Annotated in this window: 55 protein-coding genes (1 of these 55 cut by a window edge); 32 read left to right on the top strand and 23 right to left on the bottom strand. The window is 66.4% G+C overall.

Translation table 11 applies throughout. The annotated features are described in order from the left end of the window. The 3 genes in view from A6W98_RS03560 to A6W98_RS03550 are tightly spaced (at most 2 nt apart) and all read left to right on the top strand, a layout consistent with a single transcriptional unit that may run on beyond the window. Positions 1-602, top strand: the 3' portion of a protein-coding gene (locus tag A6W98_RS03560; protein ID WP_042458020.1) for an NAD(P)H-dependent glycerol-3-phosphate dehydrogenase. 364 nt of this gene lie to the left of the window's left edge; 602 of the gene's 966 nt are visible here — the last part of the coding sequence; its start codon lies off the left edge, out of view; it ends in the stop codon at positions 600-602. A gap of 2 nt (positions 603-604) precedes the next feature. After that, complete coding sequence (locus A6W98_RS03555; protein WP_042458013.1) at positions 605-877, top strand: YciI family protein; 273 nt, start codon at positions 605-607, stop codon at positions 875-877. Next, entirely contained in the window at positions 877-1,290 is a 414-nt protein-coding gene (locus A6W98_RS03550) for an EVE domain-containing protein (RefSeq protein WP_042458010.1), read from the top strand. Before A6W98_RS03555 ends, A6W98_RS03550 begins: the two co-directional genes overlap by 1 nt. A 15-nt stretch (positions 1,291-1,305) precedes the next feature. Here A6W98_RS03550 and A6W98_RS03545 read toward each other — a convergent pair whose 3' ends face one another. Continuing rightward, a complete protein-coding gene (locus A6W98_RS03545; RefSeq protein ID WP_042458007.1) occupies positions 1,306-2,166 on the bottom strand; it encodes an MBL fold metallo-hydrolase in 861 nt (286 codons plus the stop codon). Between the two features lie 336 nt (positions 2,167-2,502). Continuing rightward, a complete protein-coding gene (locus A6W98_RS03540) occupies positions 2,503-2,844 on the bottom strand; it encodes a DUF2853 family protein (protein ID WP_042458004.1) in 342 nt (113 codons plus the stop codon). Between the two features lie 175 nt (positions 2,845-3,019). Here A6W98_RS03540 and trpB point away from each other — a divergent pair, with 175 nt between their 5' ends. After that, the gene (trpB, locus tag A6W98_RS03535) at positions 3,020-4,222 is read left to right on the top strand and encodes a tryptophan synthase subunit beta (protein ID WP_042458002.1); all 1,203 of its coding nucleotides are present in this window, start codon (positions 3,020-3,022) and stop codon (positions 4,220-4,222) included. 82 nt (positions 4,223-4,304) lie between these two features. Here the strand turns inward: trpB and ahcY are convergent, their stop codons facing one another. After that, positions 4,305-5,699, bottom strand: coding sequence for an adenosylhomocysteinase (gene ahcY, locus A6W98_RS03530; RefSeq protein ID WP_042458000.1), 1,395 nt, complete (start codon positions 5,697-5,699; stop codon positions 4,305-4,307). 111 nt (positions 5,700-5,810) lie between these two features. On the opposite strand from ahcY, the gene A6W98_RS03525 reads away from it, so the two are divergent. Then, positions 5,811-6,401: an HD domain-containing protein gene (locus A6W98_RS03525; RefSeq protein WP_042457998.1), complete on the top strand. Its 591-nt coding sequence runs from the start codon at positions 5,811-5,813 to the stop codon at positions 6,399-6,401. On the opposite strand, the gene A6W98_RS22090 is transcribed toward A6W98_RS03525, so the two are convergent. Then, positions 6,398-6,532 (bottom strand): hypothetical protein, encoded by a 135-nt coding sequence (locus A6W98_RS22090; RefSeq protein WP_264580075.1) that lies wholly within the window; start codon positions 6,530-6,532, stop codon positions 6,398-6,400. The genes A6W98_RS03525 and A6W98_RS22090 overlap by 4 nt on opposite strands. A gap of 100 nt (positions 6,533-6,632) precedes the next feature. Between A6W98_RS22090 and A6W98_RS03520 the strand changes: the two genes are divergently transcribed. Then, positions 6,633-7,529, top strand: coding sequence for a LysR family transcriptional regulator (locus A6W98_RS03520; protein ID WP_052677897.1), 897 nt, complete (start codon positions 6,633-6,635; stop codon positions 7,527-7,529). A gap of 33 nt (positions 7,530-7,562) precedes the next feature. On the opposite strand, the gene A6W98_RS03515 is transcribed toward A6W98_RS03520, so the two are convergent. After that, positions 7,563-8,114, bottom strand: coding sequence for an ActR/PrrA/RegA family redox response regulator transcription factor (locus A6W98_RS03515; RefSeq protein ID WP_042457995.1), 552 nt, complete (start codon positions 8,112-8,114; stop codon positions 7,563-7,565). Positions 8,115-8,193: 79 nt separating this feature from the next. Beyond that, a complete protein-coding gene (locus tag A6W98_RS03510) occupies positions 8,194-8,829 on the bottom strand; it encodes an SCO family protein (RefSeq protein WP_042457989.1) in 636 nt (211 codons plus the stop codon). Between the two features lie 96 nt (positions 8,830-8,925). Here A6W98_RS03510 and regB point away from each other — a divergent pair, with 96 nt between their 5' ends. From regB to hslU, 10 genes are all read left to right on the top strand, one after another. Next, positions 8,926-10,320 (top strand): sensor histidine kinase RegB, encoded by a 1,395-nt coding sequence (gene regB, locus A6W98_RS03505; RefSeq protein ID WP_042457986.1) that lies wholly within the window; start codon positions 8,926-8,928, stop codon positions 10,318-10,320. A 101-nt stretch (positions 10,321-10,421) separates the two neighbouring features. Continuing rightward, positions 10,422-11,969 carry a PAS-domain containing protein gene (locus A6W98_RS03500; protein WP_042457980.1) on the top strand — a complete coding sequence of 516 codons (1,548 nt, stop codon included), beginning with the start codon at positions 10,422-10,424 and terminating at the stop codon, positions 11,967-11,969. Positions 11,970-12,010: 41 nt separating this feature from the next. Continuing rightward, entirely contained in the window at positions 12,011-12,526 is a 516-nt protein-coding gene (gene tsaE, locus A6W98_RS03495) for a tRNA (adenosine(37)-N6)-threonylcarbamoyltransferase complex ATPase subunit type 1 TsaE (RefSeq protein ID WP_042457977.1), read from the top strand. Next, positions 12,519-13,529: an aminoglycoside phosphotransferase family protein gene (locus A6W98_RS03490; RefSeq protein WP_042457976.1), complete on the top strand. Its 1,011-nt coding sequence runs from the start codon at positions 12,519-12,521 to the stop codon at positions 13,527-13,529. Before tsaE ends, A6W98_RS03490 begins: the two co-directional genes overlap by 8 nt. After that, complete coding sequence (locus A6W98_RS03485; RefSeq protein WP_042457972.1) at positions 13,511-14,203, top strand: nucleotidyltransferase family protein; 693 nt, start codon at positions 13,511-13,513, stop codon at positions 14,201-14,203. The genes A6W98_RS03490 and A6W98_RS03485 overlap by 19 nt, the downstream gene beginning before the upstream one ends. Continuing rightward, positions 14,196-17,135 (top strand): double-strand break repair protein AddB, encoded by a 2,940-nt coding sequence (gene addB / locus A6W98_RS03480; RefSeq protein WP_042457969.1) that lies wholly within the window; start codon positions 14,196-14,198, stop codon positions 17,133-17,135. Before A6W98_RS03485 ends, addB begins: the two co-directional genes overlap by 8 nt. Beyond that, positions 17,132-20,500 (top strand): double-strand break repair helicase AddA, encoded by a 3,369-nt coding sequence (addA, locus tag A6W98_RS03475; protein WP_042457966.1) that lies wholly within the window; start codon positions 17,132-17,134, stop codon positions 20,498-20,500. The genes addB and addA overlap by 4 nt, the downstream gene beginning before the upstream one ends. 60 nt (positions 20,501-20,560) lie before the next feature. Then, a complete protein-coding gene (gene trxA / locus A6W98_RS03470; RefSeq protein WP_042457962.1) occupies positions 20,561-20,881 on the top strand; it encodes a thioredoxin in 321 nt (106 codons plus the stop codon). A 112-nt stretch (positions 20,882-20,993) separates the two neighbouring features. Then, complete coding sequence (hslV, locus tag A6W98_RS03465) at positions 20,994-21,554, top strand: ATP-dependent protease subunit HslV (RefSeq protein WP_042457960.1); 561 nt, start codon at positions 20,994-20,996, stop codon at positions 21,552-21,554. Then, positions 21,551-22,864, top strand: a complete 1,314-nt coding sequence (gene hslU / locus A6W98_RS03460; protein ID WP_042457957.1) for an ATP-dependent protease ATPase subunit HslU — start codon at positions 21,551-21,553, stop codon at positions 22,862-22,864. Before hslV ends, hslU begins: the two co-directional genes overlap by 4 nt. A 6-nt stretch (positions 22,865-22,870) precedes the next feature. Here hslU and A6W98_RS03455 read toward each other — a convergent pair whose 3' ends face one another. The 4 genes from A6W98_RS03455 to epmA form a co-directional block, all read right to left on the bottom strand. Continuing rightward, positions 22,871-23,455, bottom strand: a complete 585-nt coding sequence (locus A6W98_RS03455) for a Smr/MutS family protein (protein ID WP_042457955.1) — start codon at positions 23,453-23,455, stop codon at positions 22,871-22,873. A 3-nt stretch (positions 23,456-23,458) separates the two neighbouring features. Then, positions 23,459-24,490: a murein transglycosylase A gene (gene mltA / locus A6W98_RS03450; protein ID WP_042464475.1), complete on the bottom strand. Its 1,032-nt coding sequence runs from the start codon at positions 24,488-24,490 to the stop codon at positions 23,459-23,461. 250 nt (positions 24,491-24,740) lie between these two features. Beyond that, positions 24,741-25,037 (bottom strand): hypothetical protein, encoded by a 297-nt coding sequence (locus tag A6W98_RS03445; RefSeq protein WP_155734703.1) that lies wholly within the window; start codon positions 25,035-25,037, stop codon positions 24,741-24,743. Positions 25,038-25,215: 178 nt separating this feature from the next. Further along, on the bottom strand, positions 25,216-26,253 hold the full coding sequence (epmA, locus tag A6W98_RS03440; RefSeq protein ID WP_042457953.1) for an EF-P lysine aminoacylase EpmA: 1,038 nt from the start codon (positions 26,251-26,253) through the stop codon (positions 25,216-25,218). A gap of 105 nt (positions 26,254-26,358) precedes the next feature. Between epmA and efp the strand changes: the two genes are divergently transcribed. Beyond that, entirely contained in the window at positions 26,359-26,925 is a 567-nt protein-coding gene (gene efp / locus A6W98_RS03435; protein WP_042457951.1) for an elongation factor P, read from the top strand. A gap of 132 nt (positions 26,926-27,057) precedes the next feature. Here efp and A6W98_RS03430 read toward each other — a convergent pair whose 3' ends face one another. Continuing rightward, positions 27,058-27,726 (bottom strand): Tim44/TimA family putative adaptor protein, encoded by a 669-nt coding sequence (locus tag A6W98_RS03430; RefSeq protein ID WP_042464473.1) that lies wholly within the window; start codon positions 27,724-27,726, stop codon positions 27,058-27,060. A gap of 111 nt (positions 27,727-27,837) precedes the next feature. Between A6W98_RS03430 and A6W98_RS03425 the strand changes: the two genes are divergently transcribed. Continuing rightward, positions 27,838-28,341, top strand: coding sequence for an FxsA family protein (locus tag A6W98_RS03425; RefSeq protein WP_042457949.1), 504 nt, complete (start codon positions 27,838-27,840; stop codon positions 28,339-28,341). A gap of 71 nt (positions 28,342-28,412) precedes the next feature. Continuing rightward, on the top strand, positions 28,413-28,919 hold the full coding sequence (secB, locus tag A6W98_RS03420) for a protein-export chaperone SecB (RefSeq protein ID WP_042457947.1): 507 nt from the start codon (positions 28,413-28,415) through the stop codon (positions 28,917-28,919). Between the two features lie 6 nt (positions 28,920-28,925). On the opposite strand, the gene dnaQ is transcribed toward secB, so the two are convergent. The 4 genes from dnaQ to A6W98_RS03400 are packed head-to-tail and all read right to left on the bottom strand — an operon-like array spanning position 28,926 to position 31,678. Continuing rightward, positions 28,926-29,663, bottom strand: a complete 738-nt coding sequence (gene dnaQ / locus A6W98_RS03415; protein WP_042457944.1) for a DNA polymerase III subunit epsilon — start codon at positions 29,661-29,663, stop codon at positions 28,926-28,928. Next, positions 29,656-30,252: a dephospho-CoA kinase gene (gene coaE, locus A6W98_RS03410; protein WP_042457942.1), complete on the bottom strand. Its 597-nt coding sequence runs from the start codon at positions 30,250-30,252 to the stop codon at positions 29,656-29,658. The genes dnaQ and coaE overlap by 8 nt, the downstream gene beginning before the upstream one ends. Next, positions 30,249-31,082 carry a shikimate dehydrogenase gene (locus A6W98_RS03405; RefSeq protein WP_042457940.1) on the bottom strand — a complete coding sequence of 278 codons (834 nt, stop codon included), beginning with the start codon at positions 31,080-31,082 and terminating at the stop codon, positions 30,249-30,251. Before A6W98_RS03405 ends, coaE begins: the two co-directional genes overlap by 4 nt. Beyond that, positions 31,079-31,678, bottom strand: a complete 600-nt coding sequence (locus A6W98_RS03400; RefSeq protein ID WP_042464472.1) for a Maf family protein — start codon at positions 31,676-31,678, stop codon at positions 31,079-31,081. The genes A6W98_RS03405 and A6W98_RS03400 overlap by 4 nt, the downstream gene beginning before the upstream one ends. Before the next feature lie 442 nt (positions 31,679-32,120). On the opposite strand from A6W98_RS03400, the gene A6W98_RS03395 reads away from it, so the two are divergent. The 7 genes from A6W98_RS03395 (at position 32,121) to A6W98_RS03365 (ending at position 39,521) form a co-directional block, all read left to right on the top strand. Further along, complete coding sequence (locus tag A6W98_RS03395) at positions 32,121-32,570, top strand: CopD family protein (protein ID WP_042457936.1); 450 nt, start codon at positions 32,121-32,123, stop codon at positions 32,568-32,570. A 143-nt stretch (positions 32,571-32,713) separates the two neighbouring features. Continuing rightward, positions 32,714-33,985 carry a transcription termination factor Rho gene (gene rho / locus A6W98_RS03390; RefSeq protein ID WP_042457933.1) on the top strand — a complete coding sequence of 424 codons (1,272 nt, stop codon included), beginning with the start codon at positions 32,714-32,716 and terminating at the stop codon, positions 33,983-33,985. Between the two features lie 24 nt (positions 33,986-34,009). Then, entirely contained in the window at positions 34,010-35,299 is a 1,290-nt protein-coding gene (gene mnmE, locus A6W98_RS03385; RefSeq protein WP_042457930.1) for a tRNA uridine-5-carboxymethylaminomethyl(34) synthesis GTPase MnmE, read from the top strand. A gap of 12 nt (positions 35,300-35,311) precedes the next feature. Next, positions 35,312-37,177, top strand: coding sequence for a tRNA uridine-5-carboxymethylaminomethyl(34) synthesis enzyme MnmG (gene mnmG, locus A6W98_RS03380; protein ID WP_042457926.1), 1,866 nt, complete (start codon positions 35,312-35,314; stop codon positions 37,175-37,177). Then, positions 37,174-37,794 carry a 16S rRNA (guanine(527)-N(7))-methyltransferase RsmG gene (gene rsmG / locus A6W98_RS03375; protein WP_042457923.1) on the top strand — a complete coding sequence of 207 codons (621 nt, stop codon included), beginning with the start codon at positions 37,174-37,176 and terminating at the stop codon, positions 37,792-37,794. The genes mnmG and rsmG overlap by 4 nt, the downstream gene beginning before the upstream one ends. Then, the gene (locus A6W98_RS03370) at positions 37,787-38,596 is read left to right on the top strand and encodes a ParA family protein (RefSeq protein WP_042457920.1); all 810 of its coding nucleotides are present in this window, start codon (positions 37,787-37,789) and stop codon (positions 38,594-38,596) included. The genes rsmG and A6W98_RS03370 overlap by 8 nt, the downstream gene beginning before the upstream one ends. 19 nt (positions 38,597-38,615) lie before the next feature. After that, positions 38,616-39,521, top strand: coding sequence for a ParB/RepB/Spo0J family partition protein (locus tag A6W98_RS03365; protein ID WP_042457917.1), 906 nt, complete (start codon positions 38,616-38,618; stop codon positions 39,519-39,521). Here the strand turns inward: A6W98_RS03365 and hemW are convergent. Genes hemW through rph form a run of 3 tightly spaced genes read right to left on the bottom strand, consistent with a single transcriptional unit; the run spans position 39,518 to position 41,999 of the window. Then, a complete protein-coding gene (hemW, locus tag A6W98_RS03360; protein WP_042457913.1) occupies positions 39,518-40,681 on the bottom strand; it encodes a radical SAM family heme chaperone HemW in 1,164 nt (387 codons plus the stop codon). The genes A6W98_RS03365 and hemW overlap by 4 nt on opposite strands. Beyond that, on the bottom strand, positions 40,671-41,279 hold the full coding sequence (gene rdgB, locus A6W98_RS03355) for an RdgB/HAM1 family non-canonical purine NTP pyrophosphatase (protein WP_042457910.1): 609 nt from the start codon (positions 41,277-41,279) through the stop codon (positions 40,671-40,673). Before rdgB ends, hemW begins: the two co-directional genes overlap by 11 nt. 3 nt (positions 41,280-41,282) lie before the next feature. Beyond that, the gene (rph, locus tag A6W98_RS03350) at positions 41,283-41,999 is read right to left on the bottom strand and encodes a ribonuclease PH (protein ID WP_042457908.1); all 717 of its coding nucleotides are present in this window, start codon (positions 41,997-41,999) and stop codon (positions 41,283-41,285) included. A 172-nt stretch (positions 42,000-42,171) separates the two neighbouring features. On the opposite strand from rph, the gene hrcA reads away from it, so the two are divergent. Both hrcA and A6W98_RS03340 read left to right on the top strand, forming a co-directional pair. Then, the gene (gene hrcA / locus A6W98_RS03345) at positions 42,172-43,212 is read left to right on the top strand and encodes a heat-inducible transcriptional repressor HrcA (protein ID WP_042457905.1); all 1,041 of its coding nucleotides are present in this window, start codon (positions 42,172-42,174) and stop codon (positions 43,210-43,212) included. A gap of 3 nt (positions 43,213-43,215) precedes the next feature. Beyond that, positions 43,216-43,764, top strand: a complete 549-nt coding sequence (locus tag A6W98_RS03340; protein ID WP_042457902.1) for a nucleotide exchange factor GrpE — start codon at positions 43,216-43,218, stop codon at positions 43,762-43,764. Between the two features lie 63 nt (positions 43,765-43,827). Here A6W98_RS03340 and mutS read toward each other — a convergent pair whose 3' ends face one another. After that, positions 43,828-46,458: a DNA mismatch repair protein MutS gene (gene mutS, locus A6W98_RS03335; RefSeq protein ID WP_042464470.1), complete on the bottom strand. Its 2,631-nt coding sequence runs from the start codon at positions 46,456-46,458 to the stop codon at positions 43,828-43,830. A gap of 200 nt (positions 46,459-46,658) precedes the next feature. On the opposite strand from mutS, the gene A6W98_RS03330 reads away from it, so the two are divergent. Further along, positions 46,659-47,330: a YrbL family protein gene (locus A6W98_RS03330; protein ID WP_168161803.1), complete on the top strand. Its 672-nt coding sequence runs from the start codon at positions 46,659-46,661 to the stop codon at positions 47,328-47,330. Positions 47,331-47,345: 15 nt separating this feature from the next. Beyond that, positions 47,346-49,604 (top strand): NADP-dependent malic enzyme, encoded by a 2,259-nt coding sequence (locus tag A6W98_RS03325; RefSeq protein WP_042457898.1) that lies wholly within the window; start codon positions 47,346-47,348, stop codon positions 49,602-49,604. Positions 49,605-49,608: 4 nt separating this feature from the next. Here the strand turns inward: A6W98_RS03325 and msrA are convergent, their stop codons facing one another. Both msrA and A6W98_RS03315 read right to left on the bottom strand, forming a co-directional pair. Further along, complete coding sequence (msrA, locus tag A6W98_RS03320) at positions 49,609-50,274, bottom strand: peptide-methionine (S)-S-oxide reductase MsrA (protein ID WP_042457895.1); 666 nt, start codon at positions 50,272-50,274, stop codon at positions 49,609-49,611. A 136-nt stretch (positions 50,275-50,410) separates the two neighbouring features. After that, a complete protein-coding gene (locus tag A6W98_RS03315) occupies positions 50,411-51,643 on the bottom strand; it encodes an argininosuccinate synthase (RefSeq protein WP_042457892.1) in 1,233 nt (410 codons plus the stop codon). 129 nt (positions 51,644-51,772) lie between these two features. Here A6W98_RS03315 and ilvA point away from each other — a divergent pair, with 129 nt between their 5' ends. Continuing rightward, a complete protein-coding gene (gene ilvA, locus A6W98_RS03310; RefSeq protein WP_042464465.1) occupies positions 51,773-53,020 on the top strand; it encodes a threonine ammonia-lyase IlvA in 1,248 nt (415 codons plus the stop codon). Positions 53,021-53,039: 19 nt separating this feature from the next. Here ilvA and A6W98_RS03305 read toward each other — a convergent pair whose 3' ends face one another. Further along, a complete protein-coding gene (locus A6W98_RS03305; RefSeq protein WP_042457890.1) occupies positions 53,040-53,369 on the bottom strand; it encodes an Hpt domain-containing protein in 330 nt (109 codons plus the stop codon). Positions 53,370-53,534: 165 nt separating this feature from the next. Between A6W98_RS03305 and A6W98_RS03300 the strand changes: the two genes are divergently transcribed. Next, a complete protein-coding gene (locus A6W98_RS03300; protein WP_042457887.1) occupies positions 53,535-54,794 on the top strand; it encodes a PP2C family protein-serine/threonine phosphatase in 1,260 nt (419 codons plus the stop codon). On the opposite strand, the gene A6W98_RS03295 is transcribed toward A6W98_RS03300, so the two are convergent. Then, positions 54,791-55,237: an NUDIX domain-containing protein gene (locus A6W98_RS03295; protein WP_042457884.1), complete on the bottom strand. Its 447-nt coding sequence runs from the start codon at positions 55,235-55,237 to the stop codon at positions 54,791-54,793. The genes A6W98_RS03300 and A6W98_RS03295 overlap by 4 nt on opposite strands. Between the last annotated feature and the right edge of the window lies 1 nt (position 55,238).

Here is a 55,238-nt window from a genome sequence, read left to right as displayed (position 1 = left end):
CCGGGGTCGTGCCCGCCGTGCTGACGGGCCCCAGCTTTGCCGCCGACATCGCCCGCGGGCTGCCGACCGCGCTGACGCTGGCCTGCGCCGATGCAAAGGCGGGTATCGCGCTGCAGGAACGGCTGTCGACGCCGACGCTCAGGCTTTACCGCAGCAGCGATACCGTGGGCGCCGAGCTGGGCGGCGCGCTGAAGAACGTCATGGCCATCGCCGCGGGCATCGTCATCGGCACGGGGCTCGGCGAAAGCGCGCGGGCGGCGCTGATCACCCGGGGCTTTGCCGAGATGCAGCGCTTTGCCCAGAGCTATGGCGCCGAGCCCGAGACGCTGGCCGGGCTGTCGGGCTTCGGCGATCTGGTCCTGACCTGCACCTCGCAGCAATCGCGCAATTTCGGCTATGGCGTGGCGCTGGGGCGGAATACCTGGTTCGACCCCGAGATCACGGTCGAGGGCGCGGCCACCGCCCGGGCCGTCGCGGCCATCGCCCGGGCGCGCGGCATCGACATGCCGGTGACGCAAAGCGTCGCCCAGGTCATCGATGGCCATCGCAGCATCGAAGAGGCGGTCAAGATCCTGCTGAGCCGCCCCCTGAAGGAGGAATGACCATGTATTTCGCGCTGATCTGCCGGGACAAGCCCGGCCATCTCGAGATCCGCAAGGCCAATCGCGAGGCGCATCTGGCCTATGTCGCCGAGACCGGCGTCGTGACGCAGGCCGGGCCGTTCCTGGATGAGGCGGGCGAGATGTGCGGCTCGCTGGTGATCCTCGATGTCGAGGACAAGGCGGCGGCCGAAGCCTGGGCCGCGAACGACCCCTATGCCGGGGCGGGCCTGTTCGAAAGCGTCTCTGTGCAGGCCTGGAAGAAGGTCGTCGGCTGATGGCCTTCTGGCTGTTCAAATCCGAGCCCAATACCTGGGGCTGGGACGATCAGGTCGCGAAAGGCGCGGCCGGCGAGGAATGGGACGGCGTGCGCAACTATCAGGCCCGCAACAACATGCGGGCCATGAAGATCGGCGATCGCGGCTTCTTCTACCATTCGCTCAGCGAGAAGGCCGTGGTCGGCATCGTCGAGGTGATCGCCGAGGCCCATCCCGACAGCAAGGCCGACGATCCGCGCTGGGACTGCGTCGACATCAAGGCGGTCGCGCCCTTGCCCCGGCCGGTCACGCTGGACATGTGCAAGGCCGAGCCGCGGCTGGCCGACATGGTCCTGGTCAACAATTCGCGCCTCTCGGTGCAGCCGGTGACCGAGGAGGAATGGCGGATCGTCTGCGAGATGGGCGGGCTCTGAGGGCCCGCCCGGCGCTCAGAACCGGTTCAGCGGGATCTTGAGATAGGACCGCCCGTCATCCTCGGGCTCGGGCAGGCGACCGCCGCGCAGGTTGACCTGCAGCGCGGCCAGCATGCGGTCGGGCAGAGACAGGGTCGCATCGCGCGCCTGCCGGGTCTTCAGGAAATCCTCGCGCGTCGCGCCATCCAGATGCACGTTCCGGCGCTGCTCGGCCACCGTCGCCATCGGCTGAACCGCCGCGCCCTCCTCGGGGTAATCATGGCCGATGAAGATCCGCGTCTCGTCCGGCAGGGACAGGAGCCGCCCGAGCGAATCGTACAGGACCGAAGCGCTGCCGCCCGGAAAATCCGCCCGCGCGGTTCCGGCATCGGGCCGCATGAAGGTATCGGCGACGAAGGCCGCATCGCCCGCCAGATAGCTGACAGAGGCCAGCGTATGGCCCGGCGTCGCCAGCACCCGCAGCGTCAGGTTGCCCAGCGCGATCTCGTCGCCATCGCGAAACAGCCGGTCCCAGTCGCGCCCCCCGGCGGGGAAGGCGTCGGGCAGGTTGTAAAGCTCGCGCCAGAGCGCTTGCACCTCGATCACCCGCGCGCCGATGCCCCGCCGCGCGCCCAGCGCCCGGCCGAGATAATGCGCCGCCGAGAAATGATCGGCATGGGGATGGGTGTCGAGCACCCAGCCGATCCTGAGCCCCTCGGCCCGGACATGGTCGAGAATCCGGTCGGCATTGGCGGTCGTGACGCGGGCCTCGGCCGGGTCGAAATCGAGCACCGGGTCGATCACGGCGCCGTCGAGGGTGGCGGGGTCATGGATCACATATTGCAGGCTGCCTGTGGCCTCATCGTGGAACGATGTCACAACGGGCGAAGCTGTCATGGGAAATTCTCCGGTCATTCTGGGCGTCCGGGGGATCATTATCCCCCATGGACGAGAACAACCGACAAGGCGGAGGGTTCCGCCGGAGACGATGCGGCAAAGCCGGAGCGGGAGGTTATGAATGGAGGGTTCCGCAAGCGCAGAACCCTCCATCACCCCACGTGCACCCTGGCGCACCACACGTGAATTCTATGAGGGCCTGCCGTCCTGGCGGGCATGAGATGACCATATGCCGACCACGCCCTTTGTACAAACCCAATGTCTTCGGCATTTTATACGACTTTTGGGAAACAGTGGCGCGCCGAGACCGCATCCGGTGCCCCCGCCAGAAGGCTGTCAGCCGTAGATCTGCTCTTTGCCGAAATGGCGGGTCAGCATGTAGTAAAGCACCGCGCGATACTTGTGCGGGTTCGAGACGCCATAGGTCTCGATCGCGGCATGGATCGCCTCGGTCAGGTCGGGACTGTCCGGCAGACCCAGCTTGCGGATCAGGAAATTGGTCCGCACCGTCTCGATCTCGCCCGGCTGGTGGGCCGCCACAAGCTCGGCATCGGCATCGTAGATCGCCGGACCGCAGCCGATGGTGACCTTTCTCAGCAGATCCATGTCGGGCTCCATACCGCATTTCGTCCTGAGATCCTGCGCGTATTTCTCTATCAGCGCGTCGCGTTTGCCCATCTCTCCACCTCCTTCTTCCCCGATGGCCTCGCAGCCCCCCCCGAGCCTAGGCGCCCCCGTTTGCCTGGCAAGAAAAATCCCGGGCCGCGGCGCCGGATGTGTCGCTTTCGCGTCTTGAGACCGTCGGGCGCAGGGTGTCTGATCACTTTCGGCCAGGACAGAGTGGAAAGACGACATGACCTACCTCAAGACCACACCGACGCGAGACGGCTTCTTCGGCAGCTATGGCGGCGCGATGCTGCCGCCACCGCTGGAACCGCATTTCGCCGAGATCCGCAAGGCCTATGACCGGATCTCGAAATCGGCCGATTTCATCCGCGAGCTGCGCTATATCCGAACCCATTTCCAGGGGCGGCCGACGCCGGTCTCCTATCTCAGGAATCTCAGCGAGCTTTGCGGCGGCGCCCAGATCTACGCCAAGCGCGAGGATCTGAACCATACCGGCGCGCACAAGCTGAACCATTGCATGGGCGAGGGGCTTCTGGCCAGGTTCATGGGCAAGACCAAGCTGATGGCCGAAACCGGCGCGGGCCAGCATGGCGTGGCGCTGGCCACCGCCGCGGCCTATTTCGGCATGGAGTGCGAAATCCACATGGGCGAGATCGACATCGCCAAGGAGGCGCCCAACGTCACCCGGATGAAGCTTCTGGGGGCCGATGTGGTGCCGGTGGGTTTTGGCGGTCGCTCGCTGAAAGAGGCCGTGGACAGCTGCTTCGAAAGCTATATCGCCCAGGCCGATCACGCGCTTTTCGCCATCGGCTCGGTGGTGGGGCCGCACCCGTTCCCGATGATGGTGCGCGACTTCCAGCATGTGGTCGGTGTCGAGGCGCGCGAACAGTTCCTGGACATGACCGGCGAGCTGCCCGACATGGTGGCGGCCTGCGTCGGCGGCGGCTCGAACGCGATGGGGATCTTCTCGGGCTTCCTCGAGGATGACGTCGCGCTTTACGGGGTCGAGCCCGCAGGCACCTCGTCCAATCTGGGCGATCACGCCGCCTCCATTGCCTTTGGTGAGGATGGCGACATCCACGGGTTCCGCACCATCGTCCTGAAGGACGCGAATGGCGAGCCGGCGCCGGTGCACACCGTCGCTTCGGGGCTCGACTATCCGGGCGTCGGGCCGGAACATGCGCATCTGCACCGGACCGGGCGGGTCACCTACACCACCGCCGACGACAAGGAAGCGCTGAACGCCTTCTTCGAGCTGTCGCGCCGCGAGGGCATCATTCCCGCGCTGGAAAGCGCCCATGCGGTGGCCTTCGCGATGCGCGAGGCCAGGGCCAATCCGGGCAAGTCGATCCTCGTCAACATGTCGGGCCGCGGCGACAAGGATATCGACTATGTGACCGAGACATTCGGCTTCGGCGAGGCTCTCTGAGCCCGGCGGCCCGATCCCCGTAAAGCAAGGCGCCGCCCGGATATCCGGACGGCGCCAGCCGCGCGCAACATGCGCGCGAGGATCAGTAGCGGTAATGCTCGGGCTTGAACGGGCCTTCGGGCGTCACGCCGATATAGGCGGCCTGCTCGGGCGTCAGGGTCGACAGCTTGACGCCGATCCGGTCCAGATGCAGCCGGGCGACCTTTTCATCCAGATGCTTGGGCAGCACATAGACCTGATTTTCGTACTGGTCGCCCTTGGTGAACAGCTCGATCTGCGCCAGAACCTGGTTGGTGAAGGAGGCCGACATCACGAAGGACGGGTGGCCGGTGGCATTGCCCAGGTTCAGCAGCCGGCCTTCGGACAACAGGATGATCCGCGCGCCCGAGGGCATCTCGATCATGTCCACCTGGTCCTTGATATTGGTCCATTTGTGGTTCTTCAGCGCGGCCACCTGAATTTCATTGTCGAAATGGCCGATATTGCCGACGATGGCCATGTCCTTCATCTCGCGCATATGCTCGATGCGGATGATGTCGCGGTTGCCGGTGGTGGTGATGAAGATGTCGGCCGAGGACACCACATCCTCCAGCACGACCACCTCGAAGCCGTCCATCGCCGCCTGCAGGGCGCAGATCGGATCGACCTCGGTCACCTTCACCCGGGCACCGGCGCCGCGAAGCGACGCGGCCGAGCCCTTGCCGACATCGCCATAGCCGCAGACCACGGCGACCTTGCCCGCCATCATCACGTCGGTGGCGCGGCGGATACCGTCGACCAGGCTTTCCTTGCAGCCATACTTGTTGTCGAATTTCGACTTGGTGACGCTGTCATTGACGTTGAAGGCCGGGAAGGGCAGCAGGCCGTTCTTGTGCAGGTCATAAAGCCGGTGCACGCCGGTCGTGGTCTCTTCCGAGACGCCCTGGATGGCGTCGCGCTGTTTCGTGAACCAGCCGGGGGTCTCGGCCATCCGCTTGCGGATCTGGGCGAACAGCGCCTCTTCCTCTTCCGAGGTCGGGACGGCGATCAGGTCCTCTTCGCCATTCTCGACCCGCGCGCCCAGCAGGATGTAAAGCGTGGCATCGCCGCCATCGTCGAGGATCATGTTGGCCGTGCCCTCGGCGAACTGGAAGATCCTGTCGGCATAATCCCAGTATTCCGGCAGCGTCTCGCCCTTGATGGCGAAGACCGGCACCCCGGCCTCGGCGATCGCGGCGGCGGCATGATCCTGGGTCGAGAAGATGTTGCACGACGCCCAGCGCACATCGGCGCCCAGCGCCACCAGCGTCTCGATCAGCACGGCGGTCTGCACCGTCATGTGCAGCGAGCCCGCGATCCGCGCGCCCTTCAGCGGCTTGGCCTCGCCGTATTCCTCGCGGAGCGCCATCAGGCCGGGCATTTCGGTTTCGGCAATGTCCAATTCCTTGCGACCGAACCCGGCCAGCGCGATGTCCTTGACGATATAGTCCGGCGCCATGGCGCTACTCTCCTCGTAATTGTCGGCTAGAACGGCACATACCATCACGCGGATGGCTCGACAATGCGGCCGCGCCGTGGCAATCGGACGTCCCGGGAGAAACGGATCACCATGAAACAAGCGCGTGCATGGCAACGCATGCTGTCGGGGCGCAGGCTCGACCTGCTGGACCCGACGCCGGTCGACATCGAGATCGAGGACATCGCCCACGGGCTTGCCTTCGTGGCGCGCTGGAACGGCCAGACCCGGGGCGACTATCCCTATTCGGTGGCCGAGCATTCGCTGCTGGTCGAGGAAATCTTCTGCCGGATCCAGCCCGAGGCGCCGGTGCGCTGGCGACTGGCGGCGCTGTTGCATGACGCCCCCGAATACGTCATCGGCGACATGATCTCGCCGGTGAAGGCCGCCGTTGGCCCGAGTTATGGCGAGCTCGACAAGCGGCTGGCCTCGGCAATCCATATCCGCTTCGGCCTGCCCGCCGCGGTGCCGAAGACCGTGAAGGCCAGGATCAAGCGCGCCGACAGCCTGTCGGCCTGGCTCGAGGCGACCCAGATCGCGGGTTTCGCGCCCGCCGAGGCGAACCGGTTCTTCGGTCGGCCCCGGCCCGATCTGATCGAGGGGCTCGAAATCCGGCTGCGCCCGCCGGTCGAGGTGCGCACGGCCTATACCGCCCGCCATGCCGCGCTGATGGCGCGTCTCTAGCGCAACCGCCGGGGGGCGGGGCGGCGCGGCAGATGCACCTCGGGCACCACCGGACGGTCGGGCAGACGGTGATTGATCCGGTGTTCCTGGCGCGAGGCCAGCAGAAGCATATCTGACAGGATCCCGAACATCGGTGGCTCCTTTCCTTCAAGCGTTACCCTGTTATTGTTACGCTTCGAAGGGAATCTCCGAGAGTCAGGAATTCTTTTGCCCTGTAAATCCAGCTAACAGATGACCGATATCGACTGGACCCGCCTGCCGCCCCTGACGGCGCTGCGCGCCTTCGAGGCGACCGCGCGGCTGGAGAGCTTTTCGGCGGCCGCGCGGTCCTTGAACGTGACCCATGCCGCCGTCGCCCAGCAGGTGCGGGCGCTGGAGGATCATCTGCAGCTGGCTCTGGTCCGGCGCGACAGCCGCGGCATGACCGCAACGCCCGAGGGCGCCCGGCTGGCCGCGGCCCTGGGCGAGGCGTTCCGGAAGATCCAGGAAGGGATCGACGAGGTCCGGGCGACCGAAGATGCCGCGCCGCTGAAGATCTCGCTGACGCCCGCCTTTGCCGAGAACTGGCTGATGCCCCGGCTTGGCAGCTTCTGGGCCACGCATCCCGAGATCGAGCTGGCCCTGATCCCCTCGACCGCGCTGGCGGATCTGCGGGCCGGCGGCTATGACATGGCGATCCGCTACGGTTCCGGCGCATGGCCGGGGCTCGAGGCCGAACTGCTGACCAGTACCCGCTTCGTCGTCGTCGGAACGCCCGAGCTGACGGGCGATCCCCGGCCCGGAAGCTTTGCCGAACTGACCCGCTTCACCTGGCTGACGGCGCAGGATTCCCCGGAACAGGCGCTATGGGCGGAAAGCACGGGGCTGAGCTGGACGCGGGTGCGCGCGACATCCTTCCCGACGACCGGCCTGTCGCTGGCCGCGACGCGCGCCGGCTACGGGCTGTCGATCCAGCCGATCACCCTGGTCGAGGACGATCTGAGGGCGGGCCGACTCGCCGCGCTGTTCGAGCAGGAATCCCTCGGGCTCGGCTATCACATCGTGACCCGGCCGGGACATCGCCCACCCCGGCTGCGCGCCTTCATCGGCTGGCTGCGACAGGCGGCGGGGCCGCAGGCCGGGATCTGACGGCCCCCGACCCGAGGAGCCCCGGTCTTGGCTTCAGCGCGGGCTGCGCTTGGCCAGGATCCGCTGCAGCGTCCGCCGGTGCATGTTCAGACGGCGCGCGGTTTCCGAGACATTGCGGTCGCATTGCTCGTAGACCCGCTGGATATGCTCCCAGCGCACGCGGTCGGCAGACATCGGGTTTTCGGGCGGCGGCGGCAGCGCCTCGCCATTCGACAGAAGCGCCGCGGTGACGTCATTGGCGTCGGCGGGCTTCGACAGATAGTCGGTCGCACCGACCTTGACGGCCGCCACGGCGGTGGCGATGGCGCCATAACCGGTCAGCACCACGATCTTTGCATCGGGACGCTTTTCGCGCAATGTCTCGACCACGTCGAGACCGGTCCCATCCTCAAGCCTGAGATCGACGACCGCATAAGCCGGCGGCCGCGCCGAGGCGATGGCCTTTCCCGCTGCGACCGTTTCGGCCATTTCCGGCTGGAACCCGCGTTTTTCCATTGCCCGCGCCAGACGCCGGAGAAACGGCTCGTCGTCGTCGACAATCAATAGCGACGGGTCTTCCCCGATTTCATACTCCTGCTCAGCCATGCGACACCCTCCTGGTGAGCGTAATATTCCGGTTGTTCTAGAATGTTAACGCGGCAGGGTCAATTTAACTCGTTTCGCCTCAGGGCCGGGTCCGGGCGTGATCGACAAAGCAGGCCACCCGCGCGGCCATGTCCTCGGGCGTGGTGTCCCGCTCGAAGGCCTCGACCACACCCGCGCCGGGGAAGGCGAGATAGGTGAAGGTCGAGTGGTCGATCAGGTAATAGTCATCGTCCGGGTCGCGGATGCGGTAGAAGGTGCGATAGGCCCGACTTGCGGCCTGCACCTGCTCGGGCGTGCCGGTCAGGGCCAGCATCCGCGGATGCATCATCGAGGCGAAGGCCGCCAGCGCCTCGGGCGTGTCGCGGGCCGGATCGACCGAGATGAAGACCGGGCGCACCTCGTAGCCCCGGCCTTCCAGCAGATCGACCGCATCGGCGTTGCGGGCATTGTCGAACGGGCAGACATCGGGACAGAAGGTATAGCCGAAATAGATCAGCGTCGGCCCGGCGATCACGTCGGCCTCGGTCATGGTGGTTCCGGTCTGGTCGGTCAGGGTGAAGGGGCCGCCGAGTTCGGAAAGCCCCGGGCGCGGGCCCCCGCTGCGACAGTCGGCAAAGCGGTCCTCGGGCGCCCAGGGACCCCATATGAACAGCGCGGGACCCGCGACCGCGACCAGCGCCACGGCGGCCGCAACCGCCAGAACGATCCGTTTCATCCGCGTCTCCTTCGCTTGCCGTCCTCGCGGTACATGTCTCATTGATCGACCGTGCCGCCCCGATTAACAAGGGGCAAGCCTGAACCTGGGGGTCCGATGTCCGATATCGCAACCGGCCTGCTGCCGCCGACCGAGCGCAGCAACTGGATCCGCCTGCGGACCCTGATCCTGCTGCGATGGACCGCAATCGCCGGTCAGGTTGTCGCCATCGCGGTGGCCAATCTCTATTTCCACATCCAGCTCGATCTGGGGCTCTGCCTGCTGGTGATCGGCGCCAGCGTGCTGGCCAATGTGATCGCGGTCGCGATCCATCCCGAGAACCGGCGCCTGTCGGAAAAAGAGGCGATGCTGACGCTGCTGTTCGATGTGGTGCAGCTTTCGGCGCTTCTGTTCCTGACCGGCGGGCTCAACAACCCCTTCGCGCTGATGCTGCTGACGCCGGTCACCATCTCGGCGACGGCGCTGGGGCGGATGTCGACGCTGTTCATCGCCCATACCGCTTTCGCGCTGATCACGATGATGACCTTCTACTACGTGCCGCTCGTCGATGCCTCGGGAGAGATCCAGCAGCTGCCGCATCTGTTCCTGTTCGGCTTCTGGGCGGCGCTGGTGATCGGGATCTCGTTCCTCGGGCTTTATGCCGACCGCATCACCTCGGAGATGAACAAGATGTCCGACGCGCTGCTGGCGACGCAGATGGCGCTGGCCCGCGAACAGAAGCTGACCGATCTGGGCGGCGTCGTCGCCGCCGCCGCGCATGAACTCGGCACGCCGCTGGCCACGATCAAGCTGATCAGCTCGGAGCTCATGGACGAGGTCGATGACAAGCCCGGCCTGCGCGAGGATATCGAGACGCTGCGCGAGCAGGCCGATCGCTGCCGCGACATCCTGCAGTCGATGGGGCGGGCGGGCAAGGACGACCTGCACATGCATACCGCGCCGCTGAAGGCGGTGATCGACGAGGCGGCCGAGCCGCATCTGGACCGCGGCAAGGAGATCATCTTCAGCTTCGAGCCGATCCATGGCGGCAGTCCGCGGATGCCGGTGATCTACCGCCGCCCCGAGGTGATCCACGGGCTCAGGAACCTGATCCAGAATGCCGTGGACTTCGCCGAAAGCCGGGTCTGGGTCATGGGGCAATGGACCCAGGGCGAGATCAGCGTGCGGATCATGGATGACGGGCCGGGCTATCCGCCGCATCTGCTGGGCCGCATCGGCGATCCCTTCGTCCGTCTGCGCAAGAGCCCCGAGCAGCAGAAGAAGCGTCCCGAATACGAGGGCATGGGGCTTGGGCTCTTCATCGCCAAGACCATGCTCGAACGTTCGGGCGCGACCCTGAGCTTCGCCAATGGGCGCGACCCGATGCTGACCTCCGAGCGCTCGGATCAGCGCGGCGCCGTCGTCGAGGTCGAATGGCCCGCCTCCAAGATCGGCGTCAGCGCCGAGGCACAGCTCGCCGCGCTCGGCGAAAACACCCTGATCGAAGCTTGAGGCGATACTCATTCATTTATACTCGCATAAGTTGAGTTAACTAGAAATTAACCAAGGTGACGGATTCCTGAACGAGGTCAAAAAAGGGTTTTCACCTCATCATGGACATCGACTGGGGATTTGCGCTGGTACTGTCAGGTATCTCGCTGACAAGCGCAGTGGCGGCAGTTTTCATTCTGCCTTTCCTGCCCAGGCGAACGCGCAACGCCGCGGCCGAGACCCAAGGCGACATGGTGTTTCTCTTCGATGGCGAACATCTCGTCGATGCCACCCCGGACGGCCGTCGCTTTCTGGCCGGCGGCCCGAAGGGGCTGACCGACTGGCAACGCTTCTGCGCGCTGATCGTGCCGCGCTTTCCCGGCTTTCCCGAACGGATGGAACGGCTGCCCAAGGACGGCTCGGCGCTGCTTGCAGAGGCCGGGGGCGAGGCCCAGCTGACCGCCGTCTGGCTTGACGGTGTGATCCGGCTGACGCTGCAGATGCCGCGTTTCAGCGACCCGGCCGGAGGGCTGACCGATGCCCAAAGCCTGGCCGCCCTGACCGCCGAGCTGGAGACCCTGCGCGACGTTGTCGAGGCGATGCCCACCCCGGCCTGGCAGCGCGACGAGAAGGGAGGCGTGGCCTGGGCCAACAGCGCCTATCTCGACATCGTGCGCGGCCGCCATGACGAAGGCCAGATCGTCTGGCCGCTGCCGGTGCTGTTCTCGCAGGATCACGGCGAAACCGGCTCGCCGCGGCGCCAGGCCATCGATATCGGGGCCGAGCGCGACCGCTGGTTCGACTGCGTTTCGGTCGAGACCCATGGCGCCTCGCTGCATTTCGCGCTTCCGGCCGATGCCACGGTCCGGGCCGAGACGGCGCTGCGCAACTTCGTCCAGACCCTGACCAAGACCTTCGCCGAGCTGCCCATCGGGCTTGCCGTCTTCAACCGCACGCGCGAACTGGTTCTGTTCAACCCGGCCATGTCGGATCTGTTCAACCTCGAGCCCGAATTCCTGACCGGCCGCCCCACGCTTCTGAACCTGCTCGACCGGCTGCGCGAAACCCGGATGATGCCCGAGCCCAAGAACTTCCGGTCCTGGCGCGAGCAGATCCTGCGGCTGGAACGCGATGCCTGCGACGGCGTCTATTCCGACACCTGGACGCTGCCCGGCGGGCAGGTCTACCGGGTGACCGGGCGGCCGCATCCCGATGGCGCGGTGGCCTTCCTGTTCGAGGATATCAGCACCGAAATGTCGATGACCCGGCGCTTCCGCAGCGAGATCGAAACCGGCCAGGCCGTGATCGACTCGCTGCCCGAGGCCATGGTCGTGTTCTCCAGCGCCGGCATTCTGACGCTCTCGAACAGCGCCTATGCCGAGCTTTGGGGCGAGGACCCGCGGCTGGTGATGGGCACCACCGACATCGCCGACGCCACCGCGCAATGGCGGGCGCAATGCCTGCCGAGCCCGTCCGAGGCCGGCGCCGAGCTGCCGCGCCGCATCCGCCAGCGCGAGGCCTGGAGCTGCGAATTGGTCCGCCGCGACGGCCAGAGGCTCGACTGTCATCTCAAACCCATCGCGGGTGGCTGCATGCTGGTCGAATTCCGCCCGAGCGCCCGGACCAAAGCCTCCGACACGCCTGCCGTCTCGCGCGCCTCCTCCGGCTGATCCGACTTGCGGGAACCGGGGCAGGCGTTACAACGGGCCCCATGTCCGGCACCCGCCTCTCCCTCGCGCTGGCCTCCGAGGCCCAGACCCGAGCCCTCGCCGAACGGCTCGCAGCCCGTCTGGGCGCCGGCGACACGCTGCTGCTCGACGGTCCGATCGGGGCGGGCAAGACCGCCTTCGCCCGGGCGTTGATCCAGGCGGCACAGGCAAGGGCCGGGCGCGACCCCGAAGATGTGCCCTCGCCGACCTTCACCCTGGTCCAGACCTACGAGGCCGGGCCGCTGGAGATCTGGCATGCCGATCTCTACCGCCTCGGCCATCCGCAGGAGGTGATGGAGCTGGGCCTCGACGAGGCCTTCGAGACCGCGATTTGCCTGATCGAATGGCCCGACCGGCTGGGCGATCTGGCGCCTGCGGGCGCGCTGCGCCTGACCCTTGCGCCGGGCGAGGCCGAGACCCTGCGCCATGCCAGCTTCGTTTCGGACCGCGCCGACTGGACCGGGCGCCTGTCCCCGATCCTGACCGAAATCCAGACCGGAACCGCCCCTGATGCGTGACGCCGCCATCGCCGATTTCCTCGCCCGCGCCGGCTGGGCCGAGGCCCGCCGCATGTCGCTTGCGGGCGATGCCTCGAACCGCCGCTACGACCGGCTCGCGCGGGACAATGGCGAGACCGCCGTGCTGATGGATGCCGACCCGGCGACAGGCGAGGATGTCCGTCCTTTCCTTGCCATTGCCCGCCATCTCTCATCGCTCGGGTTCTCGGCGCCCGCGATCCTCGCCGAGGACAGCGCCCGGGGCCTGCTTCTGCTAGAGGATCTGGGCGACGATCTTTTCGCCCGCCTCGCCGCCCGCGCGCCCCAGCTCGAAGAGCCGCTTTACGCCGCCGCGACCGACCTTCTGGCCCGGCTGCACCGGGCACCGCTGCCCGACGGCCTCGCGCCCTACGACCCCGCCGAGATGGCCGAGCTGGGCTGCCTGCCGTTCCGCTGGTATCTGCCGGGTCAGGGCCTCGCCGCCCCCGAAGACGAAATCGCGGCGGTTCGGGCCGGGTTAGAGACGCTTCTGGCCGAGGCCGCCTCGCCCTCGGTCCTGATCCTGCGCGACTATCACGCCGAGAACCTGCTCTGGCTGCCCGAACGGGACGGGGTCGCGCGGGTCGGGCTGCTCGATTTCCAGGATGCCCGGATCGGCCATCCGGCCTATGATCTCGTCTCGCTTCTGCAGGATGCGCGCCGCGACGTGTCACCCGAAGTCGGGGCCCGGATGCGCGCGCGCTATGTCGCCGCGACCGGCACCGATGAGGAGGCTTTCGACCGCGCCTGTGCCGTGGCCGGGGCGCAGCGCAACCTGCGCATCATCGGCGTCTTCGCCCGGCTGTGCCTCCGCGACGGCAAGCCCGGCTATCTGTCGATGCTGCCCCGCGTCTGGGGTCATCTGATGAGGGATCTCGACCATCCCGCACTGGCCGGACTGCGCGAGACGCTGCTGCGCCTTCTGCCCCCGCCCGAGCCCGACCGTCTCGACCGGATCGCAAGCCGATGCGCCCCGCGTCGCTGATGATCTTCGGAGCCGGCTTCGGCACCCGGATGCGGCCGCTGACCGACGACCGCCCGAAACCGCTGATCGAGGTCGCGGGCAGGCCGCTGATCGACCATGCGCTGGCACTCACCCCCGATGCCGGCATCCGCCGGATCGCGGTCAATGCCCATTACCGCGCCGACCAGCTGGCCGCGCATCTTGCAGGCAGGTCCGGCCTGACGGTCCTGCGGGAGACCGACGCCCTCCTCGATACCGGCGGCGGGCTTCGCAATGCGCTGCCGGTGCTGGGCGAGGGGCCGGTCTTCACGCTGAACAGCGATGCGGTCTGGACCGGACCGAACCCGCTTTGCACCCTGGCCGGGGTCTGGGACCCCGCGCAGATGGACGGCCTGTTGCTTCTGATCCCGCCCGGGCACGCGACGGATCATTCGGGCAAGGGCGATTTCCTCATCGGCCCGTACGGCCGCCTGAGGCGCGGCCCCGGAGCCATCTATTCGGGCGCCGGCATCCTCAAGACCGACGGGCTTGCCGAAATCCCCGAACGGATCTTTTCGCTGAACCGGCTCTGGGACGGGATGCTGGCAGAGGGGCGGCTTTACGGCATCCTGCATGCCGGCGGCTGGTGCGATGTCGGCCATCCGGGCGGCATTGCCGAGGCCGAGGCGCTGCTGGCGGGGCAGGGCGATGTTTGAGGGCCCGGCCCCCCGCCTGTTCGGCCTGCCGCCCGGCGCCGATTTTCCGCGCGAGTTGCTGATCGGGCTGGAACAGAGACTGTCCGGCGCCCCGCCCGAGGCCTGGGCCGAGGTCGAGATCTGGGTCAATACCGAGCGGATGCGACGCCGGATCGTCGATCTGTTCCAGGCCGGGCCGCCGCGGCTTCTGCCCCGCATCCGGCTGGTGACCGATCTCGCGCGCCATCCGATCCTGGCGGATCTTCCGGCACCGGTCTCGCCGCTTCGACGGCGGCTGGAACTGGGGCAACTGGTGCGGGCGCTGCTCGACCGCTCTCCCGATCTGGCCGCGCGCAGCTCGGCCTTCGATCTGGCCGACAGCCTCGCCGCCCTGATGGACGAGATGCAGGCCGAGGGCGTGCCGCCCCGGGCGCTGCATGATCTGGATGTCGGAAACCTCTCGGCGCATTGGGCCCGGGCACGGCAATTCGTGACACTGGTCGAGACCTGGCTCGGACCCGATCTCTCGGGGCGTCCCGGCAGCGGCGCCCGGCAACGCCTCGCGGTCGAGCGGCTGACCGAGCGCTGGCGCGCCGATCCGCCCCGCCATCCGGTGATCGTCGCGGGCACCACCGGATCGCGCGGGGCAACCGCGCTGTTCCTGCGCGAGGCCGCCCGGCTGCCGCAGGGCGCCGCGATCCTGCCCGGATATGATTTCGACATGCCCGCCGCGATCTGGGACGGGCTCGACGACGCGCTGGCGGCCGAGGACCATCCGCAATACCGTTTCCGCCACATCCTCAACGACATGGGGCTGGGCCCCGGCGATGTCCGGCCGTGGTGCCGCGAGGCCGCGCCGCCCTGTCCCGAACGCACCCGGCTGGTCTCGCTCGCGCTTCGGCCCGCCCCCGTCACCGATCAGTGGATGGAGGACGGCCCCCGTCTGACCGGGCTCGACCGGGCGACGGATGCGCTGACGCTGATCGAGGCACCCTCGCCGCGCGCCGAGGCGCTGGCCATCGCGCTGCGGCTGCGCCGTGCCGCCGAGGACGGGCAAAGTGCTGCGCTGGTCAGCCCCGACCGGACCCTGACCCGCCAGGTCACCGCCGCGCTCGACCGCTGGGGCATCCGGCCCGATGACAGCGCCGGCACGCCGCTGCCGCTGTCGCCGCCAGGCCGGTTCCTGCGTCAGGTCGCGGCGCTGTTCGGCCGGGCGCTGACGGTCGAGGCCCTGCTTTCGCTGCTCAAGCATCCGCTGACCGCCTCGAGCCCGGGACTGCGCGCCAATCACCTGCGCTGGACCCGCGAGCTTGAACTGCATCTGCGCCGGAACGGCCCCGCCTTTCCCGACGGCCCGGCCCTGACCCGCTGGGCCGAGGGCCACGAAGATGGCCGCGAGGCCTGGGCCGCCTGGCTGGCCGAGGCGCTGGACGGAACAGATCGGGCCGGAACAGAGCCGCTTTCGGCCCATGTCGCGCGCCACCGGCAGCTTGCCGAGATCCTCGCCGCCGGGCCGGACACCGAGGGCAGCGGCGCGCTCTGGCTGGAAGAGGCAGGCCTGCAGGCGCGGGCCGCGCTGGACCTGCTCGAGGCCGAGGCCGAGGCGGGCGGCGAGATGAGCCCCGCCGATTTCTCGACCCTGCTCGATTCTGTGCTTCGCGACGGCTCGGTGCGCAGCGCGGTCGAGCCGCATCCCGGGGTGATGATCTGGGGCACGCTCGAGGCCCGCGTGCAGGGCGCCGATCTGGTGATCCTCGGCGGGCTGAACGAGGGCACCTGGCCCGAGACCCCGCCGCCCGACCCCTGGCTGAACCGGCAGATGCGGGCCGAGGCGGGCCTGTTGCTGCCCGAGCGTCAGATCGGGCTGGCCGCGCATGACTTTCAGCAGGCGGTCTGCGCCCCCGAGGTGGTGATCTCGCGCGCGATCCGCACGGCCGAGGCGCAGACCGTGCCCGCGCGCTGGTTGAACCGGCTGACCAACCTGATGGACGGGCTGGGCGGCAATGGCGGCCCAGAAGCGCTGGCCGCAATGCGCGCGCGGGGCCGGAACTGGCTCGACATTGCGCAGGCGCTCGACCGGCCCGCGACGCCGTTGCCCGCCATGCGCCGCCCCTCGCCCCGGCCACCGCTCGACCGCCGCCCCGAGCGGCTGTCCGTGACCGCGGTCGAACGGCTGATCCGCGATCCCTATGCCGTCTATGCCCGCCATATCCTGCGGCTGAAGCGCCTCGACCCGCTGGTGCGCAGCGCCGATGCGCCGCTACGGGGCACGGTCCTGCACAAGGTGATGGAGCGGTTTCTGGGCCGGCCGCTCGACCCCGATCCGGACCGGGCCCAGGCCGATCTGATGACCATCGCCGACGAGGTTCTGGCAACCGAGGCGCCCTGGCCCGCAGCCCGCGCGCTTTGGCGGGCACGGCTCGGGCGCGCGGCCGAGAGCTTTCTGCGCGACGAGGCGCGGCGTCAGGCCGAGGCCGCCTGCATCGCCCGCGAACGCTCGGGCGCGGCGCGGCTGGACAGCGGCTTCACCCTCACCGCGCAGGCCGACCGGATCGACCGCCGCCCCGATGGCCGCCTCATCCTCTACGATTACAAGACCGGCACGCCGCCCAGCCTGAAGGCGATGGAGGCTTTCGACAAGCAGCTGCTGCTGGAGGCCTGCATCGCCGAACGCGGCGGCTTCGAGGAGATCCCGGCCGCGCTCGTCGATCACGTCACCTATATCGGCCTCGGCCAGCCGCCGAAGACCGTGACCAACTGGCTTGACGACGATCTGGTCGCGCGCAGCTGGGCCGAGCTCGGGCGCCTGATCGACCGTTATGCCCGGCCGGAACAGGGCTATACCGCCCGCAACCGGATCCAGAAGCGCAGCGACATCACCGATTACGACCTGCTGTCGCGCTTTGGCGAATGGGACGAGACCGATCCGCCGGAACCGGAGGATGTGGGATGACCCGGAACGAGGCAAGCGCGCGCCAGATCCAGGCCGCCGATCCGTCGGGCTCGGTCTGGCTGTCGGCCAATGCGGGCTCGGGCAAGACCCGGGTTCTGACCGACCGGGTGGCGCGGCTTCTGCTGGCGGGGGTGCCGCCGCAGCGCATCCTGTGCCTGACCTATACCAAGGCCGCCGCCGGCGAGATGCAGAACCGGCTGTTCGACCGGCTGGGCGGCTGGGCGATGCTGGCCGATGCCGATCTGCGGCAGGCGCTGCACGAGCTGGGCGTCGAGACCGCCATCGGCGAGGACACCCTGCGCGAGGCAAGACGCCTGTTCGCGCGCGCCATCGAGGCGCCGGGCGGGCTGAAGATCCAGACCATCCATTCCTTCTGCGCGGGCATTCTCAGGCGGTTTCCGCTCGAGGCCGGGGTCTCGCCGCAATTCGTCGAGATGGATGACCGCAGCGCCCGCCGCCTGCGGGCCGAGCTGGTCGATGCGCTGGCCGAGGGTCCTGAGGCCGGTCGCTTTGCCGATCTGGCGCGGTTTCACACCGATGCCGAGCTCGATGCGCTGACCGCCGAGATCGCCAGCCATCGCGACCGGTTTCCGGCCACCGCCGACCCAGGCGCGATCTGGAAAAGCTTCGGCCTTTCCGCCGATGAGGACAGCGCGGTCCTGCTGCGCGGCGTCTTCACCGGGACCGAAGAGGGGCTGCTGGCCCGGCTGAAATCCGCGCTGGCCGGGGGCGGCAAGACCGATCAGACCGCCGCCGCCAAGCTTGGCGCACTGAATCTCGGCGGCGCCGACCGGGCCCTGCTGCTGGGGCTTGAAGATATCCTGCTGACCGGCGCCGCCGCAAAACAGCCGTTTTCGGCCAAGACAGGGTCTTTTCCCACCAAGGCGGTCCGGGCCGCGCTGGGGCCCGATCTGGCGCCGCTGGAAGACCTGATGATCCGGGTCGAGACCGCGCGGCCCCGGCGGCTGGCGCTGGATGCGGCCGAGCGGACGCTGGCCCTGCACCGCTTTGCCGAAGCCTTCCTGCCCGCCTATGCAGCGCGCAAACAGCTGCAGGGCTGGCTCGATTTCGACGACCTGATCCTGAAGGCACGCGATCTGCTGACCGATCCGGGCGTCGCGCAATGGGTGCTGTTCCGGCTCGATGGCGGGCTCGACCATATCCTTGTCGACGAGGCACAGGACACCAGCCCGGTGCAATGGCAGGTGATCGAGCTTCTGGCGCAGGAATTCACCGCGGGCGAGGGCGCGCGGAGCGGGGTCGACCGCACGATCTTCGTCGTCGGCGACAAGAAGCAGTCGATCTATTCCTTCCAGGGCGCCGATCCCGAGGGCTTCGACCGGATGCGCGCGCTGTTCCGCGACCGGCTGGAAAATGTCGACCGCGGCCTGTTGAACCTGACGCTGGAATATTCGTTCCGCTCCTCCGAGGCGATCCTCGGCGCTGTCGACCGGACCTTCCCCGAAGGCGCGCGGGCGGGGCTCGACCGCGAGATGCGGCACCGCGCCTTCCATGCCGATCTGCCCGGCCGGGTCGATATCTGGCCCGTGGTCGAGGATAGCGAGGCCGCCGATCCGGGGCATTGGGCCGATCCGGTCGACATGCTGGGGGCCTCGCATCACAGCGTGCGGCTGGCGCGTCAGGTGGCCTCGGAAATCCGCGCCATGATCGACCGGGGCGAGACCATCGCCGTCAAGGGCGGGGGGCGCCGCCCGATCCATGAGGGCGACATCCTGATCCTGGTGCAAAGCCGGACCGACCTGTTTCACGAGATCATCCGCGCCTGCAAGGCCGAGCGGCTGGAGGTGGCGGGCGCCGACCGGCTGAAGATCGGCGGCGAGCTTGCGGTGCGCGACCTGACCGCGCTTCTGTCCTTCCTGGCGCTGCCCGAAGACGACCTGTCGCTGGCCTCGGCCCTGCGCTCGCCCCTGTTCGGCTGGAGCGAAGATGCCCTGTTCCGGCTGGCAGCACCCCGCAAGGGCTATCTCTGGCAGGCGCTCAGACACGCGGATCGGGCCGGAACAGAGACGGTTCCGATGCTGCAGGCGCTGCTGGACGAGGCCGATTTCCTGCGCCCCTACGACCTGCTGGAACGCATCCTCACCCGCCATGACGGGCGCCGCAGGCTGGTGGCGCGGCTCGGGCAGGAGGCCGAGGACGGCATCGATGCGCTGCTGACCCAGGCGCTGGCCTATGAGACGACCGAGGTGCCCTCGCTGACCGGCTTCCTGGCCTGGCTGTCAAGTGGCGAGGTCGAGATCAAGCGCCAGCTCGATGCGGCGGGGCGGCGGATCCGGGTGATGACGGTGCATGGCGCCAAGGGGCTCGAGGCGCCGGTGGTGATCCTGCCGCATACGGCGCAGCGCACTGTCACCATCCGCGACCAGATCTATACGCTGGAAGACGGCCTGCCCGCCTGGAAGACCGGATCGGATGCGCGCCCCGAGGCGCTGGCGGCCGCCCATGCCGCGCGGGTGCAGCGCGAGGAGGAGGAACGGTCGCGGCTGTTATACGTCGCCATGACCCGGGCCGAGCAATGGCTGATCGTGGCCGCGGCCGGAAAGCTCGCGAAGGATGGCAGCGACTGGTACAGCCGCATTCGCCGCGGCACCGAGGCGCTTGGCCCCGTGCCGCGCGATTTCGGTTTCGGCGAGGGGCTGCGCTATGAGCGCGGGCTCTGGCCGGAAGACCGCGTCCTGGCCGCGCCCGAGACGGCGCCGCCCGAAACCGCGCTTCCCGACTGGGCGCTGCGCGACGCGCCCCGCCCGGAGCGGCCGCCGCAGCCACTGTCGCCGTCCGACCTGGGCGGCGCCAAGGCCCTGCCCGGCGACCCGCTTGCCCCCGCCGAGGCCGAGGATGTCCGGGCCCGGGGCACCTGGATGCACCTGCTCCTGGAACATCTGCCGGGCACCGATCCGGCCGACCGCCCGGCGCTGGCCCGCGCGCTGTTGACCGCGGTCGACCCGCCCGCGCCCGAGGCCGCGATCCCGGCCCTTGCCGCCGAGGCCGAGGCCCTGATGGCGCGGCCCGATCTGGCCCCGGTCTTCGCCCCCGGCAGCCTGGCCGAGGTTCCGCTGACCGCGGCCCTGGGCCAGGGGCGGCTGAGCGGCACGGTCGACCGGCTGATCGTCTCGCCCACCCGGATCACGGCCGTCGATTTCAAGACCAACGCGGTCGTGCCGGACCGGCCCGAAGACACGCCCGAGGGCATCCTGCGCCAGCTGGGCGCCTATGCCATGGCGCTGGCGCAGATCTATCCCGGCCACGAGATCGACATCGCCATTCTCTGGACCCGGACCGGCGCTTTGATGACGATCCCGCGAGAGCTGGGCCACGCCGCGCTTGCCCGGGCCGGGCTGGCTTGACGCTGCTGGCCCCTCTCCTTACTTTCCGGCCTCGATCCCAGGTTCCAAGGAGTGACCCAGATGCCCACCCATGCCGTCACGGACGACACCTTCGACGCCGAGGTGCGCCAGTCCGACATTCCCGTCGTCGTCGATTTCTGGGCCGAATGGTGCGGCCCCTGCAAGCAGATCGGCCCGGCCCTGGAAGAGCTTTCCGCCGAGCTGGAAGGCAAGGTGAAGATCGTCAAGATCAATGTCGACGACAACCCGACCAGCCCGGCTCAGCTGGGCGTGCGCGGCATTCCGGCGCTGTTCCTGTTCAAGGACGGGCAAGTCATTTCCAGCAAGATCGGCGCCGCGCCCAAGGCCGCGCTGCAGAACTGGATTCAGGAATCGGTCTGAACCGGCCTGTTCCGACCAAGACAAGGGGGCGCCGCGGCGCCCCTTTTTCATGCCCGGCTTGCGAGGCAGCATCGGGCGCATATATCGGACCCGGCAAATGCAGGAGAACGGCATGTCGAAAAGCGAGTTTCCCGGCTGGCACGGGACCACCATCATCGGCGTTCGCCGCGGCGGCCAGGTGGTGATCGCCGGCGACGGACAGGTCAGCCTGGGCCAGACTGTGATCAAGGGCAGCGCCCGCAAGGTGCGCAGGCTGTCGCCCGGCGGCTATGATGTCGTCGCGGGTTTCGCCGGATCTACGGCCGATGCCTTCACACTCCTCGAACGGCTGGAAGCCAAGCTGCAGGCAACCCCCGGCCAGCTTCAGCGCGCCGCGGTCGAACTGGCCAAGGACTGGCGCACCGACAAATACCTGCAGAAGCTCGAGGCCATGCTGATCGTCAGCGACGGGGCCGAGCTTTACGTGATCACCGGCGCGGGCGACGTGCTGGCTCCTGAACATGACGTGGCCGCCATCGGCTCGGGCGGCAATTACGCTCTGGCCGCCGCGCGCGGCCTGATCGAGAATACCGAGCTTTCGGCCGCAGATATCGCCCGCAAGGCGATGGCGATCGCGGCCGATATCTGCGTCTACACGAACGGCAACCTGACGGTGGAGAGCATTACCCGATGACCGACCTCACCCCCCGCGAAATCGTCTCGGAACTCGACCGGTTCATCATCGGTCAGGCGGAGGCAAAGCGGGCCGTCGCCGTGGCCCTGCGCAATCGCTGGCGGCGCAAGCAGCTGGCCGACGACATCCGCGAAGAGGTCTATCCGAAGAACATCCTGATGATCGGGCCGACCGGCGTCGGCAAGACCGAGATCTCGCGCCGTCTGGCCAGGCTTGCCCGTGCCCCCTTCATCAAGGTCGAGGCGACCAAGTTCACCGAGGTCGGCTATGTCGGCCGCGACGTGGAACAGATCGTGCGCGATCTCGTCGATACCGCGCTGGTGCAGACCCGCGACTGGATGCGCGAGGATGTGAAGGCGGCCGCCTACAAGGCCGCCGAGGACCGGGTGATCGCCGCCATCGCCGGCGCCGATGCGCGCGAACAGACCCGCGAGATGTTCCGCGCCAAGCTGAAGAAGGGCGAGCTGGACGACACGCTCATCGAGCTTGAGATCGCCGATACCTCGAACCCGCTGCAGGGCATGGAAATTCCGGGCATGGCGCCGGGCCAGGGCCAGCAGGGGATGATGTCGCTGGGCGATCTGTTCGGCAAGGCCTTCGGCGGGCGCACCGTCAAGAAGCGGCTGACCGTGGCCGACAGCTACGAGATCCTGATTTCGGAAGAGGCCGACAAGCTGCTCGACGACGAGACGGTGAACCGGACCGCTCTCGAGGCGGTGCAGGAAAACGGCATCGTCTTCCTCGACGAGATCGACAAGGTCTGCGCCCGCTCCGACATGCGCGGCGCCGATGTCAGCCGCGAGGGCGTGCAGCGCGACCTGTTGCCGCTGATCGAGGGCACGACGGTCTCGACCAAATACGGGCCGGTGAAGACCGACCATATCCTGTTCATCGCCTCGGGCGCGTTCCATATCGCCAAGCCCTCGGACCTGCTGCCCGAATTGCAGGGCCGGCTGCCGATCCGGGTCGAGCTGAGGGCGCTGACAGAGGATGATTTCGTCCGCATCCTGACCGAGACGGACAATGCGCTGACCCGGCAATATACCGCGCTGATGGGCACCGAGGAGGTCACGGTCGAATTCACCGATGACGGCATCGCGGCGCTGGCCCGGGTTGCGGCCGGGGTCAATGAGAGCATCGAGAATATCGGCGCGCGGCGGCTTTACACGGTGATGGAGCGGGTGTTCGAAGAGCTCAGCTTCACCGCGCCCGACCGGGCGGGCGACACCGTCAGGGTCGATGCCGATTTCGTCGACCAAAACCTGGGCGAGCTGACCAAATCGGCCGATGTCACCCGCTATATCCTCTGACCCCGCCTAGCGGGGCCGCCTGAGATAGACATAGAAAGCGCCCTCGCCGCCATGGCGGCGATGGGCGGGTGCCACCTGCATCACCGCGCCTGACAAGGGCGCCTGATGCAGCCAGTGCGGCACCTGGCGCCGCAACACCCCGCGCCGGTCGGCGAAGGCGGGGTCCCATTCCGCCCCGCTTCCCTTGCCGGTGATCACCAGCACCAGCCGCCGCGCCTCGGCCTGGCTGCGCAGGATGAAGCCGATCAGCGCCGGATGCGCCTCGGCCAGCGTCATGCCATGCAGATCGATCCGCGCCTCGGGGTCGAGCTTGCCGCCCTTCATCCGCAGGAATGCCTTGCGGTCCATCCGGATCGCAGGCGGTGCGGACGGGGTCGGCGGCGCGGCCGCAGGTGCCTTCGCGCCCAGCCGGAAGGGTTTCAGCGGCAAAGGCGCGGCGGGAACCGGGGCAGGCGGGGTCTTTTCGGGCAAGGTCTTTTCGGGCGGGGGCCCGGACACGGCATCGGGGGGCGCGTCGCGCATCGGGCGGACCCGGCGCGCGACCTCGTCCCAGAGGGCGCGATCCTCGCGGCTGAGGCGGCGACGGCGCATCGGTCAGCCTCCGGGCAGCAGCGCAAGCGCCAGCTCGACCGGCAACAGCACGATCATCCGGCCCGGGTCGCGCACCGCGCCTGCCAGCCGCCCGGCACCCGCGCCGGTGCCATAGAAGATGTCGGCCCGCTGCGGTCCCTTGATCGCCGAGCCGGTATCCTGTGCCACCATCAGCCGGTGAAGCGGATGCCGCCCGCCCTTCTCGATCCAGACCGGCGCGCCCAGCGGCACGAGGGACGGATCGACCGCGAGGCTGCGCATCGGCGTGACCGGCCGGTTCATCGCCCCGAGCGGCCCCTTGCCCGGCGGCAGCCTGTCAAGCTCGCGGAAAAAGACGAAGGAGGGGTTGTGCAGCAGAAGTTCGGCCCCCGCCTCGGGATGGCGCCGGACCCAGGACCGGATCACCCGGGCCGAAACCTGATGGGGCTGATAGACGCCGCGCCGCACCAGCTCCCTGCCGATCGAGCGGTAATCATGGCCGTTCTTGCCACCATAGCCAACACGGAGAAGCGTGCCGTCGGGCAGGCTCAGCCGCCCCGAGCCCTGAACCTGCAGGAAGAACACATCGACAGGATCTTCGAGCCAGGCGATTTCAAGCCCCTGCCCGTCGAGATGTCCGTCCTCGGCGATCTCGCGGCGCGAGAACCAGGGCCGGTCGGTCGGCAGATCGGGCGGCAGGCGGTAGATCGGATAGCGGAACCGGGCATCGGGAGCGCGGGCGGCCTTCAGAACGGGCTCGAAATAGCCGGTGAACAGCGCCGGGCTGTCGCCGCCGATCAGGACCGGGCGGAAGAAAAGCTCGAAGAAGCTGCGGGCATTGGACTGCCGCTCGGACAGGGCGCAAAGCGCGGTCCAGGGCGGGTCGGGCAGATCGGGGCAGGTCTCGCGGAAGGCGGCAAGGGCCTCGGCGTGATTGTCGGTCTTCCAGCCCTTGAGATCGTCGAAATCGAGCAGCTCGACCGAGGGCGCGGCCTGAGCCGAAGCGCCGCCGCCCAGGGCCAGGGCCAGACAGACCGCCGCACCGAAACCGCGCATCCCGCCCGCGCGCGACGGATCGCCGTCACGGCCCTCTGTCGATGTCGCGTCATGCTGTTCCACCGGCGGTCCTGTCCTCGCGGTCGGCTGGCGCCGCTTTCGCTCCGGCGTTTCCCGGGCCGGACGCGTCCCGGGCGCGCATCGGGGGCAGGGCCGTGATAGCCGCAAATGCGCGGCGGTCCCAGACCGGATGGACCGATTTCGGACAAAGGAGCGCGACGGCCCTGCTTGGGACCAAAGCTTCCGGCCCTCAGCCGCAGCTTTCGAGCCGCGCCTCCAGCGCCAGCTTCCGGCCCTTGGCCGCGGCAATCCTGCCCGCCCTCTCGCCGCCGGTAACCGCCGACACCAGCGTGAGGAACACGCCGATCGCATCGGCCGTCGCCGCGCCCGATTGCCGGCGCGACAGCTTCTGTATTTCGGCATTGACGTCGATGAGTGTCTTGCGCGCCTTGGCGCAGCTCATCCCGTCATACATGCCCGCAGGTATCGGCGCGGGCGCAATCCGTTTGGCGCTGGCCGAAACCGACAGGACCAGAGCGGCGGACAATGCCGTTCCAAAACACCCGATCTTCAAAACCGACCCCCGGCAAAAGGAAATAAGTCACGAAAGCTTGACCATGGAAACCGTCCGGACCGCCAGACCGTCTCGGATCGCAGATCAGATTTCCTGTCCTTGTCTGCGAAACGACGCGGCCCGCGCTTCCGGGCAGAGGCAAAGCCCGGGCTCAGGCGACCGGCACCCAAAGCACATCCTCGATCCTGGGCGCGGCGGTGGCCAGCATGGCCAGCCGGTCGAAGCCAAGCGCGATGCCCGAGGCGGGCGGCATGAAGGCCAGCGCCGCGAGGAACTCCTCGTCCAGCGGATAGCGCTCGCCATACAGGCGCTCCTTCTCGTCCATCTCGGCCTCGAAACGGCGGCGCTGCTCGACGGGGTCGGTCAGCTCGCCGAAACCATTGGCCAGCTCGACCCCGCAGGCATAGAGCTCGAAACGTTCGGCTTCGCGCGGATCGTCGGCACAGGTCCGCGCCAGCGCGGCTTCGGCGGCCGGATAGCGGTCGAGAACGGTGATCCGGCCCCGGCCCAGATGCGGCTCGACCCGTTCGACAAGCACCCGGCTGAAGATGTCGGACCAGCCGTCATCGGCCGCGAAGCCGATCCCGGCGGCTTCGGCCTGAACGGCCAGCGCCGCGCGGTCGGGAGCGCCTCCGGGCGCGAGCGTCGAGAGCAGGTCGATCCCGGCATGGGCGGCGAAGGCCTCGGCCACCGAGACCCGATCGACCGGGGCGAAAGGGTCGCAGTGCTGCCCGGCATGGCCGAGATGCCGGGTGCCCGCCGCCTCGCAGGCCAGTTGCAGCATCCGGACGGTATCCTCCATCAGCACGGCATAATCCTCGCCCGCGCGATACCATTCGAGCATGGTGAATTCCGGGCTGTGCCGCGGCCCGCGCTCGCGGTTGCGCCAGACATGGCAAAAGGCCGCGATCCGGGGCTCGCCCGCGGCCAGCAGCTTTTTCATCGCGAATTCGGGCGAGGTATGCAGATACATCCGCCGCGCCACCCCGTCATTGCCGATGGCATCGGTCGCGAAGGCATGCAGATGGGCCTCGTTTCCCGGGCTTGTCACCAGGGCCGGCGGGTCGACCTCGACGAAGCCTTCTTCCGCGAACCAGCCCCGGATCGCGGCCTGGATCCGGCCCCGCGCCAGCAGGGCGGGACGGCGGTCGGCATGGCGCTCGGGGCTCCACCAGGGGGTATCGGTCATCCGCGCTGCCTTTCTTTCCACTGGAATTTTGCGCCGATTTCGGCTAGGGGCGTTGTCCGATCCGGCGGATATACCGCGCCAAGATACTCCACAAGGAAGCCCCCAGTGAAAGTCATTGCCTCCTCGCTCCGCAAGGGCAACGTCGTCGAAAAGGATGGCCAGCTCTACGTCGTTCTCAAGGCCGAGAACTTCCATCCCGGCAAGGGCACGCCGACCACCTCGGTCGACATGCGCCGCATTTCGGACGGGGTGAAGACCACCGAGCGCTGGAAGACCACCGAACAGGTGGAAAAGGCCAATGTCGACGAGCGCGAATACGACTTTCTCTATGACGACGCCGAAGGGTTCCACTTCATGAACCCCGAGAGCTTCGATCAGGTCGCGGCGCAGCCCGACGTGGTGGGCGATGCCGCCGCCTATCTCGAACCCGGCATGCGGGTCTTCCTGCAGACCTTCGAGGGCAACCCGATCTCGATCGAGCTGCCGCAGAAGGTGGTGGTCGAGGTGACCGAGACCGAGCCGGTGGTGAAGGGGCAGACCGCCTCGTCGAGCTACAAGCCCGCGATGACCAATATCGGCGTGCGCGTCATGGTGCCGCCCCATATCGATGTCGGCACGCGGATCGTGATCAACACCGCCGATAACACCTATGTCGAACGCTCGAAGGACTGAGCGGGTCGAAACGCAGATGACGGGCAGGGGTCGATGACCCCGCGCCCGCGCGAAGGACGGCCCGTGCCGTCCTTCTGAAATCCCGGTTTCCTTGATAAACGATACGGATCGCCGCCCAATGGCGGCGGCGCGTCAGGCGTCGGTGGCGACGAGCTGCCAGTTCGGATCGTCCGAGCCCATCACCCGGGCAAAGCTCCAGACGTCGCGCTGACGCTTGATCTCGCTCGGGCTGCCCTCGACGATCTCGCCATCCTGGTTGCGCACGACCGAGGTAAGCTCGCCCACGAAACGCACGGTCAACTCGGCCTCGCCGCTGTCGCGATCATAGGTCGCATCCTTCAGCACCAGCTCGCGCACGCCGATGAAGTTGGCATCGACCGAAAGGCCCTGTTCCTCGCGGAGCCGGATCACTTCGGCAAAGCTGTCGCGCACGTCGGGGGCCAGAAAACCAGCCACCTCGTCCAGCGTGCCATGCTCGAAGGACATCAGGATCATTTCATAGGCGCCGCGGGCGCCATGCAGGAACTCGCTGACCGAAAAGCCCGGCTCGGCCAGCTTCATCGCCGCCAGCGCCTTGGCGGCCGGGCTGCCATCCTCGACATGGTCGGTGATGTCGGTATCGGGACCGCCCTCGATCACTTCGAAGGACGGACGGTTGTCGGCCCGGCGTGCTGCCGGATCGGGCATCTGCACCGGAGGTTTCTCGAAACCTTCACGGGTTCCGAGGACAGACCGCAGCCGCAGGATCAGGAACACGGCAATCCCGGCAAGAACCAGGAGTTGGATGATGGCAGAGCTCATGAAAACCTCGCGGATCGCGGGAAGCGTTTGTATCGAAGCGTCACCGGACATATGTAAGGCACGCCATCAATCAAGTCCACTAGGCCGGCCGAAGCGCAATGAGGTGATGCAATGTGGCTTTTTCTGCTGTTCCTCTCGATCCCGCTGATCGAGATCGCGCTTTTCATCCAGGTGGGCGGGCTGATCGGGCTGTGGCCGACCCTCTGCATCGTGCTGGCAACCGCCGCGGCGGGCACCTGGCTGATGCGGCAGCAGGGCGCGCTGGCGCTGTCGCAGGTCCGCAGCTCGTTCAATGAATTGCGGGATCCGACCGAACCGCTGGCCCATGGCGCGATGATCCTCTTTGCCGGGGCAATGCTGTTGACGCCGGGTTTCTTCACCGACACCATGGGGTTGTTGCTGCTGATCCAGCCGGTGCGCGCCGCCGCCTATCGCTGGCTGTCGAAACGGGTGGTCGTGCATTCGGCCGGTTTCGGCCCCGCCGGCGGCCCGACCCGGCAGGCACGGCCCGCGCGCGACGACATCATCGACGGCGATTTCGAGGATCTCACATCGCGCAACGGGCATGGCGACGAGGATGGCACATTGCCGCCCTCGGGCTGGACCCGTCACTGAGAGCCAGCATTGAGCGGGTGGGGGCGACCTGCTAAGCGAATATCCAACGCAACCTTTCGCAGGAGCATCCCATGAGCGAGACCGAGGGCAACGGCGCCGCCGCGCAGCAGCCGCAAGTTAGAATGCAGATCCTGGGCCAGTATATCCGGGACATGTCTTTCGAGAATATTCTGGTCCAGAAGGGCGCCTCGGGCGAGGTGACCCCCGACGTGACGGTGCAGGTCGCGCTCGACGCCCGCAAGCGCCCGGCCGATCATCAATACGAGATCATCACGAAATTCACCGTTTCCTCGAAGAACAAGGCCGACCAGAGCCAGCTCTTCCTGATGGAACTCGATTATGCCGGCCTGTTCCACATCGAGAACGTGCCCGAGGACCAGCTGCATCCCTTCCTGCTGATCGAGTGCCCGCGGATGCTGTTCCCCTATGTGCGCCGGATCGTTTCCGACGTCACCCGTGACGGCGGCTTCCCCGCGCTGAACCTCGAGCCGGTCGATTTCGTCGCGCTCTATCGTCAGGAAATCGCGCGCCGCGCCGCCGATATCCAGAAGCAAGAGACCCCGAGCGGCACCGCCTGAGGCCGTTCAGTCGAAGCTTTTCCAAAGCGCGTCGTCGCCCATCGTCTCGACAAAGGCACGATGGGCGGTGGCCTCCTCCTCGGTCAGACGCGAGGGCAGGGGCGTCGGCCGCGGACGCGGTCGCCAGGCCTCGGTTTCGGTCCCGGACGTGCCGCGCGAGGCCCGGGAGCGGGTCGCCAGCATGAAATCGGGCTGCCGACCGCCAATCAGTTCCAGATAGACATCGGCCAGGATCTCGGAATCGAGCAAGGCACCGTGCTTGTCGCGCATGGTGTTGTCGATGCCGAAGCGGCGGCAGAGCGCGTCCAGCGTCGCGGGCGAGCCGGGAAACTTCTTGCGCGCCATGGCCAGCGTGTCGATCGCCTGGCTCATCGGCAGCTTGGGCAGGCCGAGCCAGCCCAGTTCGGCATTCAGGAATTTCATGTCGAAGCTGGCATTGTGGATCACCAGTTTCGAATCCTGCACGAAATCGAGGAATTTCTGCCCGACCTGCGAAAAGGGCGGCTTGTCGCGCAGCGTGACCTCGCCGGGCTTCGCCGGTCGCGGGTTGGCAAGGATGTCCGGGCCGATCCCGTGCACGCCGAAGGCCTCGTCAGGCATGTCGCGACCGGGATTGGTATAGACGTGGAAGGTCTCGCCGGTCGGCAGATGGTTCCAGAGCACGACGGCGCCGATCTCGACGATCCGGTCGCCGGTCTCGGGCTCGAAGCCCGTGGTTTCGGTGTCGAGAACGATCTCACGCATTGGCAGTCCCCAGGCTTTCAATCAGCGCCGCGACCTCGGCCCCGGCATGGTCAGGCGTCAGCGTCTCGATCACATGATCGGCGCGGGCGCGTTTCTCGGCATCGGGCATCTGTCGGGCGAGGATCGCGTCCAGCTGCGCCTCGGTCATGCCCGGACGGTCCAGCACCCGGGCGCGCTGAACCTCGGGGGCCGCGGTCACCACCAGCACCGCGTCGAGCCATTTATCGGCCCCGGTCTCGAACAGAAGCGGGATATCCAGCACCAGAAGCGGCGCATTTTGATGCCGGTCGATGAAGGCCTGCCGGTCGGCCGCGACCAGCGGATGCACCACGGCCTCGATCCGCATCAGGGCCTCGGGCTCGCGCGCGATCCAGGCCTTCAGCGCGTCGCGGTCGACGGCACCGTGACGGACCGCCTCGGGGCAGAGCGCGGCCAGCGGCCGGACCGCGCCGCCACCTTCGGCATAAAGCGCGTGCACGGCGGCATCGGCATCCCAGACCGGCACGCCTTTCTCGCGGAACAGCGCGGCTGTGGTCGACTTGCCCATGCCGATGGAGCCGGTCAGCCCCAGAAGACGCGGCCGGCTCATGGCTCGAGCAGCACCGCGCGGGCGGCCTCGTCGACCTCGGGACGACGACCGAACCAGCGCTCGAAGCCCGGCGCGGCCTGATGCAGAAGCATCCCCAGCCCGTCGACCGCGACACAGCCCCGCGCCCGCGCCTCGCGCAGGAAAGGGGTCTCGAGCGGCACATAGACCAGATCGCTGACCACCGCATCGGGCGAGAGCGCATCGAGCGGCACCTTGAACTCGGCCTTGCCGACCATGCCCAGCGACGTGGTGTTGACCACGGTCGCGGCGCCGTCGATCATCGCCCCCGCCTGCACCCAGTCATGGATCACGATCTTGGGGCCGAACTCGGCCCTGAGCGCCTCGGCGCGCGAGCGGGTCCGGTTGGAAACGCGGATCTCGCGCACGCCCTGTTCCGACAGCGCGGCGACGACGGCGCGGGCGGCGCCGCCCGCCCCAAGCACGGCGGCCGGTCCCGATGTCGGATCCCAGCCCGGCGCGCCCTGGCGCAGGTTCTCGATGAACCCGATCCCGTCGGTATTGTCGGCATAGACCTTGCCATCGGCCCGGAAGATCAGGGTATTGGCCGACCCGATCAGGGCGGCGCGATCCGACACGGAATCGGCCAGGCTGAGAATGGTCTCCTTGTGCGGGATCGTGACATTCACACCCACGAAGCCCATGCGCGGCAACGCCTCGAGCACCTGTTTCAGATCGGCATGGGCCACATCCATCGGCACGTAGAAACCGCGCAGCCCATAGCGTTCGAGCCAGTGGCGATGCAGCAGCGGCGACTTGGAATGGGCAATCGGAGAGCCGATGACGCCGGCCAGGGGGATTCTGTCACTCATGCCATCAAAACTCCTCGGGTCGTCAGGAAGGTCAGCAGCGGCAGCAGGGGCAGACCCAGAACGTCGAAATAGTCGCCCTCGATGGCCGAAAACAGCCGGACCCCTTCCTCTTCCAGCTTGTAGGCCCCCACCGCATCGCGCATGGCGGGCCAGTTGCGGTCAAGATACTCGTCCAGGTAGCGGTCTGAAAACGGCCGCATCGTAAGCGAGACCTTGCCGACATGGCGCCAGAGCGGCCGCATGTCGTCATAGACCACCACCGCCGACAGAAGCTGATGCTGGCCGCCGCGCAGGGCGCGGAGCTGACCACGCGCCTCTTCGCGCGTTTCCGCCTTGGCAAGCACCTTGCCGCGATGGGCCAAGACCTGATCGCAGCCGATCACCAGCGCCCCCGGGGCCTTTTCGGCCACCCGCTTGGCCTTGAAGGCTGCCAGTTCCTCGGCGATGTCGCCCGGTTCGGCGCCCTCGGCCTCCAGCGCGGCGCGGATCGCGTCTTCGTCGACGCGCGCGGGCATCGCCTCGAAAACGAGCCCTGCCCGGGTCAGAAGTTGGCGGCGAATGGCAGAGCCGGAAGCAAGGATCACACGGTCGGACATCGGATCACGCATTCGGGGCAACCCTGTGGAAAAACCCAGGTGAGACGGTTGCACGGTTTCAGGATAAGAGGCCTCTCGCATCCCGGGGTGCCGGTCATACGTGGAAATGTCAAGAATCCGGGCTCTCAAATCCACCGTGGACTGTCTTCATCACTGGCTGTGAACGAATCGTCACGGACGGATTATCCATAAGTTATCCACAGGTCGTAGACTGGTCGGGGTCGTAAAAAATATTTTTAATACAGAAAGCTATGACATTTTCGATGAAAACGTAGCGAGTTATCTCCACTTCTTTCCACAAGCGGCCCTACTGTGGATGAGACCGTGGAACATCCAGTAATCCACATCCTCCACAGGCCCTACATAATCATCATCTTTTCTTTTCTTTTCCTATTGCTCTAGAAGAGGCGCGATAGGCGACCAAGCGTAGCGAGGCAGAGCGATGTCGGAATTTCTGGCCAACATGTATCCATGGACCAAATCACTGCACATCATCGCGGTGCTGACCTGGATGGCGGGTCTGTTCTATCTGCCGCGGATCTTCGTCTATCACACCGAGAAGGTGACCCCCGGACACGAGACCGACGCGCTGTTCCAGGTCATGGAAATGAAGCTCTACCGCTACATCATGAACCCTTCGATCATCGCGGTCTGGATCTTCGGCCTGGCCCTGGTTCTGACGCCGAACGTCGTCTACTGGGACACGATCTGGCCCTATACCAAGGGCGCCGCGGTGATCGCGATGACCTGGTTTCACATGTGGCTGGGCGCGCGGCGGAAGGATTTCGTCGCCGGGCGGAATACCCGTACCGGCCGGACCTTCCGGATGATGAACGAGCTGCCGACCATTCTGATGCTGGTCATCGTCTTCTCCGTGGTCGTGAAATTCTGATCCTGCCGGCGCGGCGGCACACGCCGAGTTGACTCACGGTCCGCACAGGACTAAGGAGCGGGCTTAACTCGGGTCGTCCGATCCGAGGCTTCCCGTATAACGTGTGCGCACTCCGTCGGCGCCGTCTTCCGTAAAGCACTCCCATGACCCAAGAATGCCTGAACCTCGCCGATCTCAAGGCCCAGAGCCCCAAGGCCCTGCTCTCCATGGCAGAAGAGCTCGAGATCGAGAACGCGTCGGCGATGCGCAAGGGCGAGATGATGTTCTCGATCCTCAAGGAGCGCGCCGAGGATGGCTGGGAAATCTCGGGCGACGGCGTTCTTGAGGTTCTGCAGGATGGATTCGGCTTCCTGCGCTCGCCCGAGGCCAACTATCTGCCCGGTCCGGATGACATCTACGTCTCGCCCGACATGATCCGCCAGCATGCGCTGCGCACCGGCGACACGGTCGAGGGCGTGATGCAGGCCCCGCGCGAGAACGAGCGCTACTTCGCGATCACCAAGGTCACGAAGATCAACTTCCAGGACCCCGAGCAGGCCCGGCACAAGATCAACTTCGACAACCTGACGCCGCTCTATCCCGATGAGCGGCTGAAGATGGAGATCGAGGATCCGACGATCCGCGACCGTTCGGCCCGGATCATCGACCTGGTTTCGCCGATCGGGAAGGGGCAGCGCGCGCTGATCGTTGCCCCGCCGCGGACCGGGAAAACGGTGATCCTGCAGAACATCGCGAATTCCATCGAGACCAATCACCCGGACACCTATCTGATCGTCCTGCTGATCGACGAACGGCCCGAGGAAGTGACCGACATGCAGCGCTCGGTGAAGGGCGAGGTGATTTCCTCGACCTTCGACGAACCGGCGACGCGTCACGTCGCGGTGGCCGAGATGGTCATCGAAAAGGCCAAACGTCTGGTCGAGCATAAACGAGATGTTGTTATCTTGCTCGATTCGATCACCAGACTTGGCCGTGCCTACAACACTGTGGTGCCGTCTTCCGGCAAGGTGCTGACCGGTGGGGTCGATGCCAACGCCCTGCAACGGCCGAAACGGTTCTTCGGTGCCGCGCGGAATATCGAGGAGGGCGGGTCGCTGACCATCATCGCGACCGCGCTGATCGATACCGGCTCGCGGATGGATGAGGTGATTTTCGAGGAATTCAAGGGCACCGGCAACTCCGAGATCGTGCTCGACCGCAAGGTCGCCGACAAGCGCGTCTTCCCGGCCATGGACATCCTCAAATCGGGCACCCGGAAAGAGGAACTTCTGGTCGACAAGTCGGACCTGCAGAAGACCTTCGTTCTGCGCCGGATCCTGAACCCGATGGGGACCACCGACGCCATCGAGTTCCTGATCTCGAAGCTCAAGCAGACCAAGACGAATTCCGAATTCTTCGATTCGATGAACACCTGAGGCGGCGACGCCCGGAGGTGATCCCTGGACACGATTTTCGCTCAGGCGACCGCGCGCGGAAAAGCGGGCGTCGCCGTTATCCGCATTTCCGGCCCTCGGGCCCATTCCGCCGCGCGCGCGCTGGCGGGGTCATTGCCTCCACCGCGGCAGGCGGGTCTGCGTCGTCTCGCGGATGCGGATGGCGTTCTGCTCGATGAGGCACTGGTATTGTGCTTTACCAAAGGTGCAAGTTTTACCGGGGAAGATGTCGTTGAATTTCAATGTCATGGTAGTCCGGCAACCGTGGCGGCGCTGCTCTCTGCCCTGGGGCGCATCGACGGTCTGAGGCTGGCCGAACCCGGGGAATTCACGCGACGCGCTTTGGAAAACGGCGTGCTCGACCTCGCGCAGGTCGAAGGATTGGGCGATCTTCTCGAAGCGGAAACCGAGGCTCAGCGGCGCCAGGCCTTGCGGGTCCTGTCGGGCGCCCTCGGGGCGAAGGTTGACAGATGGCGCGAGGCCTTGATCAGGGCGGCCGCGCTTCTGGAAGCGACCATCGATTTTGCCGACGAAGATGTTCCGGTCGACGTGACCCCGGAAGTGACCGGTTTGCTGGACGAGGTCGCGGCGTCGCTGCGGGCGGAGATCGACGGCGTATCGGTGGCGGAGCGCATACGGGACGGGTTCGAAGTCGCCATCGTCGGACCGCCGAATGCGGGAAAGTCCACTCTTCTGAACCACCTCGCGGGCCGCGAGGCGGCAATAACGTCAGAACATGCCGGCACAACCCGGGATGTCATCGAAGTCCGGATGGATCTTGAGGGTCTGCCCGTGACCTTTCTTGACACCGCCGGTCTGCGAGAGAGTGCGGATGAGGTCGAGACGATCGGTATCGCCCGCGCCGTTGCCCGCGCCGAAGCCGCTGATTTGCGTGTCTTTCTTCTCGACGATACCGGCAAGACCCAGGGGCTGGTGCCCGGGCCCGAAGATATCGTCCTGCGCGGCAAGGCAGATCTTGCCGACGGCGCAGGACATGGGGTGTCGGGCCTGACCGGGGAGGGGGTTGCCGACCTGGTTGCCGATATATCCACGACACTGGAAGGACGCGCCTCTCGGACTGTCACGGCTACGCGAGAACGCCATGCAGAGGCTATGCGGCGGGCCGGCGGCGCTATCGCCGAGGCTCAGAATCAGCTATCCCTCGGCATGGAAACGGCAGAACTGGCGGCCGAAGATTTGCGCCGCGCCGTGCGGGCTCTGGAAACGCTGCTTGGCCGGGTGGATGTCGAAACCTTGCTCGACGAGATTTTCTCGCGCTTCTGTCTTGGAAAGTGAGGAGTGTTTCACGTGAAACATCGCGCTTTTGATGTCATCGTGGTCGGCGGCGGCCATGCCGGTGCTGAAGCGGCGCATGCCGCCGCGCGTCTTGGCGCGAGGACAGCTATGGTCACGCTGCGTCGGGACGGGATCGGCGTCATGTCCTGCAATCCGGCGATTGGCGGCCTCGGGAAAGGCCATCTCGTGCGGGAAGTCGATGCTCTCGACGGCGTGATGGGGCGGGCCGCTGACCGCGCGGGGATCCAGTTTCGCCTTTTGAACCGCCGTAAGGGCCCCGCCGTACAGGGGCCGCGGGCCCAGGCTGACCGGAAGCTCTATCGTCAGGCAGTGCAAACAGCTCTGAGCGCGGAGCCGGGGCTCGAGATCGTCGAGGGAGAAGCGGCTGATTTTCTTCAGCGCGATGGTCGCATTGCAGGCGTCGTACTGGCCGATGGGAGTGAATTGTCGGCCGGGGCCGTGGTTCTGACCACAGGCACCTTTCTACGCGGCGTCATCCATATTGGGAATCGACAAACCCCGGGGGGACGAATTGGCGACCGTCCGTCGGTTCGTCTAGCCGAGCGGATCGATGGATTCGGCTTGCCGCTGGGGCGCCTGAAGACGGGGACGCCGCCGCGGCTTGACGGTCGGACCATTGACTGGGATCGTCTCGATCGCCAGCCAGGTGATGACGAACCGGTTTTGTTCTCGTTCCTCTCGTCGCATGTCGAGGCGCGACAGGTGGCCTGCGGTATCACCCATACGAATGCGCAAACCCATGATATCATTCGTAAAAACCTCTCGCGCTCGGCAATGTATGGTGGCCATATAGAAGGTGTCGGGCCGCGCTATTGCCCCTCTATCGAAGACAAGGTCGTCCGGTTCGCCGAGAAGGAGTCGCACCAGATCTTTCTGGAGCCCGAAGGTCTCGACGATCCGACAGTCTATCCCAACGGCATTTCGACCTCTTTGCCCGAAGAGGTGCAGGAGGCGTATGTCCACTCGATCAAAGGGCTGGAGAACGCGACCATCCTGCAACCGGGCTACGCCATAGAATATGATTACGTCGATCCGCGCGCGCTGCGCCCGACACTTGAGCTGCGCGATGTACCCGGGCTGTTCCTGGCGGGACAGATCAACGGCACGACCGGATATGAAGAAGCGGCGGCGCAAGGTCTGGTCGCAGGGCTGAATGCGGCGCGGGATGTGGCGGGGCAGGGGCCGGTGATCTTCAGCCGGACTACAAGCTATATTGGCGTCATGATCGATGACCTGATCACGCGCGGGGTCAGCGAACCTTATCGCATGTTCACCTCGCGGGCCGAATTCCGCCTGTCTCTTCGGGCGGATAACGCCGATCAGCGGCTGACGCCGGTCGGGCTCGAGATCGGTTGCGTCGGAGATCGGCGTCGGACGTCTTTCGAGGCAAAGATGGAGCGTCTTTCGGCGGGGCGCGCGCGGCTGGAGTCCATGTCGGTCACGCCGAAGCAGGTGGCCGCGGCCGGGATCAAGGTGAATGCCGATGGGACCCGCCGGTCGGGTATCGACCTTCTCGCCTTCCCCGATGTGAGCTTTGAAGACCTGATTCCGCTCGATCCTGAGCTTGAGGAGGTGGACCGCGAGAGCCGGGTCCAGTTGGCGCGAGACGCATTATATGCGAATTATATTGCCCGCCAAACACTAGATGTAGAGGCTATGCGGCGGGATGAGGCCCAACGCATCCCGTCCTGTTTCGACTATGAGAAGCTCGAAGGGCTCTCCGCCGAACTGAAGGGCAAGCTCTCCAGGGTGCAGCCGGAAACCCTTGGGCAGGCCGCGCGCATCGATGGAATGACACCTGCTGCGGCGACCTTGATCCTTGCGCGCCTGCGCCAGATGGAGCGGCAGTCGGCATGACAATTGCAGCAGGGGAATTTCCCGATGTTTCACGTGAAACATCGGAGCGTCTGGCAAGCTATGCAGCCCTGTTGCGCAAGTGGAGCCCGGCGATAAATCTGGTATCCCGCGCGACACTGGATGAGCTTGAAATCCGGCATTTTGCGGATTCTGCTCAGCTTTTCGATCTTGCCCCGGCCGAGGCCCGGCATTGGGTCGACCTGGGAAGTGGTGGGGGCTTTCCCGGGCTCGTGATCGCGATAATTGGGGAGGAACATGCGCCGAGCCTTCGGGTCACCTTGATCGAAAGCGATCAACGGAAAGCCACGTTTTTGCGGACAGTGGCCCGGGAACTCGGTCTGAAACGGGTTGAGGTGATCGATGCGCGAATCGAAGCCGCAGACCCGCAAGAGGCAGATGTGCTTTCGGCCCGGGCCTTGGCGCCGCTGGACCGGCTTCTTGGCTTTGCAGAGCGGCATCTCGCGCCCGGAGGTATCGCGCTATTCCCGAAAGGCGCCCGATACGCTGATGAAGTGAACCGGGCGCTTGCATCCTGGCGGTTCGAGGTTCAAAACCATCCCAGCAAGACCGATCCGCAGGCCGTTGTTCTGAAACTCGGAGGCATCGCCCGTGTCTGACCCCACGCGCCCCAAAGGCCCTAAAATCATCGCCGTGGCAAACCAGAAGGGCGGAGTGGGCAAGACAACCACCGCGATCAATCTGGGCGCTGCCTTGGCGGAGCTTGGCAAGACCGTTCTGATCGTCGATATCGATCCGCAGGGAAATGCCTCGACCGGTCTGGGCGTCGCGCCCGAGGCGCGGGTCAGGACGACCTACGATCTGATCTTGGATGATGCGCCCCTGGCCGATATCGTGGTAAAATCGCCCAAGGGTAACCTATATATAGCGCCGTCGACCACGGACCTGAGCTCGGCCGATATCGAGATGGTGGCCAATGAAAAGCGCAGTTTCCTTCTGCATGACGCGCTTCGCCAGCCGGCTATGGATGCCTATGGCTTCGATTTCGTGCTGATCGACTGCCCGCCGGCGCTGAGTTTGCTGACGATCAATGCGATGGTGGCGGCGCATTCGGTTCTCGTGCCGCTTCAAAGCGAGTTTTTCGCGCTGGAAGGGCTCTCGCAACTGATGCTTACGATCCGCGAGTTGCGCCAGACGGCCAATTCGAGCCTCCGGATCGAGGGGGTGGTGCTGACCATGGCGGACCGTCGCAACAACCTCTCGCAAGCCGTCGAAAATGATGCGCGTGCCTATCTGGGCGACCTGGTGTTCCGGACGGTCATTCCGCGCAACGTCCGGGTCAGCGAGGCGCCGTCCTATGCGATGCCGGTGCTCGATTACGACCCGAATTCGCGCGGCGCCGAGGCCTATCGCGCGCTTGCGCAGGAAATGCTGGAGCCGAAGGTGCCGGTCGGCGCCTGAGGCCACAGGGAGACGAGAGATGAAGCAACCGGAAAAACGCGGCCTGGGACGCGGCCTGTCGGCGCTGATGGCCGATGTTCGGATCGAACCGGAGGCCGAGCGGGACGAGACGCCGCGCAGCAAGGCCGACCAGATGATTGCGCTGGATCTTCTTGAACCGAATCCCGATCAGCCACGGCGGCTGTTTTCTGAAGAGGCGCTGAAGGAGCTTTCCGACTCGATCCGCGAGAAGGGTGTGATCCAGCCTCTGATCGTACGGCCCAGCAAGCGCAGCGAGGGGCGTTACGAGATCGTGGCCGGCGAACGCCGCTGGCGCGCCTCGCAGCTGGCGCAGAAGCATGAGGTTCCGGTGATCGTCCGTGAGCTGGACGATACCGAAGTGCTGGAAATAGCCATCATCGAGAACATCCAGCGGGCCGATCTGAATCCGCTGGAAGAGGCGATGGGCTACCGTCAGTTGATGGATCGCTTCGGCCATACACAAGATAAGGTGGCCGAGGCGCTGGGGAAAAGCCGTAGCCACATTGCCAACCTGCTGCGGCTTCTGCAGTTGCCCGACGAGGTTCAGGGCTATCTGCGCGAGGGGCGGTTGAGTGCGGGCCATGCCCGGGCTTTGATCACAACAACCGATCCGGCGACGATGGCGCGGCAGGTGATCAAGGGGCGGCTTTCGGTGCGCGAGACCGAGAAACTGGCCAAGTCAGGCTCGACGACGAAGAAACGTCGGCCGCCGCCGCCGGTCGCGAAGGACGCAGATACCCGTGCGCTGGAGCAGGATCTCGCCGCCAATCTGGGTATGGATGTCTCGATCGAGCATCGAACAGACGGATCGGGCGATCTTGTGGTCTCGTATCGCTCGCTCGACGATCTCGACCGTCTTTGTGCGGTGCTGAGCGCGCCCTCGGGCGGCGGCGGCGAGGACTAATCCGGCAGCAGCGCGCGGATCACTGCATTCAGGACCGCGCGCCCCGCAGCCGTTGCTCGCAGTTGATCCGCCTCGGTCTCGATCAGACCGAGATCCGACAACTCTTTGATTTTACTGCCATCTATCTGCGAGTTGGCAATGCGTTCGTAGCGTTTCAGCGACAGCCCTTGGGCCAGGCGGAGACCCATCATCAGATATTCGGCGCCCTGATCGGCGGGCGCGACGGTGCTGCGCGACAGGTCTCCCGTTCCCTCGCGTTCGACGCGCTCGAGCCAGGACATGGGCGGGAGCGGGGTATCGGTTGCCGTACGACGGCCGCCCAGGGTCAGGCGACCATGCGCCCCCGGTCCGATCCCCGCGTAATCGCCCGCCTGCCAATAGATCAGGTTATGCCGCGACTCGGCGCCGGGGCGGGCGTGGTTCGAGACCTCATAAGCGGGCATTCCGGCGGTTTCGCACAGCTCTTGCGTCAATTCGTAAAGATCGGCGCCGAGATCCTCGTCGGGCAACCCCTTCAAGCCGCCACGCGCCAGCCGGTCGCCGAAGGCAGTGCCGGCTTCGACGGTGAGCTGGTACAGCGAGAGGTGATCGACGGCCATCGCCAGAGCCTCGCCAAGCTCGTCGCGCCAGGCCGCGAGGCTCTGGGATTGCCTGGCATAGATCAGGTCAAAACTGACACGCGGGAACCGGCTGCGGGCGATGTCGAAGGCGGCGCGGGCCTCGGCCACGCTATGGGTGCGCCCGAGCCGCCTGAGGTCGGCATCGTTCAGCGCCTGTATGCCAAGCGAGACACGGTTGACGCCGGCCTCGGCAAATCCCGTGAAACGCCCGGCCTCGACCGAGGTCGGATTGGCCTCTAGCGTGACCTCGATGTCATTCGCGGGGGTCCAGACAGACCGGGCGGTGTCGAGGATGGCGCCGACCAGTTCGGGTGGCATCAGGCTGGGGGTGCCGCCGCCGAAAAAGACGGTGTTCAGCACGCGCGGGCCGGTCTCGGCGCCGAGGCGGCGGATCTCGGAAAGATAAGCGTCTTGCCAGCGTGCCGTGTCTATCTCGGCCGAAACATGGCTGTTGAAGTCGCAATAGGGGCATTTCGACAGGCAGAACGGCCAGTGGACGTAAAGTCCGAAGCCGCCCTCCTGCCAGTCTTCAGCGCTCAAACAGGCTCACCAGCTTTTCGAAGGCGCGGGCGCGGTGGCTGATCCGGTTCTTTTCCCAGCGGTCCATCTCGCCGAAGGTGATGTCATGGCCGTCGGGCTGGAAGATCGGGTCGAAGCCATGGCCCTGATCGCCGCGCATCGGCCAGACGATGCGGCCGGGCATGCGGCCTTCGAACACCTCGTCATGGCCGTCGGGCCAGGCCAGCACGAAGGTACAGCAGAATTGCGCGGTCCGGGGCTCGGGCGCGTTCGCCTCCTCGAGCCTGGTCCAGACTTTTTCCATCGCCATCGGGAAGTCGCGGCCAGAGCCTGTTTCGGCCCAATCGGCGGTATAGACGCCCGGCGCGCCATCCAGCGCGTCGACCGCAAGCCCGCTATCGTCGGCCAGGGCGGGAAGGCCGGTCGCCTTCGCCGCCGCATGGGCCTTGATCCGGGCATTGCCGACGAATGTATCCTCGGTCTCGTCCGGTTCGGGCAGGTCATGTTCGGCCGCGCCGGTGACGGAAATGCCGAACGGCTTAAGCAGATCCGCGATCTCTTCGAGCTTGCCGCTGTTATGGGTCGCGACCAACAGCGTCTTTCCGTCAAACCGGCGCATGCCTCAGGCTCCGATCGCGGCTTTCTGGGCGGCGACAAGCTCGGCCACGCCCTTTTCGGCCAGGTCGAGCAGCGCATTCATCTGCGTGCGTGTATAGGTCGAGCCCTCGGCCGACATCTGCACCTCGATCAGCTTGCCGGAGCCGGTCATCACGAAATTGCCGTCGACGCCGGCCTCGCTGTCTTCGGGATAGTCCAGATCCAGCACCGGCTGGCCGGCATAGATCCCGCAGGAGACGGCGGCGACCGGATCGACCAGCGGGTCCGAGATAACCTCGCCGGTCTTCATCAGCTTGTTCACGGCCAGCCGCAGCGCGACCCAGCCGCCGGTGATCGAGGCGCAGCGGGTGCCGCCATCGGCCTGGATCACGTCGCAGTCGATGGTGATCTGGCGTTCGCCAAGCGCCACGCGGTCGACGCCCGCGCGCAGGCTGCGGCCGATCAGGCGCTGGATCTCGACGGTGCGGCCGCCCTGTTTGCCCTGGGCCGCCTCGCGGCGCATCCGGGTGGTCGTGGCACGCGGCAGCATCCCGTATTCGGCGGTGACCCAGCCGAGGCCCGAATTCTTCAGGAACGGCGGAACCCGCTCTTCCAGCGTGGCGGTGCAGAGCACATGGGTATCGCCCATGCGGATCAGGCACGAGCCTTCTGCATGCTTGGTCACGCCGGTCTCGATTGAAACCGGGCGAAGTTCGCTTACATCACGACGGGATGGGCGCATCGGACTGTCCTTTTATTGGTTTTGCAGCTTTGCTCCCATGAGCCGGACGCCGATGCAACCCCGATTGATGGGCCCGATCGACGGGCCCGATTGACGAGATCGGCATCTTCCTTTTAATGGCATCGCTTCGACGGAGGCGCGGCAGGTGAGTACCCAAGGCATTCTCGAAGAAATGAACGACCGCTCGCGCGAGGTGTTTCGCCGCGTGGTCGAGGGCTATCTCGAATCCGGGGATCCGGTGGGATCGCGCACGCTGACCCGGTCGATGAGCGAGAAGGTCAGCGCCGCCACCATCCGCAACGTCATGCAGGATCTCGAGTTTCTCGGCCTGCTGAACAGCCCGCATGTCTCGGCCGGGCGGGTGCCGACGCAGCTGGGCCTCCGGATGTTCGTCGACGGGCTGCTGGAGGTGCGCGACCTCAAGGAGGAGGACCGCGAGAAGATCGACGCGACGCTCGGGGCGAATACCTCGGATGTGGGCGCGCTTCTCGACCGGGTGGGGGCCGCGCTGTCGGGGGCGACCCATGGCGCGAGCCTGGTTCTCGCGCCCAAGCACGAGGCGCCGATCCGGCATATCGAATTCGTGAGCCTCGGCGCAGACCGGGCGCTGACGGTTCTGGTCTTTGCCGATGGTCATGTCGAGAACCGCCTGTTTCATCCCGCGCCGGGGCAGACGCCCTCCTCGATGCGCGAGGCCGCCAATTTTCTCAACGCGCTGGCCGAGGGCCTGACGCTGAGCGAGCTGCGCGAGGCGATGAAGGTCGAGATCGCGCGGCGCCGGCAGGAGCTTGACGAGCTTGCCCGGACCATGGTCGAGGCCGGGCTCGCGGTCTGGGAGAACGAGGGCCATGATCAGGCGCGGCTGATCGTGCGCGGCCGGGCCAACCTTCTGTCGGACCCGGCCGAGGCCGAGGATCTGGATCGGATCCGCAGCCTGTTCGACGACCTGGAACGCAAGCGCGACATCGTCGAGTTTCTCGAACTGGCCGAGGAAGGCGAGGGGGTCCGGATCTTCATTGGTTCGGAGAACAAGCTTTTTTCACTTTCGGGTTCATCTTTGGTGGTCTCTCCATATATGAACGCGGACCGGAAGATCATTGGCGCCGTGGGGGTGATCGGGCCGACCCGGTTGAACTACGGCCGGATCGTACCGATCGTGGACTACACCGCCCAGCTGGTGGGCAAGCTGATCGCCGACCGCGGCAAGGGATGAAAGATGGCAGAACCTGAAAAGACCGAATTCGACGACGTTGCGACCGAGACCGCAGCCGAAACCGAAACCCCCGAAATCACCCCGGAGGAAGTCGAGGCTTTGAAGGCCGAACGGGACGAGCTTCGCGACCGTTTCATGCGGGCGCTGGCCGATGCCGAGAATGCCCGCAAGCGCGCCGACCGCGACCGGCGCGAGGCCGAGGATTACGGCGGCTCGAAACTCGCGCGCGACATGCTGCCGGTCTATGACAACCTTTCGCGCGCGCTCGAGGTCGTCACCGATGAACAGCGCGAGGCGAATGCGGCCCTGCTCGAAGGGGTCGAACTGACCCTGCGCGAGCTTCTGAACGTCTTTGCCAAGCATGGCATCGAACGGGTGGCCCCTGAAGCGGGCGACAAATTCGATCCGCAGCTGCATCAGGCGATGTTCGAGGCCCCGGTGCCCGAGACCAAGGCCGGCGACATCATCCAGGTGATGGCCGTCGGGTTCATGCTGCATGACAGGTTGCTGCGCCCGGCCCAGGTCGGCGTGTCTTCGACGCCTGCCGCCTGAGAACGGATTGTTTCACGGGAAACGCCCGGCCGATCGGTCGGGCGTTTTTCTTTGCAAAAGGCCCTATTCCGGCCGGGCCAGCGCTTTCAGCTCGTAGATCAGATCCAGCGCCTCGCGCGGGCTCAGCTCGTCGGGATGGATCGCCGACAGCCGTTCGTCCAGCGGCGCGGGGCCTTCGGGGGCAGAATGCGACGGCTGCGGGATCGCCGCGGCCGAGAACAGCGGCAGATCGTCGATCAGGGCCGAAGGCGAGCGTCCGCCCTCGCGTTCTCCCCGCTCCAGGGCGTCAAGCACGACCCGCGCGCGCTCGACGACGCTGTCGGGCAGGCCCGCCAGCCGCGCCACCTGCACCCCGTAGGAGCGGTCCGCCGCGCCCTTGCGGACCTCGTGCAGGAAGATCACGTCGCCTTCCCATTCCTTGACCGCCACGGTGGCGTTCTCGACGCCCGACAGCTTCTGCGTCAGCGCGGTCATCTCGTGGTAATGGGTGGCGAAAAGCGCGCGGCAGCGGTTCGCGTCATGCAGATGTTCCAGCGTCGCCCAGGCGATCGACAGCCCGTCATAGGTGGCGGTGCCGCGTCCGATCTCGTCGAGGATCACCAGCGCCCGGTCGTCGGCCTGATTGAGGATCGCTGCGGTCTCGACCATCTCGACCATGAAGGTCGAGCGCCCGCGCGCCAGATCGTCCGCCGCGCCGACCCGGCTGAAAAGCTGCGATACCAGTCCGATATGGGCCGAGGCGGCGGGCACGAAGCTGCCCGCCTGCGCCAGCAGCGCGATCAGCGCGTTCTGGCGCAGGAAGGTCGATTTGCCCGACATGTTGGGCCCGGTCAGCAGCCAGATCGCGGCGCCGCTTCCGGCCTCGGCCAGATCGCAGTCATTGGCGATGAAGGGGGTGCCGCCCTGACGCCTCAGCGCGCGTTCGACCACCGGATGGCGACCGCCGGTCACGGCAAAGGCGCGGCTGTCATCGACCTCGGGCTCGCACCAGTCCTCGCCCCGCGCCAGATCGGCAAGGCCTGTCGCAAGGTCGATCTCGGCCAGTGCCGCGGCGGCCTGACCGGCGGGCCCTGCATGGTTCAGAACGGCGGATTTCAGGCTGTCATAGAGCCGCTTTTCGATTTCCAGCGCCCGGTTTCCGGCATTCAGGATACGGGTTTCCAGCTCGGACAGCTCGACAGTCGTGAAACGCAGCGCATTGGCCGTGGTCTGGCGGTGGATGAAGGTATCCGACAGCGGCGGCGACAGCATCCGTTCGGCATGGGTGGCGGTGACCTCGATGAAATAGCCCAGCACGTTGTTGTGCTTGATCTTCAGCGAGGAAATGGCGGTTTCCTCGACGAAGCCCGCCTGCATCCGCGCGATCACGCCACGGCCCTCGTCGCGCAGCGTGCGCGCCTCATCCAGGTCTTCGTCGAAGCCCGTGGCGATGAAACCGCCGTCGCGGACCAGAAGCGGCGGTTCGGCCACCAGAGCCCGGTCGAGCAGATCGCAAAGCTCGTCATGCCCGGTCAGCGCCGCCCGCGCCCCGGTCAGCGTTTGCGGCAGGTCGTCGCCCAGAAGCCCGGCAACGTCGCTTGCCTGGGCCAGCCCGTTGCGGATCGCCGCCAGATCCCGCGGCCCGCCCCGGTCGAGCCCGAGCCGCGACAGCGCCCGGTCGATATCGGGACATTTCCGCAGGCTGTCGCGCAGGGCGGCGCAAAGCGCCGTATCCCCGACCAGCGCCCGGACCGCCGCCAGCCGCGCATGGATCGTCGGCAGATCGCGCGAGGGGCTGGAAAGCCGCCGTTCCAGCAGCCGCGCGCCCGCGGCGGTGACGGTGCGGTCGATGGCCGCCAGCAGGCTGCCCTCGCGGCCGCCGGAAAGGCTTGCCGTCAGTTCCAGATTGCGCCGGGTCGCGGCGTCGATCTGCATGGTGCCGCCCATCGCCTCGCGCACCGGCGGGCGCAGGAGCGGCAGCTTGCCCTTCTGGGTGATCTCCAGATAGTCGACCAGCGCGCCCATCGCCGACATCTCGGCCCGCGAGAAGGTTCCGAAACCTTCGAGCGTGCCCACCGAGAATAGCCCTGTCAGCCGCGTCTCGGCCGAACTGCTGTCGAAGCTCGCGCGTGACAGCGGGGTGACCGCAGCACCGGATTCAGAGACTATTTCGGCCCAATCCCGTTCTGTCGCCTCGTTCAGAAGCACTTCGCGCGGGGCCAGCCGCGCGAGTTCGGCGCCCAGCCGCACGCCCGGGCAGCCCATCGCGCGAAAGGCGCCGGTCGAGATGTCGACCCAGGCCAGCGCGGCCTCGCCCCGGACCTCGGCAAAGGCGGCGAGGAAGTTGTGGCGCCGCGCCTCCAGCAGGCTTTCCTCGGTCAGCGTGCCCGGCGTGACCAGCCTGACCACGTCGCGCCGGACCACCGATTTCGAGCCGCGCTTCTTGGCCTCGGCGGGGTCTTCCATCTGTTCGCAGACCGCGACCCGGAACCCTTTGCGGATCAGCGTCAGCAGATAGCTTTCGGCAGCATGGACGGGCACGCCGCACATCGGGATGTCCTCGCCCTGATGCTTGCCGCGCTTGGTCAGCGCGATGTCCAGCGCCTGGGCCGCAGCCACGGCGTCATCGAAGAACATCTCGTAGAAGTCACCCATCCGGTAGAACAGCAGCGCTGCGGGATTGGCGGACTTGATCTCGAGATATTGCGCCATCATCGGCGTCACGGTGCTGGGCGTATTGCTCACCCGATCTCTCCCTGGACTGATGCGCCGGACCCTAGAGAACGTCACAACCGAGGAAAAGAGGGATCGCTCGCCCTATCGCCCGGACCGAGCGACCCAGTGCCATATTGTGACAGGTCTGTCAGTACGTTAGGGACATGCGGCCTCAGCGAGACGATGAATTTGGTGCCGGTATGCTATTGAATCGAAAACCCCTTGTCCTGCGGGACAAGCCACTGGTCGCACGCGGCAACAAGCGCGCGCTGTTTTTCATCGACGGCTATCCCGATGTCGTGGTCAAGGTGGTTCTGCCCCGCGAGGACGGCACCAACATGGCCGGGTCCAAACGCTTGCTGCGCCGGTTTCTGCCCTCGACCAACTATCGGTTCCTGTTCCGCGAATACAAATGCTACCTGGCGGCCAAGCTGGCGCAGGCCGGCCAGTCCGGCGCCCTGCCGATCATCGAGCTGCGAGGGTTGGTGCAGACCGATCTGGGGCCGGGGATGATCGAGGAACTGATCAAGGATGGTGAGGGAAACCCGGGCACCAGCTTGCGCCAGATGATCCAGCGCAAGGTGTTCCAGGAGCACCATCTGGAGCTGTTGAACGATTTCGTGCGGCGGATCTTTGCGTGGCGCGTTCGCGCAAATGATCTGAACCCGAGCAATATTCTTTTTGGCCAGAGGGCCGGAATTTCCCAATTCGTGCTTGTTGACGGCCTCGGGGACAGTCATCTAATTCCGTTACGAACTTGGTCCGGCCACCTCAACGAGCGAAGCCTGTGCAAACGCTTTGAGGATACGAGCCGCGTGACCGGATTGACCTGGGATGCGAAAGACCGCGTTTTCGGCCTTCCGCGCCGTTAGATAAGGATCTGCGCCTTGAGCAAGAAGAGCCGCCCGACCCCTGAAGAGGCGCTGAGTTATCATATCGATCCCGTGCCGGGGAAATACGAGATCGTGGCGACCAAGCCCATGACCACCCAGCGCGACCTCAGCCTGGCCTACAGCCCGGGCGTGGCGGTGCCGGTCCAGGCCATCGCCGATGCCCCCGAAACGGCCTATGACTACACCTGCAAGGGCAACATGGTCGCCGTCATCTCGAACGGCACCGCGATCCTCGGCATGGGCAATCTGGGCGCGCTGGCCGCGAAGCCGGTGATGGAGGGCAAATCGGTCCTGTTCAAGCGCTTCGCCGATGTGAACGCGGTCGATATCGAGCTGGACACCGAGGACCCGGAGGAGATCATCCGGGCGGTGCGGCTGATGGGGCCGGCCTTCGGCGGCATCAATCTCGAGGACATCAAGGCGCCCGAGTGCTTCATCATCGAGCAGCGGCTCAAGGAAGAGATGGACATTCCGGTCTTCCATGACGACCAGCACGGCACCGCGGTGATCTGCGCGGCGGGGCTGCTCAACGCGCTGCACCTGTCGGGCAAGAAGATCGAGGATTGCCGGATCGTGCTGAATGGCGCGGGTGCGGCCGGGATCGCCTGTCTCGAACTCATCAAGGCGATGGGGGCCCGGCACGACAACTGCATCGCCTGCGATACCAAGGGTGTGATCTATCAGGGCCGCACCGATGGCATGAACCAGTGGAAATCGGCCCATGCCGCCGATACCGAGGCCCGCACGCTGGAAGAGGCGATGGTGGGGGCGGATGTCTTCCTCGGCGTCAGCGCCAAGGGCGCGGTGACGCCCGAGATGGTGGCCTCGATGGCAGATAACCCGGTGATCTTCGCGATGGCGAACCCCGATCCCGAGATCACGCCCGAAGAGGCGCAGGAGGTCCGGCCCGACGCCATCGTCGCGACCGGGCGGTCGGATTACCCGAACCAGGTCAACAACGTTCTGGGCTTTCCCTATCTCTTCCGCGGCGCGCTCGACATCCATGCCCGGGCGATCAATGACGAGATGAAGATCGCCTGTGCCGATGCGCTGGCGGCCCTGGCGCGCGAGGATGTGCCCGACGAGGTCGCCATGGCCTATGGCAAGAAGTTGACCTTCGGCCGCGACTACATCATCCCGACGCCCTTCGATCCGCGCCTGATCTACACCATCCCGCCGGCGGTTGCGCGTGCCGGGATGGATACCGGCGTGGCCCGGCGGCCGATCGTCGATATCGAGGATTACGAACATCGGCTGAAGGCGCGGATGGACCCCACCGCCTCGGTCCTGTCGGGGATCGCGGCGCGCGCCAAGGCCGCACAGGCGCGGATGATCTTTGCCGAAGGCGACGACGAGAGGGTGCTGCGCGCCGCTGTCAGCTATCACCGTGCGGGCTACGGTCAGGCCCTCGTGGTCGGCCGCGAGGCCGAGGTGAGGGAAAAGCTCGAACAGGCCGGCCTGGGCGATGCCTATCGCGAGATCGAGGTGGTCAATGCCGCCAATACCCGCCATCTAGAGGCCTATCGCTCGTTCCTGTATCAGCGGCTGCAGCGCAAGGGCTTCGACACCCATGACATCAACCGGCTTGCCGCGCGCGACCGGCATGTGTTCTCGGCGCTGATGCTGGCGCATGGCCATGGCGATGCGCTGGTGACCGGGGCGACGCGCAAATCGGCCCATGTGCTCGAGCTCATCAACCATGTCTTCGATGCCCGCGCCCAGGACGGTGCGGTCGGCATCACCGCGCTTCTGCACAAGGGCAAGATCGTCTTCATCGCCGATACGCTGGTCCATGAATGGCCCGAGGAAGAGGATCTGGCCAATATCGCGGTCCATGCCGCCGAAGTGGCGCGCAGCCTCGGCATCGAGCCGCGGGTGGCCTTCCTCAGCTTCTCGACCTTCGGCTATCCGGTCAGCGAGCGCGCGACCAAGATGCATCGCGCCTCCGAGGTACTGGCGAAACGCGGGGTCGATTTCGAATTCGACGGCGAGATGACCGTCGATGTGGCGCTGAACCCGACCGCGATGGCGCGCTATCCGTTCTGCCGCCTGTCGGGACCGGCCAATGTGCTGGTGGTGCCGGCCCGGCATTCGGCCTCGATCTCGGTCAAGCTGATGCAGGAAATGGCGGGGGCCACGGTGATCGGTCCGATCCTCGCGGGCGTCGAGAAGCCGATCCAGATCTGTTCCACGGTCTCGACGGTCAACGACATCCTGAACATGTCGCTGCTGGCGGCCTGCGAAGTGGGCTGAGCCCTCACGACCCGGCGAAGGGGGCTGCGTCGCCCCAGAGTGCGCGCACCCTCTCGTCGCGGCCGCAGGCCTTGCGGTAGAGCTTGTAGGCCTCGGCCTTGGTCTTCGGCCCGAAGCGGGTCAGGATCAGCGCGCGGCTCCGGTAATAGTCCTGGTGATAGGCCTCGGCCGGCCAGAAGGTCGCGGCGGGCCGGATCTCGGTCGCGACTGGCGCGCCGAGGGCCTGTCCGGCGTCGGCCTTCGCCTGTTCGGCCACGCGTCTTTCGGCCGGATCAGAGACGAAAATTGCGGTCGTATAGGTCTTGCCCCGGTCGCAGAACTGGCCGCCCGCATCGGTCGGATCGACCGAACGGAAGAACAGCGAGACAAGCTTTTCATAGCTGATGACGGCCGGGTCATAGGTGATCTCGACAGCCTCGACATGGCCGGTGCCGCCGCGCGCCACCTGCCGGTAGCTCGGGTCCTCGACATCGCCGCCGGTATAGCCCGAGACCACCCCGCTCACGCCCGGAACGCTTTCGAAATCGGCCTCGACGCACCAGAAGCAGCCGCCCGCGAAGATCGCCGTTTCCGCCTCGGCGGCTCTGGCCTTGGCGCCCTCGGCCATGTAGCCGAGCACGAGCGCGCAAATCAGCAGGACCGGTTTTATCGTCTTGAGGGACATCGCCATGGCCGGTCTTCCTTTGCCCGTCTTCCTTTTCCGCTTCGGGAAGAAGGATAGGCATCCGGCAAATGGCCGTGAAACCCACAAGCGCGTGAGCTCACGAAGGCGGGACCGGCACGGTTTGGCCGGTCCCGCGAAGGGCTCAGCCCTTGAGCTTGCGGTTCCGCATCGCCAGCAGCCGCAGCCGCAGCGCGTTCAGCTTGATGAAACCGGCGGCGTCCTTCTGGTCATAGGCGCCCGCGTCATCCTCGAAGGTGACGTGGCTTTCGGAATAGAGCGAGGCCTCGGACCAGCGGCCGACGGTGCGTGCCGAGCCCTTGTAAAGCTTCAGCCGGACGGTGCCCGAGACATGCTCCTGGCTCTTGTCGATCAGCGCCTGCAGCATCTCGCGTTCGGGGCTGAACCAGAAGCCGTTATAGATCAGCTCGGCATATTTCGGCATCAGCTCGTCTTTCAGATGCGCCGCGCCGCGGTCCAGCGTGATCTGCTCGATGCCGCGATGGGCTTCCAGCAGGACGGTGCCGCCGGGGGTCTCGTAGATGCCGCGCGACTTCATGCCGACGAAACGGCCCTCGACCAGGTCCAGCCGGCCGATGCCATGCTTGCCGCCCAGCTCGTTCAGCTTGGTCAGAACGGTTGCAGGCGACATCGCCTCGCCATTGATCGCGACCGCGTCGCCCTTCTCGAAGGTCACTTCGATGAATTCGGGCTCGTTCGGGGCGTCCTCGGGATTGACCGTGCGCTGATAGACATAGTCGGGCGCGTCCTCGGCGGGGTTTTCCAGAACCTTGCCCTCGGAGGAGGTGTGCAGAAGGTTCGCATCGACCGAGAAGGGCGCCTCGCCGCGCTTGTCCTTGGCGATCGGGATCTGGTTCTGTTCGGCGAAGTCCAGAAGCTTGGTGCGGCTGGTCAGGTCCCATTCGCGCCAGGGGGCGATGACCTTGATGTCGGGGTTCAGCGCATAGGCGGCCAGTTCGAAGCGCACCTGGTCGTTGCCCTTGCCGGTGGCGCCATGGGCCACCGCATCGGCGCCGGTCGCCTCGGCGATCTCGATCAGCCGCTTGGAGATCAGCGGGCGCGCGATCGAGGTGCCCAGGAGGTACAGCCCCTCATAGACCGCGTTGGCCCGGAACATCGGGAACACGAAGTCGCGGACGAATTCCTCGCGAAGATCCTCGATGAAGATCTCCTTGGCGCCCATCATCTCGGCCTTCTTGCGGGCGGGTTCCAGCTCTTCGCCCTGACCGAGATCGGCGGTGAAGGTGACCACCTCGCAGCCATATTCGGTTTGCAGCCATTTCAGGATGATCGAGGTGTCGAGCCCCCCCGAATAGGCCAGGACAACTTTCTTGGGCGCGGTTTTCGGCGTGGACATGGGGCCACCTTTCGACTGTCGGACAACGCGCGGCGGATAGCCCTTTTCCGGCGACAGGGCAAGGGAACCCGCGATATGGGGACCTCGGCGCCGCTTGCACCCGGTGCCGATCCGCGCCAATGCTGCGCCATGACCGATTTCGCCGCAAAGGCCCGTGCTGCCGAAAAGGCGATGCGCGCGCTGTTCCCGCCCACACCGCTGCAACGCAACCTGCATCTGTCCGAACGCTACAAGGCCGATATCTGGCTCAAGCGCGAGGACCTCAGCCCGGTGCGGTCCTACAAGCTGCGCGGTGCCTTCAACGCCATGCGCAAGGTGCTGGCGGCGGCGGACGAGCCGCCGGTCTTCGTCTGTGCGAGCGCGGGCAACCATGCCCAGGGCGTGGCCTTCGCCTGCCGCCATTTCGGCGTGCGCGGCGTGATCTTCATGCCGGTGACGACGCCGCAGCAGAAAATCGGCAAGACCCGCCTGTTCGGCGGCGACAATATCGAGATCCGGCTGACCGGCGATTATTTCGACGACACGCTGGCCTCGGCCCAGGGCTATTGCCGCGAGGTCGGGGGCCATTTCCTCGCCCCCTTCGACGACGAGGACGTGATCGAGGGCCAGGCCTCGGTCGCGGTCGAGCTGATGTCGGTGCTTTATCACACGCCCGACATGGTGATCCTGCCGGTGGGCGGCGGCGGTCTGGCGGCCGGGGTGGTGTCGTTCCTGCGCGAGACCGCGCCCGGGATCGGGTTCCGCTTCGTCGAGCCGGTGGGCGGCGCCTCGCTGACCGCGGCGCTGGCCGAGGGCGCGCCGGTGACGCTGCCCGGGGTCGACACTTTCGTCGACGGGGCGGCGGTGGCGCGGATCGGGGCGCGGACCTTCGACCGGCTTAAGGGCATCGACCCGGCGCATGTGCTGCGCGCGCCCGAGGACCGGGTCTGCACCACCATCCTCGAATTGCTGAATGTCGAGGGGATCGTGCTGGAGCCCGCCGGCGCGATGTCGATCGACGTGTTGCCCGAGCTTGCCGACGAGATCGCGGGCAAGTCGGTGATCTGCGTCACCTCGGGCGGCAATTTCGATTTCGAGCGGCTGCCCGAGGTCAAGGAACGCGCCCAGCGGTTTTCCGGGCTGAAGAAGTATTTCATTCTGCGGATGCCGCAGCGGCCCGGCGCGCTGCGCGACTTTCTCGACCTGCTGGGACCGCAGGACGATATCGCCCGGTTCGAGTATCTCAAGAAGTCGGCCCGCAATTTCGGCACTGTCCTGATCGGGATCGAAACCGCCGAAGCCCGCAATTTCAGCGCGCTCTTCGCGCGCATGGACGCGCAGGGCCTGACCTATCGCGACATCACCGACGACCCGACGCTGGCCGATTTCCTGATCTGACCGGGGGCCGGGATCCGGGTCAGGCGACGTCGCGCCGGGTCCGGGCCCGGGTCAGAAGCTCGGCCTTCGAGCCGGCATAGGCCGCAAGCAAGGGCGCGAGATCGATGCTTTCGCGTTGCGCAAGCTGATGCTCGATGCCCTGGCAGCGCATGCAGAAATCCCTCAAGCCGAGATTGAGCGCCGAGCCGCGCACGAAATGCAGGTCGGCCGCCAGATCGGCCGGGTCGCGTTCCGGGTCCAGACGGCCGATCACCTCGTCGACCTCTTCGAGAAACAGTTCCAGCACCTCGTCGAAGGCGTCTTCGCCGACTTCGCAACGCAATTCGTCAACGCGAGTCCAGTCGATCATCACACATACTCCATCGGCTTGTCCTATCCGTTCCGGGATCCGACGCTAAGGAACACGGCTTAACGTCTTCTTATCCCTACCCGGGCAGATGGGTCGAATTCGCACATTCATGGGGCGTTAAGTCGACGCCTTTATGCACGATCGCAGATCAGGACCGGGACTCCCGTGAACGCCCAGCCAGACACGCATCCTCTCGACCCGACCGGTTCCAGCCTCGTCCGGCTGGTGCTTCTGGTCGATGACAGCCGCCTGCAGCGGCGTATCCTGCGCGCCTTGCTGGAGCGTTGGGGATATGACGTCGCCGAATGCGGTTCGGGCGAGGAGGCGCTTGAGATCTGTCGCGCGCAGCCGGTCGACCTGATCATCAGCGACTGGATGATGCCGGGCATGGACGGGCCCGAATTCTGCCGGGCCTTCCGGGCTCTGCCGCGCGAAAGCTACGGTTATTTCATTCTGCTGACCTCGAAATCCGAAACCGTCGAGATGATCCACGGGCTGGATGTCGGGGCCGATGAATTCCTCACCAAGCCGGTCAATTCCAGCGAGCTGCGCGCGCGCATCGCCTCGGGCGAACGCATCCTGAGGATGGAACATCAGCTGCGCGACAAGAACCGTCAGCTGACCGACGCGCTGGCCGAGTTGCGCACGCTTTACGACGCGCTCGACCGCGATCTGGCCGAGGCCCGCAAGTTGCAGCAATCGCTGGTGCCCGAACGCCACCGCCGGTTCGGCGCCTCCGAAGTGTCGCTGCTTTTGCGCCCCTGCGGCCATGTCGGCGGCGATCTGGTCGGTTTCTTTCCTGCCGGTCCCGGCGAGGTCGGGCTGTTCTCGGCCGATGTCTCGGGTCATGGCATCAGTTCGGCCATGCTGACCGCGCGTCTGGCCGGGCTTCTGGGCTCGCGCTCGCCCGACCAGAACATCGCGCTGGAACCCGCGCCCGGCGGGCAGTACCGCGCCCGCCCGCCCGAGGAGGTCGCCGCGCATCTCAACAGGCTGTTCCTCGAGGATATCGAGACCGAGCATTACTTCACGCTTCTGCTGGCCATCGTGACGCTCGATACCGGGCGGATGCGCTTTGTCCAGGCGGGCCATCCGCATCCGGTGCTGTGTCGGGCCGATGGCAGCCTCGATTGTCTCGGCGATGGGGGCCTGCCGCTCGGGCTGATCCCGGGCGCCGGTTTCGAGGGCTGCGAGGTCGGGCTGCGGCCGGGCGACCGGCTGCTTCTGGTCTCGGACGGTATCACCGAATGCCCGGCTCCGGACGGCGCGCAGCTTGGCGATGACGGGTTGCGGTTCCTGATCGAGACCCATGCCGCCACGCGCGGCCCGGCCTTTCTCGATGCGATCCAGGCGGGGCTGACCTTCTTTGCCGGGCGAGACGAGTTTCCCGATGACGTCTCGGCGGTCCTGTTCGAGTTCGGCTAGCGGATCTGCCCCAGCCAGCGATGCAGCATCGCGCGGTCGCCGGCATTGCCCAGCCGCCCGAGCGCCATGTCGGGCGGCATCCAGACGGCGGTATGGCCGGGCTCGCCCGGCGCACCATGGGGGCGGACGGGCCGGCCCAGATAGACGGTGCAGAGCTTCTCGGCCCAGATCTCGTATTCGGGCATGAAGGTGAAACGGCGGAACGCGCCCAGCCTGCGCCGCAGCGCGATTCGCCAGCCGGTTTCCTCGAAGACTTCGCGATGCAGCGCCTGGATCGGCGATTCGCCCAGATCGATGCCGCCGCCCGGAAGCTGGTATTCCGGAACCGGCGCCTGTTGATGGGTCAGCAGCAGCATTCCGTCGCGTTCGAGCAGCGCATAGGCGCCCGGCCGGAACCTGTAGCGCCGGTCGCGTTGCACCGTCTCGCCGTATCTCCGGATCATC

Origin of the sequence: Rhodovulum sulfidophilum DSM 1374 (assembly GCF_001633165.1) — a bacterium.
GTDB lineage: Bacteria > Pseudomonadota > Alphaproteobacteria > Rhodobacterales > Rhodobacteraceae > Rhodovulum > Rhodovulum sulfidophilum.
This window is presented reverse-complemented; position numbering and strand designations above follow the sequence as displayed.

Excerpts from the sequence above, each read along its gene's own strand:
- tsaE (WP_042457977.1), top strand. The coding sequence starts at position 12,011 with ATGTCCGGCACCCGCCTCTCCCTCGCGCTGGCCTCCGAGGCCCAGACC.
- rdgB (WP_042457910.1), bottom strand. The coding sequence starts at position 41,279 with ATGCGCCGGTTTGACGGAAAGACGCTGTTGGTCGCGACCCATAACAGC.
- A6W98_RS03515 (WP_042457995.1), bottom strand. The coding sequence starts at position 8,114 with ATGGCTGAGCAGGAGTATGAAATCGGGGAAGACCCGTCGCTATTGATT.
- A6W98_RS03315 (WP_042457892.1), bottom strand. The coding sequence starts at position 51,643 with ATGTCCACGCCGAAAACCGCGCCCAAGAAAGTTGTCCTGGCCTATTCG.
- A6W98_RS03340 (WP_042457902.1), top strand. The coding sequence starts at position 43,216 with ATGGCAGAACCTGAAAAGACCGAATTCGACGACGTTGCGACCGAGACC.
- A6W98_RS03555 (WP_042458013.1), top strand. The coding sequence starts at position 605 with ATGTATTTCGCGCTGATCTGCCGGGACAAGCCCGGCCATCTCGAGATC.
- rsmG (WP_042457923.1), top strand. The coding sequence starts at position 37,174 with ATGACAATTGCAGCAGGGGAATTTCCCGATGTTTCACGTGAAACATCG.
- A6W98_RS03400 (WP_042464472.1), bottom strand. The coding sequence starts at position 31,678 with ATGTCCGACCGTGTGATCCTTGCTTCCGGCTCTGCCATTCGCCGCCAA.
- A6W98_RS03365 (WP_042457917.1), top strand. The coding sequence starts at position 38,616 with ATGAAGCAACCGGAAAAACGCGGCCTGGGACGCGGCCTGTCGGCGCTG.
- hrcA (WP_042457905.1), top strand. The coding sequence starts at position 42,172 with ATGAACGACCGCTCGCGCGAGGTGTTTCGCCGCGTGGTCGAGGGCTAT.
- A6W98_RS03510 (WP_042457989.1), bottom strand. The coding sequence starts at position 8,829 with ATGAAACGGATCGTTCTGGCGGTTGCGGCCGCCGTGGCGCTGGTCGCG.
- A6W98_RS03305 (WP_042457890.1), bottom strand. The coding sequence starts at position 53,369 with ATGATCGACTGGACTCGCGTTGACGAATTGCGTTGCGAAGTCGGCGAA.
- regB (WP_042457986.1), top strand. The coding sequence starts at position 8,926 with ATGTCCGATATCGCAACCGGCCTGCTGCCGCCGACCGAGCGCAGCAAC.
- A6W98_RS03330 (WP_168161803.1), top strand. The coding sequence starts at position 46,659 with ATGCTATTGAATCGAAAACCCCTTGTCCTGCGGGACAAGCCACTGGTC.
- A6W98_RS03430 (WP_042464473.1), bottom strand. The coding sequence starts at position 27,726 with ATGAGCTCTGCCATCATCCAACTCCTGGTTCTTGCCGGGATTGCCGTG.
- hslV (WP_042457960.1), top strand. The coding sequence starts at position 20,994 with ATGTCGAAAAGCGAGTTTCCCGGCTGGCACGGGACCACCATCATCGGC.
- hslU (WP_042457957.1), top strand. The coding sequence starts at position 21,551 with ATGACCGACCTCACCCCCCGCGAAATCGTCTCGGAACTCGACCGGTTC.
- A6W98_RS03295 (WP_042457884.1), bottom strand. The coding sequence starts at position 55,237 with ATGATCCGGAGATACGGCGAGACGGTGCAACGCGACCGGCGCTACAGG.
- dnaQ (WP_042457944.1), bottom strand. The coding sequence starts at position 29,663 with ATGCGTGAGATCGTTCTCGACACCGAAACCACGGGCTTCGAGCCCGAG.
- ilvA (WP_042464465.1), top strand. The coding sequence starts at position 51,773 with ATGACCGATTTCGCCGCAAAGGCCCGTGCTGCCGAAAAGGCGATGCGC.
- mutS (WP_042464470.1), bottom strand. The coding sequence starts at position 46,458 with ATGATGGCGCAATATCTCGAGATCAAGTCCGCCAATCCCGCAGCGCTG.
- addB (WP_042457969.1), top strand. The coding sequence starts at position 14,196 with ATGTTTGAGGGCCCGGCCCCCCGCCTGTTCGGCCTGCCGCCCGGCGCC.
- A6W98_RS03540 (WP_042458004.1), bottom strand. The coding sequence starts at position 2,844 with ATGGGCAAACGCGACGCGCTGATAGAGAAATACGCGCAGGATCTCAGG.
- rph (WP_042457908.1), bottom strand. The coding sequence starts at position 41,999 with ATGCGCCCATCCCGTCGTGATGTAAGCGAACTTCGCCCGGTTTCAATC.
- A6W98_RS03425 (WP_042457949.1), top strand. The coding sequence starts at position 27,838 with ATGTGGCTTTTTCTGCTGTTCCTCTCGATCCCGCTGATCGAGATCGCG.
- addA (WP_042457966.1), top strand. The coding sequence starts at position 17,132 with ATGACCCGGAACGAGGCAAGCGCGCGCCAGATCCAGGCCGCCGATCCG.
- A6W98_RS03405 (WP_042457940.1), bottom strand. The coding sequence starts at position 31,082 with ATGAGTGACAGAATCCCCCTGGCCGGCGTCATCGGCTCTCCGATTGCC.
- mltA (WP_042464475.1), bottom strand. The coding sequence starts at position 24,490 with ATGCGCGGTTTCGGTGCGGCGGTCTGTCTGGCCCTGGCCCTGGGCGGC.
- trpB (WP_042458002.1), top strand. The coding sequence starts at position 3,020 with ATGACCTACCTCAAGACCACACCGACGCGAGACGGCTTCTTCGGCAGC.
- A6W98_RS03395 (WP_042457936.1), top strand. The coding sequence starts at position 32,121 with ATGTCGGAATTTCTGGCCAACATGTATCCATGGACCAAATCACTGCAC.
- A6W98_RS03485 (WP_042457972.1), top strand. The coding sequence starts at position 13,511 with ATGCGCCCCGCGTCGCTGATGATCTTCGGAGCCGGCTTCGGCACCCGG.
- msrA (WP_042457895.1), bottom strand. The coding sequence starts at position 50,274 with ATGGCGATGTCCCTCAAGACGATAAAACCGGTCCTGCTGATTTGCGCG.
- A6W98_RS03525 (WP_042457998.1), top strand. The coding sequence starts at position 5,811 with ATGAAACAAGCGCGTGCATGGCAACGCATGCTGTCGGGGCGCAGGCTC.
- secB (WP_042457947.1), top strand. The coding sequence starts at position 28,413 with ATGAGCGAGACCGAGGGCAACGGCGCCGCCGCGCAGCAGCCGCAAGTT.
- A6W98_RS03490 (WP_042457976.1), top strand. The coding sequence starts at position 12,519 with ATGCGTGACGCCGCCATCGCCGATTTCCTCGCCCGCGCCGGCTGGGCC.
- A6W98_RS03550 (WP_042458010.1), top strand. The coding sequence starts at position 877 with ATGGCCTTCTGGCTGTTCAAATCCGAGCCCAATACCTGGGGCTGGGAC.
- A6W98_RS03455 (WP_042457955.1), bottom strand. The coding sequence starts at position 23,455 with ATGCGCCGTCGCCGCCTCAGCCGCGAGGATCGCGCCCTCTGGGACGAG.
- A6W98_RS03545 (WP_042458007.1), bottom strand. The coding sequence starts at position 2,166 with ATGACAGCTTCGCCCGTTGTGACATCGTTCCACGATGAGGCCACAGGC.
- coaE (WP_042457942.1), bottom strand. The coding sequence starts at position 30,252 with ATGAGCCGGCCGCGTCTTCTGGGGCTGACCGGCTCCATCGGCATGGGC.
- A6W98_RS03500 (WP_042457980.1), top strand. The coding sequence starts at position 10,422 with ATGGACATCGACTGGGGATTTGCGCTGGTACTGTCAGGTATCTCGCTG.
- A6W98_RS03520 (WP_052677897.1), top strand. The coding sequence starts at position 6,633 with ATGACCGATATCGACTGGACCCGCCTGCCGCCCCTGACGGCGCTGCGC.
- A6W98_RS22090 (WP_264580075.1), bottom strand. The coding sequence starts at position 6,532 with ATGTTCGGGATCCTGTCAGATATGCTTCTGCTGGCCTCGCGCCAGGAA.
- trxA (WP_042457962.1), top strand. The coding sequence starts at position 20,561 with ATGCCCACCCATGCCGTCACGGACGACACCTTCGACGCCGAGGTGCGC.
- rho (WP_042457933.1), top strand. The coding sequence starts at position 32,714 with ATGACCCAAGAATGCCTGAACCTCGCCGATCTCAAGGCCCAGAGCCCC.
- epmA (WP_042457953.1), bottom strand. The coding sequence starts at position 26,253 with ATGACCGATACCCCCTGGTGGAGCCCCGAGCGCCATGCCGACCGCCGT.
- ahcY (WP_042458000.1), bottom strand. The coding sequence starts at position 5,699 with ATGGCGCCGGACTATATCGTCAAGGACATCGCGCTGGCCGGGTTCGGT.